General features: G+C 60.7%; 31 protein-coding genes and 4 pseudogenes. 19 read left to right on the forward strand and 16 right to left on the reverse strand.

Annotation, left to right across the window (positions count from 1 at the left end; genetic code table 11):
- Positions 1–440: 440 nt before the first annotated feature.
- From IGW03_RS29540 to IGW03_RS29555, 4 genes are read right to left on the reverse strand one after another with little or no spacing between them, the layout of a single operon-like run.
- Positions 441–1529, reverse strand: a complete 1089-nt coding sequence (locus IGW03_RS29540) for a CaiB/BaiF CoA transferase family protein (protein WP_151638191.1) — start codon at positions 1527–1529, stop codon at positions 441–443.
- Between the two features lie 57 nt (positions 1530–1586).
- Positions 1587–3707 (reverse strand): 3-hydroxyacyl-CoA dehydrogenase NAD-binding domain-containing protein, encoded by a 2121-nt coding sequence (locus IGW03_RS29545; RefSeq protein WP_151638192.1) that lies wholly within the window; start codon positions 3705–3707, stop codon positions 1587–1589.
- A 10-nt stretch (positions 3708–3717) separates the two neighbouring features.
- A complete protein-coding gene (locus tag IGW03_RS29550; protein ID WP_151638193.1) occupies positions 3718–4923 on the reverse strand; it encodes an acetyl-CoA C-acetyltransferase in 1206 nt (401 codons plus the stop codon).
- Positions 4924–4969: 46 nt separating this feature from the next.
- On the reverse strand, positions 4970–6106 hold the full coding sequence (locus IGW03_RS29555; protein WP_151638194.1) for an acyl-CoA dehydrogenase family protein: 1137 nt from the start codon (positions 6104–6106) through the stop codon (positions 4970–4972).
- Positions 6107–6371: 265 nt separating this feature from the next.
- Between IGW03_RS29555 and IGW03_RS29560 the strand changes: the two genes are divergently transcribed.
- Positions 6372–7442: an AraC family transcriptional regulator gene (locus tag IGW03_RS29560; protein ID WP_151638195.1), complete on the forward strand. Its 1071-nt coding sequence runs from the start codon at positions 6372–6374 to the stop codon at positions 7440–7442.
- A pseudogene (locus IGW03_RS29565) lies at positions 7439–8177 on the forward strand (IS6 family transposase). The gene IGW03_RS29560 and the pseudogene IGW03_RS29565 overlap by 4 nt, the downstream one beginning before the upstream one ends.
- A 41-nt stretch (positions 8178–8218) precedes the next feature.
- Here IGW03_RS29565 and IGW03_RS29570 read toward each other — a convergent pair.
- The 8 genes and pseudogenes from IGW03_RS29570 to IGW03_RS29605 form a co-directional block, all read right to left on the reverse strand.
- Positions 8219–9171, reverse strand: a pseudogene (locus IGW03_RS29570) (transposase).
- Positions 9172–9537: 366 nt separating this feature from the next.
- Positions 9538–10230, reverse strand: coding sequence for a transglutaminase domain-containing protein (locus IGW03_RS29575; RefSeq protein ID WP_151638197.1), 693 nt, complete (start codon positions 10228–10230; stop codon positions 9538–9540).
- Positions 10231–10241: 11 nt separating this feature from the next.
- Positions 10242–11113 (reverse strand): annotated as a pseudogene (locus IGW03_RS29580) (SDR family oxidoreductase).
- A 114-nt stretch (positions 11114–11227) separates the two neighbouring features.
- A complete protein-coding gene (locus IGW03_RS29585; RefSeq protein WP_194726082.1) occupies positions 11228–12439 on the reverse strand; it encodes a phenylacetate--CoA ligase family protein in 1212 nt (403 codons plus the stop codon).
- A 1-nt stretch (position 12440) separates the two neighbouring features.
- The gene (locus IGW03_RS29590; protein WP_151638199.1) at positions 12441–14465 is read right to left on the reverse strand and encodes an acetyl/propionyl/methylcrotonyl-CoA carboxylase subunit alpha; all 2025 of its coding nucleotides are present in this window, start codon (positions 14463–14465) and stop codon (positions 12441–12443) included.
- Positions 14466–14467: 2 nt separating this feature from the next.
- Positions 14468–16075 carry a carboxyl transferase domain-containing protein gene (locus tag IGW03_RS29595; RefSeq protein ID WP_151638200.1) on the reverse strand — a complete coding sequence of 536 codons (1608 nt, stop codon included), beginning with the start codon at positions 16073–16075 and terminating at the stop codon, positions 14468–14470.
- 61 nt (positions 16076–16136) lie between these two features.
- Positions 16137–16982, reverse strand: coding sequence for an enoyl-CoA hydratase/isomerase family protein (locus IGW03_RS29600; protein ID WP_151638201.1), 846 nt, complete (start codon positions 16980–16982; stop codon positions 16137–16139).
- Positions 16979–18148 (reverse strand): acyl-CoA dehydrogenase family protein, encoded by a 1170-nt coding sequence (locus tag IGW03_RS29605; RefSeq protein WP_151638229.1) that lies wholly within the window; start codon positions 18146–18148, stop codon positions 16979–16981. Before IGW03_RS29605 ends, IGW03_RS29600 begins: the two co-directional genes overlap by 4 nt.
- 211 nt (positions 18149–18359) lie before the next feature.
- Here IGW03_RS29605 and IGW03_RS29610 point away from each other — a divergent pair, with 211 nt between their 5' ends.
- The 11 genes from IGW03_RS29610 to IGW03_RS29660 all read left to right on the forward strand — a co-directional run bounded on the left by IGW03_RS29610 (position 18360) and on the right by IGW03_RS29660 (position 31997).
- Positions 18360–20414 carry an NADPH-dependent 2,4-dienoyl-CoA reductase gene (locus IGW03_RS29610; protein ID WP_194726083.1) on the forward strand — a complete coding sequence of 685 codons (2055 nt, stop codon included), beginning with the start codon at positions 18360–18362 and terminating at the stop codon, positions 20412–20414.
- 184 nt (positions 20415–20598) lie between these two features.
- The gene (locus IGW03_RS29615) at positions 20599–21399 is read left to right on the forward strand and encodes an enoyl-CoA hydratase/isomerase family protein (RefSeq protein ID WP_151638203.1); all 801 of its coding nucleotides are present in this window, start codon (positions 20599–20601) and stop codon (positions 21397–21399) included.
- Between the two features lie 127 nt (positions 21400–21526).
- The gene (locus tag IGW03_RS29620; RefSeq protein ID WP_151638204.1) at positions 21527–22690 is read left to right on the forward strand and encodes an acyl-CoA dehydrogenase family protein; all 1164 of its coding nucleotides are present in this window, start codon (positions 21527–21529) and stop codon (positions 22688–22690) included.
- 314 nt (positions 22691–23004) lie between these two features.
- Positions 23005–23658, forward strand: a complete 654-nt coding sequence (locus tag IGW03_RS29625; protein WP_151638205.1) for a TetR/AcrR family transcriptional regulator — start codon at positions 23005–23007, stop codon at positions 23656–23658.
- A gap of 461 nt (positions 23659–24119) precedes the next feature.
- Positions 24120–24959, forward strand: coding sequence for an ABC transporter ATP-binding protein (locus IGW03_RS29630; RefSeq protein WP_225984830.1), 840 nt, complete (start codon positions 24120–24122; stop codon positions 24957–24959).
- Between the two features lie 7 nt (positions 24960–24966).
- Positions 24967–26907 carry an AMP-dependent synthetase/ligase gene (locus IGW03_RS29635; RefSeq protein ID WP_151638206.1) on the forward strand — a complete coding sequence of 647 codons (1941 nt, stop codon included), beginning with the start codon at positions 24967–24969 and terminating at the stop codon, positions 26905–26907.
- A gap of 2 nt (positions 26908–26909) precedes the next feature.
- Positions 26910–27797 carry a branched-chain amino acid ABC transporter permease gene (locus tag IGW03_RS29640; protein ID WP_151638207.1) on the forward strand — a complete coding sequence of 296 codons (888 nt, stop codon included), beginning with the start codon at positions 26910–26912 and terminating at the stop codon, positions 27795–27797.
- Between the two features lie 5 nt (positions 27798–27802).
- A complete protein-coding gene (locus tag IGW03_RS29645; RefSeq protein ID WP_151638208.1) occupies positions 27803–28876 on the forward strand; it encodes a branched-chain amino acid ABC transporter permease in 1074 nt (357 codons plus the stop codon).
- A 76-nt stretch (positions 28877–28952) separates the two neighbouring features.
- A complete protein-coding gene (locus IGW03_RS29650; protein WP_192805217.1) occupies positions 28953–29741 on the forward strand; it encodes an ABC transporter ATP-binding protein in 789 nt (262 codons plus the stop codon).
- Positions 29742–29865: 124 nt separating this feature from the next.
- The gene (locus tag IGW03_RS29655) at positions 29866–31119 is read left to right on the forward strand and encodes an ABC transporter substrate-binding protein (protein WP_151638210.1); all 1254 of its coding nucleotides are present in this window, start codon (positions 29866–29868) and stop codon (positions 31117–31119) included.
- A 98-nt stretch (positions 31120–31217) separates the two neighbouring features.
- A complete protein-coding gene (locus IGW03_RS29660) occupies positions 31218–31997 on the forward strand; it encodes an enoyl-CoA hydratase/isomerase family protein (RefSeq protein ID WP_151638211.1) in 780 nt (259 codons plus the stop codon).
- A 178-nt stretch (positions 31998–32175) separates the two neighbouring features.
- On the opposite strand, the gene IGW03_RS29665 is transcribed toward IGW03_RS29660, so the two are convergent.
- Genes IGW03_RS29665 through IGW03_RS29680 form a run of 4 tightly spaced genes read right to left on the reverse strand, consistent with a single transcriptional unit; the run spans position 32176 to position 37328 of the window.
- Positions 32176–32595: a Zn-ribbon domain-containing OB-fold protein gene (locus tag IGW03_RS29665; protein ID WP_192805214.1), complete on the reverse strand. Its 420-nt coding sequence runs from the start codon at positions 32593–32595 to the stop codon at positions 32176–32178.
- A complete protein-coding gene (locus tag IGW03_RS29670; protein WP_151638212.1) occupies positions 32592–33782 on the reverse strand; it encodes a thiolase C-terminal domain-containing protein in 1191 nt (396 codons plus the stop codon). The genes IGW03_RS29665 and IGW03_RS29670 overlap by 4 nt, the downstream gene beginning before the upstream one ends.
- 13 nt (positions 33783–33795) lie before the next feature.
- Positions 33796–35736: an AMP-binding protein gene (locus IGW03_RS29675; RefSeq protein ID WP_225984831.1), complete on the reverse strand. Its 1941-nt coding sequence runs from the start codon at positions 35734–35736 to the stop codon at positions 33796–33798.
- A gap of 41 nt (positions 35737–35777) precedes the next feature.
- Positions 35778–37328 (reverse strand): class I adenylate-forming enzyme family protein, encoded by a 1551-nt coding sequence (locus IGW03_RS29680; RefSeq protein WP_151638214.1) that lies wholly within the window; start codon positions 37326–37328, stop codon positions 35778–35780.
- Between the two features lie 317 nt (positions 37329–37645).
- On the opposite strand from IGW03_RS29680, the gene IGW03_RS29685 reads away from it, so the two are divergent.
- The 6 genes and pseudogenes from IGW03_RS29685 (at position 37646) to IGW03_RS29715 (ending at position 42931) form a co-directional block, all read left to right on the forward strand.
- Positions 37646–38014, forward strand: a complete 369-nt coding sequence (locus IGW03_RS29685; protein ID WP_151638215.1) for a hypothetical protein — start codon at positions 37646–37648, stop codon at positions 38012–38014.
- Positions 38015–38776: 762 nt separating this feature from the next.
- Positions 38777–39544 carry a glucose 1-dehydrogenase gene (locus IGW03_RS29690; protein ID WP_151638216.1) on the forward strand — a complete coding sequence of 256 codons (768 nt, stop codon included), beginning with the start codon at positions 38777–38779 and terminating at the stop codon, positions 39542–39544.
- Between the two features lie 149 nt (positions 39545–39693).
- Positions 39694–40308, forward strand: a pseudogene (locus tag IGW03_RS29695) (Mu transposase domain-containing protein); the annotation flags it as partial.
- Positions 40309–40323: 15 nt separating this feature from the next.
- A complete protein-coding gene (gene istB / locus IGW03_RS29700) occupies positions 40324–41076 on the forward strand; it encodes an IS21-like element helper ATPase IstB (RefSeq protein ID WP_151638218.1) in 753 nt (250 codons plus the stop codon).
- A 1237-nt stretch (positions 41077–42313) separates the two neighbouring features.
- On the forward strand, positions 42314–42685 hold the full coding sequence (locus IGW03_RS29710; RefSeq protein WP_151638219.1) for a hypothetical protein: 372 nt from the start codon (positions 42314–42316) through the stop codon (positions 42683–42685).
- Between the two features lie 9 nt (positions 42686–42694).
- Positions 42695–42931, forward strand: coding sequence for a metallophosphoesterase (locus IGW03_RS29715; protein ID WP_194726085.1), 237 nt, complete (start codon positions 42695–42697; stop codon positions 42929–42931).
- The last annotated feature ends 123 nt before the right edge of the window (positions 42932–43054 follow it).

Genomic DNA, 43054 nt, shown 5'->3' on the forward strand with positions numbered 1-43054 from the left:
CAGCTTCGGGACGCAGTCGGTGCGTGGCTCACACTATGTCGAGCGCATCATGACGGTCGTCGGCAGTTGCAAGCTGCAAGGTCGCAATCCGCTTACCTTCCTCACACAGGCCATTCAAGCACATTGGGGAGATGGCGTTGCTCCTTCCTTAATCCAAGACAGCTTCGCCGCAGGGTGAACGGTTACAAAAAAAGAAACCTCAGTCAGCGATGAAATACTGGAAGCAGCTAAGAATGTACTCATCCCACTGACTGTTCCGGAAATCCGCAAACTGCTCTGGCAGCTGGTATGGCGGATGCCACCACCGGTGACGTTCATTATTGCTTGGTCCTTCTGGCGCCGACGACATCAGGCCATTGCTATGCTCTGCCAATATCGCCGACGCGCTAAGGATAAACTCCAACTGTAGTATTAACATCCCGACTAATTTGCATATGGTTCTATTGCCTTGGCGTCCTGATCTCCTTCAGTACTTGCTCCGTATGCTCGCCGACTTTCGGAATCGGCCGCCCAGCGGCGGCCGGTGAGTTTGAAAAGCGCGGCGCCGGATGTGCCTGCAGCAGCCCGTCCTCCACGCTGTAAATGCCGCGCGCGGCGATGTGCGGATGACGAGCCGCCTCCGACGGCGCCAGCACCGGCGCAAAGCAGGCGTCGCTGCCTTCGAGCAGCGCACACCATGCATCGCGCGGCCGAGTCGCAAACAGTGCCGCCAGTTGCTGTTTCTGCTCGGGCCATTGCGATACCTTGTTTTGATTCGCAAAACGCGGATCGTCTTCCAGGCCGAGCTTTTCCAGCAACAGTCGATAGAATTTCGGTTCCAGGGCGCCTACCGTGATGTCGCGCCCGTCGGCACAGCGGTAGCTGGTATACCAGTGTGGGCCGTCCAGCAGTGACGTGCCGCGCTTCTCGCTGCCCAGGCCGCCGCCGATCAAGTCCAGCATCAGGTTCATCAGGTGCGCCGAGCCATCGACGATTGCGGCATCGACCACCTGCCCTTGCCCGCCGCTGCGCGCATTCAGGATGCCGGCCAAGACGCCGACGGCAAGATAGAGCGCGCCACCGCCCAGGTCGCCAACCAGTGTCGGCGGCGCGACAGGCGGCTGGCCGGCTTCACTCGCGTACCAGAGCGCACCCGACAGCGCGATGTAGTTGGCGTCGTGGCCGGCCGTCTGCGCCAGCGGCCCGTCCTGGCCCCAGCCGGTCATGCGGCCGTACACCAGGCGCGGGTTGTGCGCCATGCATACGTCGGGCCCGAGGCCCAGGCGCTCCATCACGCCCGGGCGCATGCCTTCGATCAGCGCGTCGGCGCCCTCGATCAAGCGCAGCACGGTGTCGATTGACGCCGGCGATTTCAGGTCGAGCGCGACCGAGCGCTTGCCGCGCCGCGTGATTGCCGCCGGCAGGTCGCCGCCGCCCGGCCGTTCGATGACGATGACGTCGGCGCCGAGGTCGGCCAGCAGCATGCCGCAGAACGGACCGGGGCCGATACCGGCGATCTCAATGATTTTTACGCCTTTGAGTACGCTCATAGGAATGGTTTCGCTTTTCGGATAAGGCGCCTCCTCCTTAGGGAGGAGGGGGTGTCGTTACTTGTAAAACGTCTCGTCTTTCTCTGCCATCGTTTTCAGTAAAGCGGGGGGCGCGAAACGCTCGCCGTACTGTTTCGCCAGACGTTCGCACTGTTCGACGAACTGCGTGACGCCAACGGTATGCACCCATGAGAGTGGCCCGCCTCGGAACACCGGGAAGCCCCAGGCGAGGATAGCGCCGACGTCGGCATCGCGCGCCGTGGTGAGCACACCCTCTTCCATGCAGTGTACGGTCTCTACCGCCTGCACTGTGACCAGGCGCTCGATCAACTGCTGCACCTCGGGCTGCGCCTTCGCTGGCGGAAACAATTCGCCTAGTCCAGGCCAGAGGTGCTTCTTGCCGCCCTGCGGATAATCATAGTAACCCGTTCCGGCCTTCTTGCCGATGCGGCCGAGTTCCACCATCTGCGCCGCCACTTCGTGGCCAGGGCGCGGCTGGTAGGCGGCGCCGAGGTCGGCACGGGTCTGCTGGTCGATCTTGCAGATCAGCTCGCTCGACACTTCGTCGGTCAGCGCGAGAGGGCCGACCGGCATGCCGGCCATGAGACCGGCGTTTTCAATCAGGGCCGGCGCGACACCTTCCTTGAGCATCGTGAGGCCTTCCAGCACGTAGGTCGAGAACACGCGGCTGGTGTAAAAGCCACGCGAGTCGTTCACTACGATAGGCGTCATGCCGAGTGCCTTGACCAGGTCGAGCGAGCGCGCCAGCGTGTCCTGGCTAGTCTGCTTGCCGACGATAATTTCGACCAGCGGCATCTTGTCGACCGGCGAGAAGAAATGCAGGCCGATGAAATTTGCCGGACGTCCGCTCGCTTCGGCCAGGCCTGTGATCGGTAACGTCGAGGTGTTGGACGCGAAGATCGCGTCGGCGGCGATCACCGCTTCGCTCTTGTTCGTCACGTCGGCCTTGATTGCGCGATCTTCGAACACGGCTTCGATCACGATCTCGGCGCCTTGCAGCAGCGCGTAGTCGGTAGTCGGCACGATGCGGTCGAGCAGGGCCTGCGCCTTGCCTTGCGTAAGCTGGCCGCGTTCAACCTGTTTGGCGAGCAGCGCCTGCGAATACGCCTTGCCCTTTTCGGCCGCTTCCTGCGTCATGTCGATCAGCACCACCTGCAGGCCTGCCTTGGCCGCGACGTAGGCCACGCCCGCGCCCATCATGCCGGCGCCAAGCACCCCGATCTTGTTGTAGCGCTGCACCGGCACGCCGGCCGGGCGCCCCGCCAGTTTGTTCGCCTCGCCCATGCTGAAGAACAGTGTGCGGATCATGTTCTTCGCTTCCGGCCTCATCACCGTTTCCACGAAATAGCGCGCTTCGGTCTGCAAGCCGGTGTCGATGTCGGTGATCAGGCCTTCATACACGCAGGACAGGATGTTGAGCGGTGCCGGATAGTTGCCGAAGGTCTTGGCACGCAGCATCGCGTTGCCGGCCATGAAAACTTGCTGCACCGCCGGCGACGAAACCGCGCCGCCGGGAATCTTGTAGCCCTTGATGTCCCACGGCTGCAGCTTTTTCTCCTGTTGCGCTAGCAGCCATTCGCGCGCTGCCTGCACTTCGCTTCCAGCCGCGACTACCGCGTCGATGATACCGAGCTTCAACGCATCAGCCACCTTCAGGCGTTTTCCTTCCAGCAACAGCGGCAGCGCTTTCTGGATGCCGATCAGGCGCGGCAGGCGTTGTGTGCCGCCGCCTCCCGGCAAGAGACCGAGCGTGACTTCGGGCAGACCAAAGCGCGCTTTCGGATTGTCAGCGGCGACGCGGTAATGGCCGGTCAGTGCCACTTCGAGGCCGCCGCCCAAAGTCGTGCCAGGCAGTGCCATCGCGACCGGCTTGCCGCAGGTTTCAAGCTGACGCAGCGCGCGGTTCAGGCGCATTACGCGGTTGAACAGTTCGCCGGCTTCATCGGCCGACAGCAGCCATTCGAGATCGCCTCCGGCGATAAAGTCGGGTTTGCCGGAAGTCATCAGGATACCCTTGACTGCGGCGTCGGCCACCGCGCGCCCGAGCGCGGCGAACAGTGCGTCGCAGCTTTCGCCGTTCAATACGTTCTGGCTGCGGCCAGACATGTTCCAGGTCAGCGTGGCGATGCCTTGTTGGTCGAGCGTGAAGTCGATCATGTCTAACCTTTCAAATACGTTCGATGATGGTGGCGGTGCCCATGCCGGCGCCTACGCACAAGGTGGCCAGGCCGGTGGAGACGTTGCGCCTTTCCATTTCGTCGAGCAGGATGCCGAGGATCATCGCACCGGTTGCGCCGAGCGGATGGCCCATCGCGATCGCGCCGCCGTTGACGTTGATCCTGTCGTGCGAGACGGACAGCGCCTCCATGAAGCGCAGCACTACCGCCGCGAAGGCTTCGTTCAGTTCCCACAGGTCGATATCAGCGACCGACATGCCGGCGCGCTTCATGGCCTTTTCGGCGGCGTAGCTGGGACCGGTCAGCATGATCGACGGTTCCGAACCGATCGACGCGAACGAGCGGATGCGCGCACGCGGCTTGAGACCTGTACGTTCAGCGACGGCACGGTTTCCGATCAGGACAGCAGCGGCGCCGTCGACGATGCCCGAGCTGTTGCCGGCGTGGTGCACATGTTGCACCTGCTCAATCTGCGGATAACGCTGCTTGATTACGGCGTCGAAACCGAACTGCTCGCCCATATCGGCGAACGAAGCTTTCAACTGGCCGAGCGACTCGATGGTGGTCTCCGGGCGTATCAGTTCGTCGCGGTCGAGGATGGTCAGGCCGTTGCGGTCGGCCACCGGCACCACGGTCTTCGCGAAGTGGCCGGCGTCCCACGCGCGCTGCGCGCGCTGCTGGCTTTCGACCGCATACGCATCGACGTCGCGGCGACTGTAGCCCCAGATGGTCGCGATGGCATCGGCCGACACCCCTTGCGGCACGAAATAGCGCCTGAATGCGCTCTGTGGATCGACCGGCCAGGCGCCGCCGGACGAGCCCATCGGCACGCGCGACATCGCTTCGACGCCGCCACCGACCACCAAGTCGGACTGGCCCGACATCACTTGTGCGGCCGCCATGTTGCAGGCTTCCAGGCCGGAAGCGCAGAAGCGGTTGATCTGGACACCGGCCACGCTCTCGGCGTAGTCGGCGGCCAGCGCTGCGATACGGCCGATGCACGCGCCTTGCTCGCCGACCGGCTCGACGCAACCGAGCACGACATCGTCGATCAATCCGGTGTCGAGGTGGTTACGCGTGCCGAGCGCCCGCAATGCGGTTTCGGCCAGCCGCAGGGGCGTTACGCCATGCAGCGCCCCGTCTTTCTTGCCCTTGCCGCGCGGGGTGCGGACGGCATCGTAGATATAGGCTTCCATTTGCTCTCCTAATTGACTTCCCTCCCCAGCAAGCGGGAGAACGTGATTACAGATTGCGGCTGATGAGTTCCTTCATGATTTCATTGGTGCCGCCATAGATGCGCTGCACGCGTGAATCGGCCCAGGCGCGGGTGATCGGGTATTCCCACATGAAGCCGTAGCCGCCATGCAGTTGCACACAGCGATCGAGCGTGCGGAATTGCATCTCGGTGGTCCAATACTTGGCCATCGACGCGGTCGCCGCGTCGAGCTTGCCTTCCATCAGCAGTTGCAGGCATCGATCGACGAATACGCGCCCCAGTTCCAGGTCGGTGCGGATTTCCGCGAGCGCGTGGGCGACGGTCTGGAATTCGCCGATTGGGCGCTTGAACGCCTTGCGGTCGCGTGTGTACGCGAGCGTCCATTCGAGGCCGGCTTCGACGCTGGCGATCGAGGTGACCGAAATCTGCAGACGCTCCCACGGCAGTTCCTGCATCAGGTATTTGAAACCGTGCCCTTCTTCGCCGAGCAGGTTGGCCGCAGGTACACGCACGTTGTCGAAGAACAGTTCGGACGTATCCTGCGCCTTCAAGCCGGCTTTTTTCAGGCGCTTGCCCTTGGAGAAGCCCGGCATCGAGGTGTCGACCACGAACAGGCTGATGCCTTTCGAACCGGCTTCGGGATCCGTCTTGGCGACCACGATTACGAGGTCGGCGTGCCAGCCATTGGTGATGAAGGTCTTGGAGCCGTTCAGGAGATAGTGGCCGCCATCGCGCACGGCGGTTGTCTTGACGCCTTGCAAATCGGAGCCGGCGCCCGGTTCGGTCATCGCGATTGCACCGATCATCTCGCCGGTGGCCATTTTCGGCAGATAGGTCGATTTCAGATATTCGCTGCCGTAATGCTCGATGTAGGGGGCGACGATTTCCGAGTGCAGGCCGAAACCGAGGCCGGTACAGCCGATGCGTGCCTGCTCTTCCATCAGCACCACGCTGTACAGCTTGTCACCGCCGGCGCCACCGTACTGCTCCGGCATGCTGGCGCACAGGAAGCCGGCTGCGCCGGCCTTGAGCCAGACCTTGCGGTCGACATAACCCTGCTCTTCCCAGCGTTCGTTATGTGGTGCAACCTCGGTTTCCATGAACCGGCGCGCGGCCTCGCGCAGCATCTCATGTTCTTCGGCAAATAGCGTGCGGGGAATCATGCAATGTCTCCTGTCGTGTTATCGAGAAAAGGGCGCTGCAGCAGGAGCGCATCCAGCCATGTACTTCATGGATATCCGCAACCATTGCAAACTAGAAACGCCATTCTCGATTATTTATTGCGGAATCTGCCTACGTCGCGCGCCGCTTCACTCCCCTTTCTGCGGGGTTTTGGGCGACTTCAAATCATTGAAGCAACGGGCATTCTCTCCTGTCGGCTCTGAAAATGTGATAGCGTAAGCTGCCATTGTTATTGCGAAAAATGCCATGCCAGCCAAATCAAGTGCGATGACGGTCCCAATGCGCAGCGCTCGCCGTCTGATCGATGCGGTAACGGCGCGGGGAATAGCGCCCGACGAACTCTTGAGCCGAGCCGCGATCGACCGCAGCCTGCTTGACAGTCCAAGAGTCCGTCTGAGCCTTAAACAGTTTTCCAAGCTCTACGCCGGTATCGTCGGCGCACTGGAGGACGAGCATCTCGGCCTTCATGGCGAACCGACGCGGCCAGGGGCGCTAGAGACGCTCTGCCGTATCGGTGCTACCACGTCGACCTTTGCCGACTGCGTGCAGGTCATCGCCAAGGGATGCAATACAGTGCTTCGCGACTTCAAAGTGGATTGTGTCGCTGGGGGCGGGGAGCTGCAAATCACGTTCCGGGAGCGCCGGAGAGATCTTGAAAAAAGCCTACTCGCTTATGAAATATCCCTGCTGACGATCTACGCAATCCTGTCCTGGCTCGTCGGACAGCGGTTGCCCCTCGTCCTCGCCGACTTTCCCTGCCCGGCTCCCCGCCATCGGCCCGAAATGCGGGCCTTGCTGGCGGGGCCGATACGATTCAATCAGCCACACGCCGCCTTGCGGTTCCCGGAGCGAGTCAACAGTCTCCATATCATCCGCAACGCCGAAGAAATACCCAGGTACATTCGGCGGACGCCCGGCAGCCTTATCGAGACCTTGCTGGTGGGTGACTCTCTTGCCTCTGAAGTCAGGCGCGTGCTTCAGCAAGCCTTGCCCTCGCTCTTGTCACTGCCGCAGGTCGCCGAACGTCTCGCCGTGTCGCCGCGCACCTTGCATCGCAAGCTCGAAGCCGCAGGGGCAGGCTTTCAGCGCATCAAGGATGATTTGCGTCGCGATATGGCGCTTCGTTTTCTGATCCGTGGGGGAACTCCGCTCAAGCAAATAGCGACCCATCTCGGCTTTTCGGATCAATCGACGTTTCAGCGGGCGTTTGCACAATGGACCGGCCTTTCACCGGGCGAATATCGCAAGCGCGCTCAACCGCAAAGGGCAGAAAAAGGCACTGTCACGTTAATGATGGACGCTGGTAAAGTTGGTTGAAGAAGATACCCACTGCCCTTTACCATCGCCGCCGGGTTCCTGGTACTGTCATCAGTTGTGCTGTGCGCCGGTATTTCCGTTTCCAGCTCAGCCTGCGGGACATCGAAGAGCTACTTCTGGAGCGTGGCGAGGTGGTCAGCTATAAGACGATCTGCCGGTGGTGTGACAAGTTCGGCAAGCAGTTCGTCCAGCGCGTCAAGCAGGCGCGGCCGGTGCCCGGTACGACCTGGCATCTGGACGAAGTCTTCGTCAATGTCGTTGGTGAACCTTACCTGCTGTGGCACGCTGTCGATCAGCATGGTGCCGAGCTCGACATCCTGCTACAAAAACGCCGTGACACTGCGGCTGCCAGCGCTTCTTCCAGCGGCTGCTGGCTCAGTATCTGAATGGGCCGCGCAAGATTATCACCGACCAGTTGCGCAACTATCCAGCCGCGAAAGCCGAAATACCGGACCTCGCCAACGTCAAGCATGTATTTGTGAAAGCAGCGGCACGAGTCAACGACCGGGCCGGCATAGCCATCAGCCGACGCGGGAACGAGAGTGGCGTATGAAGGGCTTCGGCTCACTTGGGCGTACCCAGCAATTCTTGTCCAGCTTCGGACCGATCCGGCAGCATTTTGCGATCAGGCGTGAGCATCTGGGCGCCGCGCAACATCGCACTCAGCTGACCAGACGCTTCGCTGCCTGGAACCACATCACCGGAGCCACCCAAAATCCGCCCACCGCAGGATGAGCACCGGTCGACCAGCCCTCACTCCGGTTCCGCGACGTTACTCATGAGTCAGAAATATAGGCGACACTTGGGTGCTTGAAGAACGAGCGTACAAGCGACGGCCTGTTTGCAATATCGGTGAGCTGGGCAGTCACGCGCTGTTCGAGTCTTTCCCCAGCTTGCAGGGCCCGGCGTGCGACACCGGTGCGCTTGGCATGGCTCCATACCAGTTCGTCCGGATTCAGGTCCGACGCGTAGCCCGGCAAATAATGCAGTGTCAGTTTGCCTTTCTTGCTCGCGACATAGTCTTTGACGGCAGCCGTCTTATGCGCTGGCAGCGAATCGAGAATCAGATGCAGTGGCTTTTTGCGCCGATGCATCAACCTCTCGAGCAAGGCCACAAACGACTCTCCCGTCAAGCCGCCTTCATAGGTGGTAAACCAGAATGCGCCCCAGGTCGTGCCTTGCACCGCATCGGCACGAAAGCCGGATTCATCCCAGAAGTAGATGTCGGCCCGTTCTGCCTTTGCGCGCCGCGCAATGGCCGGATAGGTGTCGCGCTGCCAGCGTTCGATTGCCTCGGGATCGCGTTGGTAGGCACGCTGCAGCAGCTTTTGCGGGGTCAGGTTCAGCCACGCGAGCAGCGCCCCAATCGATGCCAGGCTCAGCCTGTGGCCAAATCCCGCTGCACCAGGTCCCGCACAATCTGCCGTGTCCACAGGCCGAAGTCCAAGCCGTACTGCAACGGATTGTTGCCATTGATCCAGCGGAAAACTCGTCGCTCCTGACGCACAGTCAGGGTACGTGGTCGGCCCGTTGCCTTGCGCGCCTGCAGCCGACGCATCCCCGCTCCCCGGCCGTTGGCCTGCTTGAGCCATTTATGAATCGTGGTGCGATTCATGCCATAGCTGACAATCACCGCGCTCACACTTTCGCCTTCGCGCACCCGCTGTACCGCTATCAGCCGTATCGCTTCCTGCGCCTTGCGATCCAGTTTGCGTCCATCTTTCTTCATGCAAAATCTGACAACACCTGAAACTTTAGATTCCCCTACATGTCGACTTATTTACTGATCAATGAGTAAGTTGACAGTGTCGCTTGTCGTCCAGGTCATTCCTGGAATCGTGACGCGCGTTCCACTTCGCCAGGCAACTGTGAATGACATTTTCCAGTTCGCTCTTCGTCATGTGCTTCACTTCTTTCACTACTCCCATTGCTAGGAATCTCGTCGTTCCCAGCTTTATCTTTTGGTTTAGATAGGGCTCGAAAACGCAACGCTGTCAGTCCATTCCGGGCATGCCGGATGAGCGAAAACGCACGCACGGATATGTCGGCGGAAAGAGAGGCGGCGGTTCTTGATCTATGCCGCGGCGCCTTGCCATCAGTTGTCGGTCCGGGCTTCCTGCTGAAAATCGGCGCCGCCTGCGCCGTCGTCATCGATGAAGGCGCGCGGGTAGAGCTCGGCCCAGGCGGCCAGGATGTCGTCTCGCGGCACGTCCGCGAACACGCCGCGCCCGCGGACATACTCCATGTGTCGGCGACCGGAGGCGTCCAGCGGGTGGAAGATTGAGTCGTTGCGGCCGTCGAATTCCAGTGGCAGGATGCCCACCTTCTGGCACAGCGTCAGGTTGAATGCCGGCGTCGCCTTGACCCAGCGGCCGTCCAGATAGAGATCGGTATAGCCATGGAATGCGAACACATCGGTCTTCATCGCTTCCTTCAGGCGCGCGCTGGTCATATGGTTACGCACGTCGGCAAACCCCAGGCGCGCCGGTATGCCAGCCGCGCGGGCCACCGCCGCCAGCAGCGCAGCCTTGGTGATGCAGAAGCCGCGTCCGGACTCCAGACACCGGCTCGCCTTGAAACCGGCTTCCGAATGATCGATGCGGTAGGGGTCATACAGAAAACCGTCGCGCACCGCGTAATACAGGGCGATCGCCTGACCGGACTGCGAGTCATGCCCCGTTCCGTGTTGTCGAGCAAAATCGATAATTGCAGGATGGTTGCTGTCGACGAATCGGCCTGGCTGCAGGTATTCGGCCTCGACAGGCTGCGATTGAGGCTGCTTATTCATGGTGTTCCTTCTCAAGAATTCGGTTCCGACAGACATTTCGGCGTGACATACAGCGGAAAGCCATTGTAGGGACGGGAGCGGTCATGCGGCACGAGTTTCCAGGCCGGGCGCGCATTGGGCGCGCCACCGTCCACGCGCAGGCAGGAGCCGGTAATGAACGCCGCCGCTTCAGACAACAGGAAAACAATTGCCGCGGAAGTTTCCGATTCGGTGCCAAAGCGATGCAGCGGAACCTTGTCCCGGTAGGAATGCAGCTCGGCCTGCATTTCCGGGCTATAGTGTCAAAGCCGCTGCTGGCGATGAAGCCGGGCGCCACCGCGTTGATCCGCACGCCGGAATGCGCCCATTCGCAGGCCGCCGTTTCGGTGAACGGCAGCATGCCGGCGCGGGCCGCGCCGCTATGTCCTATGGTTGGCATGCCGCCCCAGATGTCGGCAATGATATTGACGATTGCCCCGCCGTGCGCCTCCATCCACTGGTTATAGCATTCGCGCGCGAACAGGAAGCCACCGGTCAGATTGTTGCGTACCACTGCCTCCCATCCATTAAAGGAGATATTCTTCAATGGCGCCGGAAACTGCCCGCCGGCGTTATTCACCAAACCGTGGATGGCGCCATGCGCATCGAGGATCGCCCGGACGCTTGCCTTCACGGCCGCCTCGTCGCGGATATCGCAGGCATGGATGCTGCATTGGCCTCCAGCGTCGGCGACTTCGGCCTGCACGCTTGCGAGCTTGCCGGGATTCCTGCCGATGATGGCCACCGTTGCGCCAAGGCTAACCAGTTCGTGGGCGGTGCAGCGCCCGATCCCGCTGCCGCCGCCGGTCACGATGATGGTCTGGTTTCGGAACAGGTGCGGGCGGAACACCGATCGGCAACTCATTTTGATCTCCTTGCTGCCTGTGTGCCGCTCATCTGCGCAGGATTCTTGCGCGTGGCCCATCGTGGCCTGCTGCCCGAGCAACGCTTTTACCAGTCGCCGACTTCCATCCTCTCTTCAATCCCATTTTCTGACATCCTCGATCACTTTGTCGCTCTGGCGAAAGATAGCCTCCTCCACCACCTCGACGTTGCCGCGCAGCTTGGTGACGCCGCGCACCGACTCTTCCAGCGTGGACAGGTCGGCGGGTACGGCTGCGCCGGCCTTTGGCAGCACCAGCACGCGCATGCGATCGCTTTCTCCTTCGCGCTCAACCCGGATCCGCACCGATGCGACCCAGTCGTGGGCCTGCGCGATCTGCTGCGCGAACGCGGGATAGACGAACATGCCGCGCACCTTCACTGTCTGATTGGTCCGGCCCAGCACACCCATGAGGCGAATGCCGGGCCGCCCGCAGGCACAGCGTGCGGATTCGATGCGCGACAGATCGCCGGTGGCAAAGCGCACCAGCGGATAGAATTCGCGAGCCAGCGTGGCTACCACCTCGCCGATCTCGGCGTTTCCGAGTGGGATCCCGCTGTCCGGCTCGCAGATCTGGACAATGAGGTCATCGTCGACATGCCAGCCATCGTGCGATTCGCATTCGTAGCCGACGATGCCCAGGTCGGCGGTGCCGTAGACGGTGAACAGTTCGATGCCGAAATCCTGCTCGAAGCGGCGGCGTGCGGAGACCGATATCGGCTCGGCGCCGACGATCGCCCGGGTCAGCCTGAACTCCTTCTTCCAGTCAAGACCTTGCGCAATGGCGGCATCGATCAGCATGTTCAGGAAACTCGGCAACCCGACAAAGGCAGTCACCCCCAGCCGCCGCATGATGTCGAGCTGGATGGGGATTTGTCCCGGGCCGGACGGCACGACGACCGCCCCAGCTGCGATCGCGCTGTCTTCGAACATCCTGGCCGCCGGCGTCATATGATAGGAAAACGTGTTGAGCAGAATGTCGCCCGCTCCAATCCGCGCAGCCCGCACCGCTTGGTCCGCACGCCAGTGCCGGCCCTGTCGGGCTTCGAAATCGAAGATGCCCGCCGGCGAATAGAAAACGCGGGATGCGCTGGCCAGACCGCCGAAGGGCAAGGCCCGCGCGAGCGCGCCCTCCTGGCGCTGCAATAACGGCAGATCTTCTTTTTTCAAGATCGGTATGCGCGCCAGATCGTCCAAAGCATTGATATCGGCGGGTTGTATTCCTGCCCGCTGCATCCGCTTTGCCACTTCGCTGTCGGCGGGTAGCCTCTCCAGGAGGCGTCGTACCTGGGCAATCAGGTCAGTCATCCTATTCTCCCTGGGCCATGATTACGGCCAGCACTGCGCTGCGTTCGACCATGTCCCCGGGCTTGCAACGCAACTCGCTCACCACGCCGTCGTACGGCGCGGTGACCCGTAACTCCATTTTCATCGACTCGAGTACGAGCACGACCTGCCCCTGCGTCACCCGGTCGCCCGGCTCTGCCTTGACCGCCACCACCCTGCCCATCATCGGTGCGGCCAATTGGCCGGTCGATTGCGCATCGGCAGCGACGCCTTCCAGATAAGGCGCATGCTCGAAGGAGCCGGTACCCAGCGGGCTGGAAAGCTCGACCCGGTGTTGATTCCAGACCATGGTCAGTTCCAGGCTGCGTCCCTCGCACTGGAGCAGATAACGGTTGGTGCCGGTTTCACGCAACGTCGCCCGCAGTCGGTGCTCAGCGCCTGTTTTACCCGTATAAGCAACCAGCAGCGAACCATCCGCGTCCAGCCGCGAGTAACGCATCGGCCATTTTCCGTTCGGGTTCTGCAGGACGATGGCCGGCATTGCCGTTGCCGTATGCTCGCCGGCCGACAGCCGCCATCCAGTGAAGCCGCCCCATTGCGACCAGCATCCCAGACGGGCCTGCGCACGGCTGCGCATCAGGCACAGCAAGGCTGCCGCGCACAGGTGTTCGGGCGGCGGTTCCTGCCTTGCCGGCGCGCTGCCTTCACCGCTCCAGCGTTCGTCGATCAGACGCGTATGGAAAGTACTGTCGCGCGTTTCATCCAGGCACAGCAACTGCTGAAGCAAACTGAGATTCGTGGTCAGGCCCACTACAGTCGTCTCCCGCAACCCACAGAGCAGTGCCGCGATAGCTTGTTCACGGTCGTCTGCGCGCGCGATCAGCTTGGCGATCATCGAGTCGTAGTAGGGCGAAATCTCGTCACCGCTCTCGACACCGCTTTCCACCCGGATCGGCGTGCCGGGGAAACTGGCCAGCGTGATGCGCCCGGTGGCCGGGAGGAACCCGGCATCGGGATCTTCGGCACAAAGTCGCGCCTCCATCGCATGGCCTTGCAATCGCACATCCCGTTGATCCAGCGGCAAGCGCCCTTCGTCGGCAATGCGCAGCTGCAATTCGACCAGGTCCAGGCCTGTCACTTCTTCCGTCACCGGATGTTCGACTTGCAGGCGTGGATTGACCTCCAGGAAGAAATACTGGTCGCCTGATACGATGAACTCCACGGTGCCCAGCCCACGGTAATGCAGCCCGGCAGCCAGCCGGACTGCATCGTCGAGCAGGGCCTGGCGCAACCCGGCCGGCAAGCCTGCCGACGGTGCCTCTTCGATGACCTTCTGGTGGCGCCGCTGCAGCGAGCATTCGCGTTCGAACAGGTGAATGGCCTGCCCATGGCCATCGCCGGCAATCTGCACTTCAATGTGCCGCACCTTTGGCAGGTAGCGTTCGACGATCAGCTCGCCGTTTCCAAACGCCTTCTCTGCCTCTCGCATGGCGCTTTCGGTGCGCGCCTCGAGATCATCGAGCGAATCCAACACCGCCATGCCGCGCCCGCCGCCCCCGGCCACTGCCTTGAGCAGTACCGGCAGTGTCATCTCCCGCACCAGATGGCTGACGGCTTTTGGATCGCGCAACCCGCCTTCGCTGCCTGGCACGACCGGCACCCCCAAGCGGGCAGCTTCGCGCTTGGCACTGGCTTTGCCCCCCAGGCGCTCGATGGTTTCGGCCGACGGACCGATGAAGATCAGGCCGGCCTCTTCCAGTGCGCGGGCGAAATCTGGGTTTTCGGAGACGAAGCCGTAGCCAGGATGGACTGCGTCGGCGCCCACGCGTCTGGCGGCATCGATGATTGCCGTGATATTCAGATAGCTGTCGGCCGGCGCAGGTCCGCCAAGCTCGATTGATTCGCCAACCTCACGTACATGACGTGCCCAGCGGTCGGCGCTGGAATGTACCGTGGCAATACGGATACCGAGGCGGCGACAGGTGCGCGCGATACGGCAGGCAATCTCGCCGCGGTTGGCAATGAGGACTTTCTGGATCCGTTGCATGATCAGACCCTGAAGACGCCAAAGTTGGTCGGTTTGGCCGGCACCCGCGCGGCGAGATCGAGCATCAGGCCCATCACGTCGCGGGTTTCCACCGGATCGAGAATGCCGTCTACCCAAAGGTTCGACGAAAAATTGTAGGCGACCTGGAAAGCCTCGTACTCGCGGCGGATCGGCGCCTTGAAGGCCTCCTCCTCTTCCGCACTCCAGGCCTTGCCCTCGCTGCTGAGGATCTGTCCGCGAACCAGCGCCAGGACGGTCGCCGCCTGCTCCGGCCCCATGATGGCCGCGCGCCCGGTGGGCCAGGCAAACATGGCAGTCGGATTGAACGGGCGACCGCACATGGCCAGATAACCCGCACCGTAGGACGCGCCGATCATGATGGTATATTTCGGCACGTTGGCCGACGCCATGGCCGTGATCATCTTGGCACCTGCCTTGGCAATGCCACCCTGTTCTGCCGTGCGCCCGACCATGAAGCCGGTGACATCGCTCATGAAAACGAGCGGAATATCGCGCTGGCAGCACAGTTCGATGAAGTGCGTGGCCTTCATCGCGCTTTCGGAAAACAGCACGCCCTGGTTGGCGAGAATGCCGACTTCGTAGCCATGGATGCGAGCAAACCCGGTCAGCAAGGTATCGCCATACAGCGGTTTGAACTCCTGAAAGCGGCTGTCGTCCACGAAACGGGTGAGGATTTCACGGGTATTGGTTGGTATCCTGGGATCGCGGCTGATGATGCCGTAGATTTCCTGCGGATCGTGGCGCGGCGGCAGCGATTCGCCCTGCGTCCAGCGGGGCGACGACTGTTCGCCAAGGTCAAGCACGATTTCCCGCGCGATCGCTAGCGCATGCCGGTCGTCCTCGGCAATATGATCGGTCACGCCCGAGACCGAGCAGTGCATCTGCGCGCCGCCCAGGGATTCGTTATCCACCTCCTCGCCGGTGGCCGCGAACGTCAATTCCGGGCCACCCAGGTACATGTAGCCCTGGCCCCGCACGATCACCACTTCGTCGCACAGCGAGGGAATGTAAGCGCCCCCGGCCGTGCAAGGCCCCATCACGACCGCGATCTGCGGAATCCCTTCGGCGGACATCCGAACCAGGTTGTTGAAGATGGTGCCGAACTGCCCGGTGTCGGGAAAGATATTGGCCTGATCCGGCAGGAACGCTCCACCGCTGTCGACCAGCGTGATCGACGGCAGGCGGTGTTCCCATGCGATGCGCTGGGCCCGGACATGCTTCTTGCAGGTCATCCCGTAGTAGGTGCCTCCTTTGACGGTGGCATCGTTGGCAATGATCATGCACGGCCGTCCAGAGACTAGGCCGATGCCGGTGATGATGCTGGCACCGGGCGGGACACCTTCATATTTATCTTCACCAGCCAGCTGCGCCACCTCCAGGAAAGGCGAGCCTGGGTCGAGCAGCGCGTCGATACGGTCGCGCGGCAACAGCTTGTCACGCGCGACGTGACGGGCCCGCGCCTTGGGCGGACCGCCTTCACGGGCGCGTCTACGACGGGCATGGAGGTCGGCAACCACCTGGTCATATGCCTGGCGGTTTAGCAGGAATTCCTCGTCGGCAGTGGAGATGCGCGTGTCAAGAATCGTCATCTGGGACAGGTCCCTTCAGTCATGTCGGATTTGATTTGGTCAATCTGAGCGGTTGGATAGTTCAGGCTTTGGATTGGCCGGGGCAGTATGTTGTGGTGTGCTCGGCACCCCAGCCGCCGAACTCTGGCTTGCGCCGCTGCTCGAACGCGGCCAGTCCTTCGCCGACGTCGTCGCCCAGCAGTGCGGCGGTCGCCTGCGTTTCTTCGAGCTTCAATGCAGTGTCTAGAGGCTGTTCCAGCCCGGCGCGGGCCAGCCGTTTCATCGCCGCCAAGCCATTGCAGCTGCGCTCGGCCATTGCGGCGCAATAGTCGAAAGCCTGTTGACGCAGCGCGTCGTCCTCACATACGGCATTGACGAGACCCCACTGCAAGGCGGTCTGGGCGTCGATCCAGCGGGCGCTCAGGAACAAGTCCATGCTCCGCCGCAGGCCGATTGCGCGTGGCAGACGCTGGCTGCCGCCCCATCCTGGCACCAGGCCGAACTGGGCATGTTGATCGCCAAAGCGCGCACTCGATGCGGCAAAGACGACGTCGCAAGCCAACATCAGCTCCAGCCCCCCGGCCAGGCACATGCCCTGGACCGCTGCCACGACAGGCAGCGGACTGGCCTCCAGGCGGCGCAGGACGGCATGCCCTTGCCGGATGAAGCTGGACATGGCGTCCGGATCGGCGCGCAGGCGCTTGACTTCGTCAAGATCGGCCCCAGTGCAGAAATGCTTGCCGTTCGCGCGCACCAGCACGGCGCGCACGCCCGAGTCGCGATGCTCGAAGGCTGACAGGGCAGCATCGATCGCTGCATGCGCGGCGGTCGACAGGCAATTGAATTTTTCGGGCCGGGCCAGTTCCAAAATGCCTACCCTGCCGTGCGTCGATACGACCACCGGTCCGCTGCTCGGGTCCACGTTCATTTGCCACCCTCCTGCTTTAGATATTGCACCGCGACCCGCCCAAGGCGTTCCCGCGCGATGATTAGTTTCATAATCTGTGCCGTGCCGTCGCCGATTTCCAGGCCCATCACATCGCGCATCCTCTGCTGATGCGGTAGGTCCTTCGACCAGCCGTAGTGACCAAACGTAAGCAGGCATTGATGGATGACGTCGAACGCGGTTTTCGGCGCCATCCACTTGACCATGGCCGCTTCGGCGGTATGCGGCAATCCGGCGTCACGCAGCGCCAGCGCGTGGTAGCACAGCTGGCGTGCGGCGGCGATGACGGTCTCGCCTTCGGCAATCGGAAAGGTCACGCCCTGGTATTGCGCCAGCGGCACTCCAAAAGTATGGCGCTCCTTGACGTATTCCCAAGTCTCGTCGATGGATGCCTGGGCGGCGGCGATGCATTGCAGGGCGATCAGCACGCGGCTGTAATCGAAGCCTTGCATCACCTGGGTGAATCCCTTGCCTTCTTCGCCGAGCCGGTAGGCCGCGGGAATGCGCACGTCATCAAAGAACAGCGACCCGCGGCCCACGATCTTGCTGCCCAGGTCATCGAAGCGGGTGCACGTCACGCCGGGCAGATCCATCGGGACCATGAAGGCGCTCACGCCGCGCGCTCCGTCTTCGGGTTTTCCGGTCCGCGCAAACAGCACGACAGCGTCGGCCTGGTCGGCGCAGCTGATGGAGGTTTTTTCACCGTTAAGGATGTAATTGTCGCCGTCTCGTCGGGCGCGCAGCGCAAGGTTGGCGGCGTCCGAGCCGCCGCGCGGTTCGGACAGGCCGAGGCCGACGAGAACCTCGCCGCTTACCATCCGGGGTACCCACTGGCCTGCGAGTTCGGCGCTGGCATTGCGCGCCAGGATGGTTCCCATCAGGGAGGCAAGCAGCTGGACATAGCTGACATTGAAATCACCATAGGCGATCTCTTCCATGATGATGCCGGTAGTGACGCCATCCGCGCCCATGCCGCCGAATCGTTCGGGCAGATCGGTCCCGATCAGGCCCAATGAACCCATTTGCCGCATCAGGTCGCGGTCGATTTGCTCGGACTGCTCGCGTTTCTGATAGTCCGGTCGCAGACGCTCCCTGGCGAACCGCCGCGCAACATCGCGCAGCGCCTGTTGGTCTTCGCTCAAAATCATCCGGCTGCCTCCTGTCATCGTTGGGCCGCGTGCGGCGATGCCTCGGACGGCAATGCCGATGTCATTGCCCGGTCCAATGCCCTGAACGCCCTTGCGGGCGAGGTAAGCCGGCGTCCCGGCGTTGCAAGTGTAGCGCAGTTCGCATAGACTATCAAACAAACGTTAGTTTCATAGAAGCCGTCACTCACCTTTTATTGGCCGGGATCAACTTATGGACGCACAGGGAAGCGGGTTTCGTTCAGAACACCAGGCGTACCGGACGTTGTTGTCACCGCTGGCGGTGGGTCGCCACACGCTCCCCAACCGGGTCATCATGGGGTCGATGCATACCCGGCTCGAACACATGGATCGTCCTCTCGAGCGACAGGCGGCGTTCTATGCCGCACGGGCACGCGGGGGCGTTGGCCTGATGGTGACCGGCGGCTTTGCGCCTAACCATGACGGACTGATGGAGGAAGGCGGCCCCATCCTCGTAGATCTGGCGGCGGCAGAGGCCCTGCGCCCGATTCCGCAGGCAGTGCATGCCGAGGGCTCAAAGATCCTGTTGCAGATATTGCATGCGGGCCGCTACGGAAAACACCGCTCGCCGGTGGGCGCATCAGCAATACCTTCCCCGATCAATCCGCGCCTGCCCCGGCCGCTGACCGCTGCTGAAGTGGAAAGCACCATAGAGGACTATGTACACTGCGCCGAACTGGCGGCACACGCCGGCTTCGACGGCGTGGAGATCATGGGTTCGGAGGGCTACCTGATCAACCAGTTCACGGTGGAGCGCACCAATAACCGGGACGACGGATGGGGTGGCAGCGTCGAGAAACGGCACCGTTTCGCGGTCGAGATCGTTCGCCGTACCCGCGAGCGGCTGGGTTCAGACTTTCTCCTGATGTACCGCATCTCGGCTGTGGACCTGGTCGAGGGCGGAGCCGATGGCAACGAGATCCTCCAGTTGGCGCGTGCCGTGGAGGCGGCCGGCGCGGACATCCTCAATACTGGGATCGGATGGCATGAGGCTCGCATTCCGACGATCGCCTATATGGTCCCGCGCTCGACATGGCGTTATGCCCCGGCTCGCCTGAAGGATGTGGTAAGCATCCCGGTGGTGGCATCCAACCGCATCAACACGCCCGAGGTTGCCGAAGAAATTCTCGCCAGCGGCCAGGCCGACCTGATCTCGATGGCGCGCCCTTTCCTGGCCGATCCGCTTTTCATACGCAAGGCCGCTGAAGGCCGCGCCGACCAGATCAATACCTGCATCGCCTGCAACCAGGCATGCCTGGACTACATCTTCCGGGAGCGGCCTGCGACCTGCCTGGTCAACCCGCGCGCGGGACGGGAACTCGATTTTGATGCATTTCCCCCGCCTGCCGCCAGACTACGTTTGGCGGTGGTCGGCGCCGGCGCGGCGGGACTGGCCTGCGCGGTTGCCGCCGCCGAACGCAGGCATGCCGTGACGCTGTTTGAAGCGGCTCCCGAAATCGGCGGTCAGATGAATTACGCACGCCAGATTCCCGGCAAACAAGAGTTCAATGAAATGCTGCGGTACTTTTCGCGCCAGCTCGCCCTGCACAAGGTCGATGTGCGCTGTGGTCAGCATCCGACCGCAGCGCAGCTCGCCAGCGAAGGCTATGACCAGATCGTGATGGCGACCGGCGTGCGACCGCGCCGCCCCGACATCCCAGGGATCGGACATCCCAAGGTGGTGTTTTACCCCGACTTGCTTTCCGGCCGCGTGCAGGCTGGCAAGCGCGTTGCCATCATCGGTGCGGGCGGCATTGGGTTCGATGTGGCCGAATATCTCACTCAAGGCGGTCCGGCACACCCGGACATGGCGAGTTTCCGGCAAAAATGGGGCGTGGATGAATCCATCTCGTCCAAGGGCGGACTCAAGCCGGCCGAACTGGAGCAGCCAGCCCGTCAAGTTACGCTTTTGCAGCGAAAGCCGGAAAAGCCCGGCCGCACGCTCGGCCTGACGACCGGCTGGGCGCTCAAGTCATCGCTCGCGCAGAGCCACGTTGAGATGCTGTCTGGATGTGAATACCTGCAGATCGACGACGCAGGGCTGCACCTCACCGTCAACGGCAAGCCCAGGCTGCTGGAGGTTGACAACATCATTATTTGCGCAGGGCAGGAATCCGAACGCGGCCTGGCGGATGAACTCAGTGCGCTGGGTATCAAATTGAGCATTATCGGCGGCGCTGAACTGGCGGCTGAACTGGATGCCCTGCGCGCCATCGATCAGGGAACCCGTCTTGCCATGACCTTCTAGCACAAAGCGATGGCCCATTGCCTGCCAGCACCCATGCACACCGGGGCACGCGCTTTCGCGCATCACCGCCCATTAGGCCGGTTTGCCGATGTTGGCAGGCAATGGCCGCATTATCCATCCAAGACACTGGTCCGTCACACCACTCCGTTTCGCAACACTTACCCACTTTTTACGAGGAGACACCATGAATTATTCAGACTTCCAGTTTCTGCTGTTTGACCACAAGCCCAATGGCGTGCTGCTGATCACCATCAATCGGCCGGATGTGTTCAATGCAACCAATGCACGCTTGCATTGGGAGCTGACCAAGATCTGGGATGTGGTCAACGATGACGAGAAAACCAAGGTCGCGATCATCACCGGCGCGGGGGACAAGGCATTCTCGGCTGGAGGCGATCTGGACTGGATCACATCCATGGTAGGCAACCCGAAGATGATCCAGGGCGTGATGAAGGAAGCCTCCGACATCGTCTACAAGATGCTCGACTGCGACAAGCCGATCATTTCGGCAATCAATGGTGTTGCGGTGGGCGCCGGACTCGCTGTGGCGATGCTCGCTGATATCAGCATCATGTCCGAAAGCGCGCGCATCACCGACGGCCACGTCAAGCTCGGTGTGGGCGCGGGCGACCATGCCGCCATCTTGTGGCCGCTGCTATGCGGGATGGCCAAGGCCAAGTATTACCTGCTGACGGCCGACTTCATCGACGGCAAGGAGGCCGAGCGCATTGGACTAGTCAGCTTGTGCACACCCCAAGACAAGCTGATGGAGAAAGCGATGGAGGTCGCCAACAAGCTGGCCAGCGGAAGCCAGATGGCCATTCGCGTCACCAAGAAGTCGCTCAACAACTGGGCTCGCCTCGCAGGTCCTACCTTCGATAATTCGCTGGCGCTGGAAATGCTGTGCTTCCTTAACGAGGATGCGCCCGAAGGCGTGAAAGCGGTGCGCGAAAAGCGTTCGCCGAAGTTCCCTTCGGCTCAATGACGCAGTGACGCTATCACCCGCTCTGCCCTGTGCCTCAACGGACGCAGGGCAAGGCCGGCCACGCGCAGGCGACGCGACTGCGCGCCATTTCAATCTGACTCCGCACATTCACGCATACGGACGAAACATGGACTTCACTCTCACGCAAGAACAACGCATGATCTACGAGTACGGGGACCGTGTCTCGCGTACGTTCGATCGCCGGTACTGGATGCAATATGCCGACAGGCACGAACCTCCCAAGGAACTGTATGCGCAGATTGCCAGCGACGGCTTCCTCGGCCTGATGGTGCCCGAAGAGTACGGCGGTGCCGGACAGGGTATGACCGAAATGACGCTATTCATGGAAGGCCTGGCCAATAACGGCATCCCCCTGCTCAACCTGGTGGTCGGTCCGACCATGACGATGGGGTTGATCGCCAAGCACGGTTCGGAAGCACTCAAGCGCAGATTCCTACCCGATGGCTGTTCCGGCAAGCTCAAATTCTGCTTTGCCATTACCGAGCCGAACGCCGGGTCCAATACGATGATGATCACGACGATCGCCAGGCCGGACGGCAACGGCTATCGTCTCAACGGGCAGAAGGTGTTCATCACCGACGCCGGGGATGCCGATTATGCACTGGTCGTCTCGCGCACCACACCCGCCCAGGAAGTGAGCAGAAAAAGCGAAGGCTTCACGCTGTTCATGGTCGATATGAAACATAAAGGGGTGCAGAAAACCCTGATCCCGGTCAGCTTCTCGGTTCCGGAGACACAGTGGCAGCTGTTCTTCGACGATGTGCCGCTGTCGGCCGACGATGTAGTCGGGCAAGTAGGATCCGGGTTCGAGATCCTGTTCGACACACTCAATCCGGAACGGATCATCCTTGCCGGCCTGTGTACCGGGCTGGGCCGCTATGCGCTCAATCGTGCAGTGGAATATGCCTCCGAGCGGAAGGTGTTCAACAATACGCCGATCGGGGCCTACCAGGGTGTGTCGCATCCGCTGGCCGTGGCCAAGACCGAAATCGAATTGGCATCGCTCATGACGCTCAAGGCCGCATGGGCCTTCGACAAGGGTCTACCGGCCGGCGAGTACGCCAACATGGCGAAATATTTTGCCGCCGAGGCCGGCATACGGGCCGTCGACAGCGCGATCCAGGCCTTCGGCGGCAACGGCTTCACCAAGGAATACGGCATCTTCGATCTTTACCCCCTGGTCCGCCTGCTGCGTACCGCACCGCTCAACCGGGAAATGGTGCTGAATTACATTGCCGAAAAAGTTATGGGTTTGCCGCGTTCGTATTAACGGACTGCAGCTCTCTTGCATTCCGTATCGGACTGAAGGCCGGTTTGGCCGACAGAAGGCCTGCTGCCGAGTTCACGACGCAAGCAGCCGGCCGGACATGCCGTGTGCTCTGCGAGACAAGGCGGGCCGGCACCCGCGTCGGTTTTCCGATGCTGGGCCGTCCGTGCTGACTCTGCGGCGGGCGAACGGCGATCGCGTTGCTTAGCAATGGCTTTTTGTCCATGCGCCGCGCAGCATGCTATCTGCCCCGGCGCTTTTTTGCTATGCTTATGCAGACGAAAGATATACCTTCCAAACGATAGTTAGAAACCAACATGTCGCCCGAGAACACCACTGCCTTGATAAATCCGACGCCGGGCACCCAGACACCCGTCCAGAGTGGCGATCAGACGCGGGACCAAATTTTGCATGCGGCCGCTAGCCTGTTCCGCAACCAGGGGTATGCCGCGACGACGCTGCGGCAGATCGCGGATGCTGCAGGTATTAAAGCGGGCAGCATCTACTACCATTTCTCGTCCAAGGACGAGATTCTTGGCGTGGTGCTTGATGCCGGGATCGACGTGGTGATGAAGACGGTCCGGGAGAAGATCGAAGCCCTGCCACCCACCGCTACCTATCGCGAAAAGATCGCCACTGGCATCGAAGGACATCTGTACGGCCTGCTGCACCATGGCGACTTCACTTCCGCCAATATCCGGGTCTACGGCCAAATTCCTCACGCTGCCAAGAACAAGCACCGCATCATCCGCCGGGCTTATGCCGATTATTGGGACAAGTTGTTCGCCGAGGCGTTGACCAGCGGCGAGCTACGCTCCGATACCAGCGTGGCCGTGGTCCGACTGTTCGTCATTGGCGCGCTGAACTGGACCGTCGAGTGGTATAACCCACAGCGGGGATCTTTTAAGGCGTTTGCCCAGCAGATCACCGGCATCGTCTTCGACGGCATTCTCAACCAAGACAATCGCTGACGTCTAGGTGGCCATCCCGGCCGACTTTTCTGCCATCGCGCGGACTCTCTGCAGGCTTACCTGCTGCGTCGGGGGCTCTGCGCTCGCCGCCCACCTTGCCTCATCAGGCCAACACGGCCATCCCGGCTAAGGTCTTGATCGGCGCGGCCCGGTCCGCGCCAATTCTGAACTCCCTAGTGGCATGACTGGCCTGGCACTAATGCCAAGTGCATTGTCGTTTCACCGGCGCAAGATAGTACAGATCCACGGCCGCAAAAAACCCATGGCGATCGAAGTCCCGCTCTTCCAGACACGCTCATTGTTTAACCGCGGACATGAAGGAAAAAGTGCCTTCCTAACTAATGTTAGACTTTGTCAACAAGGTGATGTTAAACTTTGAACACGCAGGTTTATTGCTAACAAGGTTACCAGCGACGCGCATCACTTAGTTCGCCGGCAGTGCATTGTGAAAGGCGCTTTTTGTGAACGACATCGTCAGTATCACGAAGCATGGAAGCGTTCCCGTGAACACGCTCCAAAACGCAGTCGCATCCATTTTGGAATGTCGTGGACTGGAACGGCGATTCGGCGGCCTGGTTGCGTTGACCGGTGTCGATCTGCATATCGCCCAAGGCGAAATCTTCGGCCTCGTCGGTCCTAATGGCAGCGGTAAAACTACCCTGACCAATGCCATCACCGGATTCTTTCCACCCCAGAAAGGAAAGATCCTGCTTCAGGGACGCGATATCACCGGCCTGGCGCCACATAAGGTCGCTGCGCTGGGGGTTGCCCGCACGTTCCAGAACCTGGCGCTCTTTAACGGCATGAGCGTGCTCGACAACATCCTGCTCGGACGCCATATCCACATGAAGCCCGGCGTGGCCAAGACATGCCTATACTGGTGGCTAGGCCGCAAGGAAGAAATCACCCACCGGGTGAAGGCTGAGGAGATCATCGACTTTATGCAGCTGCAAACCGTGCGCGATGAACTCGTGGACAGCATCCCGATCGGGCTGAAGAAACGCGTCGAGCTTGCGCGCGCCCTGGTGTCCGAGCCAAACTTTCTCATTCTCGATGAACCGATGGCCGGGATGAATCAGGAAGAAAAGGAGTACATGGCGCGCTTTATCCTGGATGCGCGCGACGAGCGCAATGTGACCGTGCTGCTGATCGAGCACCACATGGATGTCATCACCGGCATATGCGATCGCATGATGGTCCTGAGCTATGGCGAGACGATCGGAACCGGGATTCCGCATGAGGTCATTAAGGATGAGCGAGTGATTAAGGCTTATCTTGGAGGAACGCATGCAGCGCGATGAGATAAGCATGTTCCAGTCGGAAAATGCCAGCGGAGGCTCTGCCTCGGCCTGGAATCTCGACCCCGATACCACCCTCGTCCGCATCCTCGACCTCAATGCCCGGCAGCTGGGCAAGCGGATCGCGATGCGGGAGAAATACCTGGGAATCTGGCAGGAGACCACCTGGTCCGAAGTGCTCGACACCGTCATCAAATGCGCAGCGGGCATGGAGCAACTGGGCTTTGCTCCCGGAGATGCTGTTCTGGTGTTGGGAGACAACCGGACGAGACTCTACATGGGTATGGTCTCCGCAGGAGTGTTGTGCGGCTACGCGATGCCGGTCTATCCGGATGCGACCCTCGATGAGATCCGTAATTTCCTCGAGGAAGCGAAGATCCGCTTCGTCCTGGCCGAGGACCAAGAGCAGGTCGACAAGATTCTCAATCTGCAGGATCCGAACTCGCCCTTCAAGAGCATCATCTATGATGACCCGCGCGGCCTAGCGTCCTACCCGGATGCCGAACTGATCTCGTGGGACAAGATGCAGGCCATCGGACACGAGCGGCTGCGCGCCGAGCCGGGCCTGCGGCAGGCCCTGATCGAACGGGCCTCGCCAGACGGGCCCGCCGTGTTCGTGCATTCTTCTGGAACCACCGGCAAGCCCAAGGGCGTGGTGCTCAGCCACAGGAACCTGCTTTCCGGTGTGCGCAACGCCTATCGCGGCGGCGCATTCAAGTTCGGGGAAGAAATTCTCGCCTATCTGCCCATGGCATGGGTAGGAGATTTTGCCATCACGGTAGGCGCCGGCATTGCCCTGCACTTTACGATCAACATCCCTGAACGCCAGGAGACGGTATTGCGCGACATGCGCGAATCCGCGCCGACCTTCTACCTTGCCGCGCCGCGCAGCTGGGATAACATCCTGACGGCCATCCAGGTGCGCATGGAGGATTCGACGCCGCTCAAGTCATGGATCTATCGCCTGTTCATGGATGCCGCTCTTGCCGCTGAGCGCCGCAAGCTTGAAGGTGGCCAGCCGACCTTTAAGGAACGCCTGATGCGGCCGTTCGGCGAAGTCCTGGTATTCGGACCCATCAAGGACCAGTTCGGCCTGACTCGGCTGCGCAATGCATTTACCGGCGGCGAAGCGATCGGCGAGGATACGTTCATCTTCTACCGCGCCATCGGCGTCAAATTGCGCCAGTTCTACGGCCAGACGGAGAGCAGCGCATTCAATGCGTTGCAAGAGCCGGAAGAAGTGCGCCTGCACACCGTTGGCAAGCCGCTACCGGGCGTCGAAGTGAGAATTTCCGACCGTGGAGAGATCTTGCTGCGCTCAGGCAGCATCTTCTCCGGTTACTTCGAACTCGAAGACGCCACGCGCGAAACCCTTGAAGACGGGTGGCTGCATACGGGTGACGCCGGCTATGTGGAGCCGGACGGCCATCTGGTCGTGCTCGGGCGGCTGTCGGACGTCGTGCACACCGCCAAGGGTGAACGCTATATTCCGAATTACATCGAGAACCGCCTCAAGTTCAGCCCGTACATCAAAGATGTGGCCGTGCTCGGCAGTGGACGGGCATTTCTGGCGGCCATCCTGTGCATTGACATGGAAGCGGTCGGACACTGGGCCGAAGTACGAGGCATTTCCTACATGTCGTATGCAGATCTGTCGCAGAAAACCGAAGTATCCGAACTGCTTGCGCAGGCGGTCAAGCGCGTCAACAAGGCGCTGCCGGATGGACTGAAGATTCGTCATTTCGTCTCGCTGCACAAGGAATTCGACCCCGATGACGGTGAGGTCACGCGCACGCGCAAGCTGCGCCGCAACGTGGTGGAACAACGCTACGCGCCGATCATCAATGCAATCTACGGCGGCCAAGATGCGGTTCTCATGAAAGCGCAGATCACTTACGAGTCCGGTGAAGTCGGCACCATCGAGCGCCGGCTCCTGATACGGGAGGTTTGACCATGGAATTCATGCTGCTGGCCGAACTGGCTATCAACGGCGCTTTGTCGGGTCTGATGTATTCTCTGGTGGCCATGGGCATCGTGCTGATCTACAAATCGTCTTCGGTGCCCAATCTGGCCCAAGGCGCGATGACCATGCTTGGAGCCTATTTCGTACTGGCAATCGCCGGCGGACTTGGCCTGCCGATCTGGGTAGCAATTCCACTAGCCATGGTGGCCATGTTCATCGTTGGCGTCGGCATTGAACGCGTCGCGCTGCGCCGCCTGGCAGGACGGCCGATCATCATGATCCTGATGATGACGCTCGGACTGGACATCTTTATCCGCGCCACTTCCATGGCGGTCTGGGGCAGCGCCGGCCGCCCATTATCGATCGGAATTTCCGACGAGCCGTTGTACTTGGGTCCGCTTCTGATCAACCGCGCCTATGTGATTGGGGCCGGGATTGCGCTGGTATTGTTCGCCATCTTCGTGTTCTTTTTCCATACCCGGCGCGGTATCGTCCTGCGCGCCATCTCCGACGACTATATCGCCTCCTGGTCGGTCGGCATTTCGGTGGAACGCGGTGTGGCGTTTTCCTGGGCCATGTCGGCGGTGGTCGCCACCACGGCTGGTGTGCTGTGGGGATCGATCCAGGGCGTGCATCAGGGTTTGGCGCTGCTGCTGCTCAATGGCCTGACGGTGGCAGTGCTGGGCGGCATGGACAGCATCGGCGGCGCCATCCTGGCCGGCATCCTGCTCGGACTGATCGAAGGTGTTGCTTCCGGTTTCCTCGATCCCCTGGTAGGCGGCAGTAGCCGTGAACTGGTGGTTGCCGCGACGCTTGTTCTGACCATCTTGATCCGGCCGCACGGCCTTTTCGGACGGCATGACATCGAAAGGATCTGACCGCCATGCTATTTCGCCAATCCGGGATTCTCCATACTAGCTACGCCAGCGCGCAGTCTCTGTTTCCGCTGTCGGCAGACCGCTGGATGATCAGCGCGCTGCTGGCGCTGGCACTGTCCGCGCCATTTACGATGAGCTCGCTGACCGTCAGCACCGTGCTTCTGCCGTGGCTGGTCTGGACTGCGGCGGCGCTCGGCCTTAACCTGATCCTGGGCTGGGCTGGGCAGTTTCACTTCGGCTATGCGGCCATCATGGGCATCGGCGCTTACACCGCGGTGCATGGGGCGCGCAACGGCATTCCCTGGGAAGTCGCGGTGATCCTCGGCGGCGTAATGGCGGCTGTCATCGGCATCGTCTTCGCCTTCGCCGCACTGCGCGTCAAGGGGCTGTATCTGGCGCTGAGCACGCTGGCGCTGCAATTCGTGATGGACTGGGTGATCGCCCACGTGCCAGCCATCAGCGGCGGATCGCAGGCTACGCTGCAGGCCCCGTCCATGCAACTGCTGGGCCAGGCGATCACTTCGGAACGCGGCTTGTACTACGTGGCCCTGGGATGGTGCCTGTTAGTTACCATGTTCATGCTGAACCTGCGTCGCACCGGCCTGGGCCGCGCCCTGGTGGCCGTGCGCGAGAAGGACTTCGCCGCAGCAGTGATCGGGGTGCACAGCCTCTATTACAAGCTGATCGCCTTCGCTACATCGTCGTTCATTGGCGGCGTCACCGGAGCGATCCTGATCTTCACGTTCTATCGCGCGGCCACACCGGAGCAGTTCGCGGTGAACGTTTCCATCGAGATTCTTGCCATGGTAATTGTCGGCGGACTGGGCAGCATCATCGGCAGCTACTTCGGCGCCGCATTCATCCTGCTCATGCCCGGGATGATGAACAGCTTCATCACCTGGGTCGCTCAGCTGGCCGGCGTGTCGCTCGGCGTGGAAACCCTGGCGCATATCCCGCACGCGGTCTATGGGGCGCTGATTATCCTGTTCCTGCTGATCGAACCGATGGGACTGGGGAAGTTGTACGGAAACATACGCAACTACCTGCTGGTATGGCCATTCGGCTATGCACGGAAATAGAGGCGACATCATGCTGACCACCGAACAATCCGCATCACCAGTAGTGGCGCCCTCGCAGGGCAGCGAGCCGGGCGGCATGGTGCTGTCGCTCAACAATGTCGAAGTCATCTACGACCATGTTTCACTGGCGATCAAAGGGGTCTCGATAGAGGTGCCGCAGTCCGGTATGGTCGCCTTGCTGGGAGCCAATGGCGCAGGCAAGAGCACGACCCTCAAATCGGTCAGCGGCCTGCTGCGCCCGGAGCGTGGGCTGGTCACGCGCGGCGAGGTGCGTTTTCTCGGACACAACATCGATGCGTTGCTGCCCCAGCAGCGGGTGAAGATGGGTATCGCGCATGTCCTGGAAGGCCGCCGCGTGTTCGAGCACATGACGCCCGACGAAAACCTGGTGGCAGCGTCTGCGGTGCGTGGCAGCCGACAGGACATGCTGCGCCACAAGGACATGGTCTACACCTATTTCCCGCGCCTGTTTGAGCGTCGGACCGCGCAAGCTGGCTATCTGTCCGGTGGCGAACAGCAGATGCTGGCCATCGGCCGCGCGCTGATGACTCAGCCCAAGCTGCTGATGCTGGACGAACCGAGCCTGGGCCTCGCGCCTTTTCTGGTGGCGGAGATCTTCGATATTGTCCGCCGCATCAACAAGGAAGAAGGCTTGTCGGTGCTGCTGGTGGAACAGAATGCGATTGCCGCGCTCGAAGTGGTGTCGCACGCTTACCTGATCGAGAACGGGCGCGTGGTGATGCACGACGGCGCTGAGGCCATGAAGAAGAACCCCGATATCCAGGAGTTCTACCTGGGCGGCACGGAAGGCCGTAGCTTCCACGACATCAAGCATTACCGGCGCCGCAAGCGGTGGCTGACCTGAATTCTGGCCGAGCGCGGGGCGCATCCGGCTGCCCCGAAGCTCGGTCCGACGCATAGTCCTGGGTTGTACCGTACGGGGTGCCCGATGGACTCTTATAAACCCGTACGCGTTAAAGGAGACAACGATGACATCGAAGTTACTTTCCGTCGTGGCGGGTCTGGGGCTGGCGCTTGCAGGCCTGCATGCTGCACACGCACAGCAGGCCCAGCCGATCAAGTTTGCGCTGTGTTATGACCTGAGCAAATCTTATGGCTTCGTCACGCCGCAAATCTCCCAGGCGGCGACCGATTATGCGAACCTGCTCAATCAGACGGGCGGCATCGAGGGCCACCCGGTCGAAATCCTGGTCCAGGACCATGGCAACGAGCCGCAACGCGGGATCGAATGCTATGAAAAGATGAAGCGCGAAGGCGCGCTGACTTTCGATTTCCTCTCCACGCCGGTTTCCCGCGCTGTCCTGCCGCGCGCCATGGAAGACGGCAACGTCATGATCCAGTCTTTCGTCGGGCGCGGTGATGCGATCGACGGCGAAGTGTTCAAGTGGGTGTTCCCGATCGGGCCGACCTACTGGGGCCAGATGGCCAACAACGTGCACTACATCAAGACCAAGCACAATAATTCGCTCAAGGGCGTCAAGATCGCCTTCATTTATCCAGACTATCCATTCGGGCAGGAGCCCATCGGCGTGCTCAAAACCCTGGCCGCTCGCGAAGGCTTCGAGCTGCAGCTCGTTCCCTACCCGATGCCTGGCAACAACCAGACCTCCGCTTGGAGCCAGATGCGGCGAGTCAACCCCGACTGGGTGATCAGCTGGGGCTTATCCAATATGCATGTGGTCAGTTCACGCGAAATGAAACGCAACGGCATTCCCATGGACAAGTACATCTCGGTCAACTGGCTCAACGAAGTCGATATCGCCAACATCGGCCCGGAGGCGGCCAAGGGCCTCAAACGCGGCACCAATGTGACCGGCGGGCAGAACCACCCGCTCATCCAGCAGATCTCGAAGGAGCTCTATGACAAAAACAAAGGTGCCGGCGACCGCAAGCATCTGAACGACATTTACTACAACACCGGCCTGGCCATGTATGCCAGCGTGTTTGAAGGTGCGCGCCAGGCGATCCGCCAGGGAGGCTGGCCGCTGAACCCGGAGAAGATGAAGCGCGGTTTGGAAAGCCTGAAGAACTTCGATGGCAACGGCCTTATCGCTCCAGTGACCGTGACCGCCAAGGACCATGGCGGCGGCGGCAAGACCCGCATCGACATGTGGGACGGCGCAAAGTGGGTGCCGCAGACCGACTGGTTCTCCGCCTATGACGATGTGATCCAGGAAATCGTCAAGAAGGAATCGTCCGAGTTCGCGAGAAACAAGAAGTAGTCGGCGACACGGCACGAAAAGGCGAACAGAACGATACGCCTGTTTGCCTTTTTTCATTTCACATTGCGGTGGGCATGCCATCACTCAAAGGTAAAGCAATGAGCAACGAGGTTCTCTTCGACCAACAGGACGGCGTGGCAACCATCACTCTGAATCGTCCCGAAGCGCGCAATGCGCTCTCGGTATCCGCCTCCAACCGGCTCCTCGAATTATGGGACCTGATCGACGGCTCGAACACGATCCGTGCGGTCATCCTGACTTCGGCCGACTGCGGCACGTTCTGCGCCGGCATGGATCTCAAGGAAGCAGCGCGCATCAAGGCCAAACAGGGCAAGGATATCCTCAGCATGATCAAAGACCCGATGCACCAGCGTATGCGCCGCGTGCGCCAGCCTGTGATCGCGGCGATGACCGGTCATGCCACCGCCGGCGGCATGCTGCTGTCCCTGAACGCCGACCTGCGGGTCGGGCTGGCCGGCACCCGCATGGGCATCACCGAAGTCAAGATCGGACGCGGCTCGCCGTGGGCGGTGCCGCTGGTATCGATGCTGCCGCAGCCGTTGGTGATGGAAATGGTACTGACCGGCGAACTCGTTCCCATCGAGCGACTGCAAGCGCTAGGCTTCGTCAATCATGTGGAAGCGACGCCCGATGCGGTGCGCGAACGCGCCGCGTCACTTGCCCGAATCATCCGCGACAATGCTCCCCTCTCGGTGATGGCGGGCAAACAGTCCGTGCTGGCCGCAATGAGCAAGGGTTGCGAGGAGGGATTCAAAGCCGCGTTGGAAATCCATCAGCCGGTGTATGCCAGCGCCGATGCGGTGGAAGGCCCGCGCGCCTTTGCCGAAAAAAGGAAGCCGGTCTGGCAGGGAAAGTAGCCGGCGGCGTCCACTTTCCCGGAGCCTGAACCGGGCGCCGGGTGCCTGCCCGCCTGCCCTTTTCCGCTCTCGTGACGGAGCTCCTTTAAACCGCCCCTTCGAGCGCCCTTTTACCCGGCAGACAACACAGATATCGAGCGATTCGCGGCGGCGCCTGACGCAATGAGAGCGATTCTGCTCAGGCCCGCCGAAAGCACGGCAGCGCCATGCCGTCGCCGACTGGCTCGCAGACCAGTTCCACCGCCATGTCGAATTCGACCTTCTCCGGATCGCCCCCTACCAGCGAGCTGATCATGCGCGGTCCCTCCTCCAGCTCGACCAGCAGCACGGCGTAGGGAGTGTCGCCCTTGAAGGCCGGGCCCGGCGCACGATAGACCACGCTAAAAGAGTGCACCTTGCCGCGCCCGCTGGCGGCACGGTGTTCCAGCCGGGACGAGCCGCAATCGCGGCAAATCCCCTGCTGGTAATAATGGACGCGGTGACAAGCCAGGCAGTGCTGCAGCAGCAGCTTGCCATCGGCGATCCCTTCCCAGAAGACGGCAGAATCGGCGTCGGGAAGCGGCAACGGTTTTTTCAACGCGTCTTCGGGCCTGATCATAATGTGCTCTCCGTGCCGAGAATGGTGGTGGCGTTGGTTGCAAATCCCGCCCCGAGGCTGTGCACCAGGCCAAGAGCAGCGTTTGCGACCTGACGTTCCGCGCACTCCCCGCGCAGCTGGCGGATGACTTCGTAAAAATGAAACAGCCCGCCCGGCATGCCCGAATGCGCGAATGCCAGCAGGCCGCCATGCGTGTTGGTGGGGATCGCACCGCCGTAGGTCATCTGGCCATCCTCGACGAAACGCCCGCCCTCGCCCTTCGGGCAGAAACCCAGGTCCTCCAGCATCATGATGACGGTGCCGGTGAAGCAATCGTAGATGCCCGCCACATCGATGTCGGAGGGGCCGCAGCCTGCCATCGCATAGGCCTTGTGGCCAGACTGCAGCGCGCCGGTCGTGGTCAGCGAAGGCATGAGGAAGATGTGTTCATGGGTATAGCATTCCCCGGCGCCCAAGATGTAGACCGGCGTCTTCACGCCCAGGGAGCGTGCGCGCTCGGCCGAGGTGACAACGAAAGCCGCGCCGCCATCGGAGATCAGCGAGCAGTCCAATTTGTGATACGGCGTGGTGACCATTCCCGAGTTCAATACGTCCTCGACGGTGATCGGCGTGGTCATCTGGGCGCCGGGCGTGCGCCGCGCATGCTCGCGCTGTGTGACCGCGACCATGGCCAGTTGTTCGGCCGTCGTGCCGTACTCCTTCATGTGACGGTGCGCAGTCATGGCAAAGGTATTGGCAACAGGAATGCCGAAGGGCATCTCATATTGCTGGTCGCGGCTCTCCGTCATCGAACGCAAGGCAAGATCGGGAGAGAGGCCGCTGAGCAGGCTGTCCCCGCCAACTACCAGGATGGTATCGGCCAACCCGCCGGCAATGGCTGCGGCCGCGACGTTGAACAGAGTGGCGGCTGTCGCTCCGGATACCTGCAGGGTATTGGAGAACGTAGGCTGGATACCCAGGTACTCACTGAACGCTACGCTGAAACGGTGAAACGGCGAGGCGAAAGCAGAACAGGCCAGCACGCCGTCGATCTGCTGTTTGCCGATGCCGGCGTCTTCCAGCGCCCTGCCTGCTGCCTGGGCGGCGAGCAGCAACGGACTCTTGCCGGGCACCTTTCCCACTTCGGACAGCCCTGCGCCAATGATGGCAGTCTTGCCGCGCAGGCTGGATCGATGCGTGTTCATCATGTGTTGTGCTCCCTCATTGCGCCGACCCGGTAACCGCGCGCAGTTCAGCCACCGCTTCCGGATTCACCAGCGCGGTCAGGTCGCCCGGCTCGTTGCCTTGAAAAACGGCGCGCACGACCCGGCGCATCACTTTCATATTGCGGGTTTTCGGCAAATCACTAACAAATACTACCTGCTGCGGCCGGTAGGAAGCGCCCATTCCCGTCACAACCGCGCGGGACAGTACAGCGGCGCTGTCCTCGTCGGGCGCCACGCCCGGCATGGCCACGCAGACACAGACAATCGCCGAGCCCTTGAGTGGATCGGGCACGCCGATGACTGCAGCTTCGGAAATCAGGCCGGTCGCCATGAGCAGACTTTCTATCTCGGAAGGCCCGGTACGCTTGCCCGATACTTTGATCGTGTCGTCCGACCGGCCGAGGATGAAGTAAAGGCCGTCCTCATCCTGCATCGCGAAGTCGCCATGCACCCAGATGCCCGGGATGGTGTTCCAGTAGCTTTCCAGGTAACGCGCGTCGTCCTTCCAAAGGCTCTTGGTCATGCCGATCGAGGCCTGGCGCAGCACCACCTCGCCCACCTGTCCAGGCGGCACCTGTCTGCCGGTGTCGTCGACGATGTCCGTGCCCATGCCCAGCCCGCGCCCGCCGAAGGAGCCCGGCTTCATTGGATGATGAACGGTGCCCGTGAAGATGCAGCCGCCGACCTCGGTCCCGCCCGAGACATTGATGATCGGCAGTGCCGACTTGCCCACGCGCTCGAAGAACCAGCGCCACGGTGCTTCGGTCCAGGCCTCGCCCCCCGAGCACAGGATGCGCAGCGCGGACAAATCATAACTGTCGACCTCATCGCCATGCCGCATCAGGCCGCGGATCAGCGTCGGCGAGACGCCCAGGTAAGTCACCTTATGGTCCTGGATCAGGCGCCAGAATCGCCCGGTATCGGGATAATCCGGCGTGCCCTCGGCAACCAACAGGCTGCCACCAAACATACTCGGGATGCAGGCGCACATCGCGCCGACCATCCATCCCATGTCGCTCATGAAGAAGAACCGGTCACTTTGCTTGAAGTCGCCGCAGATATGCATGTCCCTCGTCACCATCGAACCGAGAAAGCCGACATGGGTCCAGACGCAACCTTTGGGCTTGCCGGTCGTACCGGAGGTGTACAGCAGGATCGCGGGCGCCTCCGCTTCCATTTCTTCCGTGGGAAAGTCGTCGGGCTGTCCGTCGATGACCTCGCTCCACCAGCGATCGCGTCCGGCCTGCATCGGTGTCGCCAGCGTGTCCCCCATGCGTTTGAGCACGATCACGTGCTTCACATCCCTTGCCTCAAGCAGGGCTTCATCGAGCACAGGCTTGAGCGCGGCTGTGGTGCCGCGCCGCCAGGTGCCATCCGCCGTGATGACGGCCTTCGCACCGCCATCCTTCAGGCGCGTGGCCACAGGATGGGCGCCGAACCCGGAAAACAGCGGCATGAGGATGGCGCCGATCTTGATCACCGCGAAAAAAGCGACGTAGGTTTCCGGCAGATTCGGCATGAAGATGCCGACCGTGTCACCGCGGCCGATACCCAGCGCCTTGAGGCCGGCGGCAAAACGGCATACCTCGGCATCGAATTCGCGGTAACTCAGACTACGTCTTTCCTCCGACCGCTCGCCTTCCCACGTCAGGAAGGTGCGATCCCATGCCGGTGTGCCGCGGTGCTTGTCCAGGCAGTTCAGCACCAGGTTAGTGGTGCCGCCGACGCACCAGCGTGCCCAGGCAATACCGCCCGATGCATCGAGCATCTGGTCATAGTTCCGGTAGAACCGTATGCCGCAAAAGCGGAACACGTGTCCCATGAGCCATGCGGGATCGGCGTCGGCCTTCTGCACCAGGGACTCGTAGTCAGGCATGCCGGTGAGCGCGAGAAATGCGCGCAGATTGCTCTGCTCGACGAGTTGCCGGGAAGGCATCCAAGAGAATTGTCCTGTCCGTTCTTGTTTTTCCATGCTGATCATGTTCCTTCGCAGGATGCTAGCCAGGTCTTAGCGGTCAGCCACATCCTTTCGACTTCATGCCGTTGGATCTTTCCGGTGCTGCTGCGCGGAAAATCGGTCTCGACCACAAACCGTATTTCCTTGGGCTGCTTATAGCTGGCGAGGCGTTCGCTGCACCATTGCGCCAGGGCGGCGCTCGACACCTCTGGACAGCGCGGCGCAACGAATGCCACCGGGACTTCGCCCCATTTCTCGTGGCGCTGGCGAACCACGACGGCATCCATCACGTCGGGATGCGCGAGCAGCACACGCTCGATTTCCGCCGGATAAATGTTCTCTCCTCCGGACTTGATCAAGTATTTCACCCGGTCCACGAAATCGAGCGTGCCGTCCGGCTGCCGCACGAACATGTCTCCCATGTGGAACCAGCCGCCGCGGAAATCCTCGGAATTCGTCTGGTCGGCCCGCCAGTAGCCGCTAAACAACGTCGGCCCACGGATGATGAGTTCACCGGGCATCCCGTCAGGTACGTCGTTCCCATCAGCGTCCACCAACCGGATGCGGCAAAAGCCAGATTCCCGCTTGGACAAGCTGGCGGGAATCTGGCCGATCGGCAGCATGGCGGCAGAAGCCGGCGGCAGGCCGGTTTCGGTGCTGCCAAAAGTGTTGAGGTAAGGCGCGTTCATCAGCGTGGTCAGCTCGGCGATCTGCTGCAGCGGAACCAGGTCGGCCATGGCGCCGACCATCCTGACGGACCTGATCTGGGCGTCGCGCCGCTTGATCGCGCTAATCAGGTTTTCGATCATCCCTGGCATCGCGACCAGCCAGCCGATGGGCTCGCGTTCGAGCACCGTGATCATGCGATCGACCTGCAGCCCGTCCTGCACGATTACTTTGCCGCCCAGCATCAGCGTCGCCAGGCTGAAATCGGTAGCGGCCATGTGAAAGAGCGGTGACCACGCAAGGTAATTATCGTAGCGAGTAATCCCGTAATCCGCAGCGAATGTCGCGGCGCGGGCAATCATCGCGCGGTGGCTGATCAGTGCGCCCTTTGGCAGGCCAGTAGTGCCGCTGGTATAGAGGATGACCAGTCCGTCCCCGCCCGCCACGTCGATGGCAGGCTCGCCCTCTGTGGCGTTGGCCAAGAGGGTCTCATATTCGCGCTCGATGACAACCGTACCGGGCACGCCATGATCAATGCGCGCGAGCTGCATCACATAGCGCTCGGAAACCAGGATCAGGGACGGCTCGGTCAGGCGGATGCAATGCAGCAGCTCGGCATCGGACAGCCGCCAATTCAAGCAAGGCACGATGACTCCCAGCTTGGCAGCGGCCAGCTCCAGTTCCAGGTAGGGCAGGCAGTTTTCGGAAAGGATCGCCACCCGATCGCCGTGGCGGATACCTCTTGAAAGCAGAACCTGCGCCAAGCGATTGACACGTCGGTTAAGCCCAAGGTAAGTCAGACTGCGCTCTGCACTCTCCAGGGCGATTGCATGCGGCTGAACAACCGCATGCTTGCGGACAATATCACCGACCGCGAGATCAAAAGCTGAATCGAAAGCATTCAATCCATTCTCCTTCTCCCAGCTTCCGCCATTCCTAGTCCGTTAGAGGAAGTAGACAAACCTTTGTTTGGCATGGTGATTACAGTCGTATTCCAATCCTCTATTGTTTGCAATCAGACGAACACAGTCTACCTAACGGTTGACAGGTATGCAAGCGGAAGGGTAAGCTGCTTTAACAAAGCAGCGCAATATATCTCTCCTTCGTTATCATAGGGCCGAGTTTGCGCAATGCTTTGCAGGATCAGCCTTTTTGCGTGTGTTCTAAATCCCGGCTCCGCGCTCCACGGCAGCCGTGAACGCACGTGGGAGGTTGCTATTGATTGCGTTCCGTCCATCGCGCACAGGCCTATGAATGCTGCGGCAGACTTCGTCCTCCTGATCTGCCATCTTTCCTCGTCCTGAAAGGAAGAATCGATGATGTTGAAAAACTCGCCGCTGCCTTGTCCTCTCTCGCTCTCTGTTCCATTGCAACCCAATCGCCCGTACAGGTTTCCAGCGATGTGGTGAAGACAGGGTTAGCTGTCGATCTATCCAGCCTGGATGCAAATGTTACAGGGCAAGGCGTGATCCACTCCGTAAGACGGGCGAATGTCGACATGGGAGGATCCGTCGATACCAAGAAGATCGAACTGGTTTTTGCGGATTACCAGAACGAGGCCGACGTCGCGGCGAATAAGGCCAGGGAATGAGTAGAACGACCAAGGCCGAATCTAATTGCGCGCTCTGGAAATAGCCGGAACCACCCGCCCGATGGCTTTATTGTAGATGATCGGACGGAGTACCCGCAGCAGACGGCGCACAATTGACCACATGTGACCATTCAGGATAGAAGGGCGCCATGCAGACAGATGACATCTCCATCGTTGCTCTGGGCTTATATTCTAAATACCTGCCGTCGGCAGGAGACTCAAGACCGTCGGGCGGACGTGCAGGACCGACATTTGCATTTTCCTTAATACTATTCACATGACTGAAGTGTTGTCCACTGCTCTGCGGTTCGTGAACAATGAATCGGACATCAAAGGATTGCTCGTATCGGGTTCCTTTGTGTATGGCATTGCCGAAAGCCTGCTGGCGCAATCGACCACGATAAAGACCGAGTATGATTTCCTGAACATAAAACTGACTGTCCACAGCACGGTCCCCTGTTCCCGTGTAATACAGAGCATGTCGAATACAAAGTCGTCGAAGCCCGGCCGTCGCAAAGCCGGTCCGCCTGGGGCCTGGTGCACACCCTCAACTAAGTGGTCAGGCAGTATGGCAACGCTACACCGACCTACAGCCGGCTTCGCATGATCAAATGCAGAACCGAACCTGGTTGACACCCTCATTCCGGTGGCTAGCCGGATGACACTATTGACTACACTATCGGACCGTTTGAAACTTTGCATCAATCGTACCAATGGCATCACGAAGGCTACCGAATCATGAAATCGACTGGAGGAGGCAACATGAAAGGCTTGAAAGATAAGGTTGTAATCGTTACAGGCGGCGCGGGCGGCATAGGCACGGCCATATGCAAGCGTTTTGCGGCCGAGGGCTCCGCAGTCGCTATCTTCGATCTGAACCGTGCAGCGGCCGACAAGCTTGCCGACGAACTGCGCGGCGGCGGAGCAAGGGCATCCAGCCATGGCTTCGATATCAGCGATCATGCGGCAGTCGCCGCCGAGGTCGCTCGCGCCGAGTCGGAACTTGGCCCGATCGATGTGCTGGTTAACAATGCCGGATGGGACCATGCAGCCCGTTTCATCGATACCACGCCTGAATTGTGGCAGAAACTAATTGCCATCAATCTCGTCGGCCCACTCAACCTGCACCACGCCGTGGTCAAGGGCATGGCGACGCGCGGGCGAGGACGGATCGTCAATGTGGCATCAGATGCCGGCCGGGTTGGGTCTTCGGGCGAGTCGGTGTACTCTGCTTGCAAGGGCGGAATCATTTCGTTTTCCAAAACGCTGGCACGTGAGCTGGCGAGAAAGCGCATCAACGTCAATGTCGTCTGCCCTGGCCCGACCGATACCGCTCTGTTCCGTGACTTTGCCGGCGAGGGCGAGAGCGGAGAAAAGTTGCGCAGCGCACTAGAAAAGGCGATCCCCTTCGGCCGGCTCGGGCAGCCGGAGGATGTGGTCGGTGCCATTTGTTTCCTGGCTTCCGATGACGCCGCTTTCATCACCGGTCAGGTGCTGTCTGCATCCGGAGGTCTGACCATGGCTGGCTGATGGGAGGTATACGGTACGTAACTCCGGCTATGTACCAGCGCGCGTAGCAGTCTCGCGTGACCTTGCCCTGGCGTGTCATCAATTGACAAGACGTTATGGATTACGGGACGACCAGTGGGAACCGAACAAGGATTGGCTGCCCGGTCGAGACGGCGTTTGCCATACTGGACGCTCCGGTGCTGCTGCCGCTGCCGATGCAGCACTACGAGATGGCGCGCTTCAAGACCGTGAAGGTCAACATCGACTACCACGTCGAGATCGAGGCTCATCGCTACAGCATGCCGCATGCATTGGTCGGGCAGGAACTCGATGCGCGCATCACCGGCCATGCAGTGGAACTGCCGCATCGCGGCCAGCGTGTCGCCTGCCACGCCCGTAGCGAACGGCGCGGTGCGTTCACCACCGTGCCCGAGCACATGCCAGCAGCGCACCGCGCTCATCTGGAATGGACCCCGCAGCGCCTGATCGACTGGGGGGAGTGTATCGGCATGGCCACCGGCGCCATCGTCACGCGGCCGCTGTCGGCCAACAAGCACCCGGAACACGGCTACCGTGCCTGTCTAAGCCTGCTGTCGCTGGCCAAGCGCTACGGCGAACCACGGGTGGAAGCAGCGTGCACGGTCGCGTTGTCGATTGGTGCTTGCTGCTATCGCAACGTACGCGACATCCTGGCCAACAAGCGCGACCAGGTCGCTCCTGGCGCGGCGGGCGACTGGGTTAGTCCGGACCATCCGGATGTGCGCGGCGCCGGTTATTACCAATAACGTGAAGGACATCCCATGATGATGCATACGACCATGGCGCAATTGCGCACCCTGAAATTGGATGGCCTGCCCAGTGCGCTTGAGGAGCAGCTACGCCAGCCCGGGGCGGCCGCCATGAGCTTCGAGGAACGTCTGATCTTGCTGGTGGATCGGGAAGTCCATTACCGAAACGACCGCAGACAGGAACGCCTGCTCAAGCAAGCAAAACTGAAGTATCCCCAGGCGGCCATCGAAGACTTGTACGCACGTACAGCGCGCGGTATCGATCGCCGCACGGTCATGAGCGTGGCGTTGGGCGACTGGGTAACGGCGGGCCACAGCATTCTGATCAGCGGTCCGACCGGCGCCGGGAAATCGTGGCTGGCTTGCGCGCTGACACAGTACGCGTGTCGGCGCGGGCACTCGGCGCTGTACCAGCGGATGCCACGTCTGCCGGAAGAATTGCGGATGCGGCATGGCAGCGGTGCCTTCGGCAGATGGTTGATCCAACTTGCCAAAACCGACGTCCTTGTATTGGGCGATTGGGGTATGGGCGCACTCGACAGTAGCGTGCGCTCGGACCTGCTGGAGATCATTGATGGCCGGGCCGCAAACAAGGCCACGATCATTACCAGCCAGATTACGATCGAGCACTGGCACGCCTGGATTGGGGACGCCACCATCGCCGATGCGATATTGGACCGCGTCATGCAACGCCATCAGCGATTCACACTGACCGGTGACTCGCTACGGCAATCGAAGCCAATAGCTGTGAAGGACGCTGCATAGCCAGCATGGTGGCGCTAGACCGACTTACCCACGGCGGCGAACGTTCATGGTCTTTACACTGACCACGCCCGCCGCCGTGGATAAGTCTGCATCGTCAGACCAGCAAAAGCCGCCCCGTAGTTCATAAAAAAGGAGGAATAATGGACGCATCGTGACCGCACCCCTTACAATTTGAGCACGCAACACCGCTCTACTGCGCAGTGGTCATGTTCAGCCGAAATAGCCGGTTATCTTCGCCGAAATACGCATTAGGTTGAATGTCGAAGTTTAGGTAGTCAATGGTGCCTTCTGAGAACGCTTTTCCTGATGTTATTATGGTTTCTAAACGCGGGAAAATAGGAGTAATGCATAGAACTGGCTTTGACAGAATCTGTCACCCTGTAAAATCAATGGTTTAGGTGATACATAACGCACCATCGACTTATCAAAGTCCCGACTAATCGCACTCCGCTTGGCTAGCTGATGTCACAAGCTTACGATTGATTTCACAGCCGGTCCTTATTGATGGTTCTACTGCTTGCCACACTTGCAGCATGACCGTGCCTGGGTGAAGCACTACATGCGTTTCACGCTGTCGGCTTTAGTCTGATCCTTGATGGCGTGGTGTTGACAGGTATGCAGAATGTCGAACTTCCTATGGCAATCTTTTTCTCTGGGCTTCCGACATTGATTGACAAGGGATCGCTGATCTCGACGAGCCAGCCGACAGGATTAAATGCGACCTGGTTCACGGACGCAGCGGGACAAAAACATCTACTGGCAGTCCACTATCACGCAATCATGCATCGCAAGATAAAGGTGGCGTCTTCTGGCGGCGGCGCTCGCGCTCTGCAGACGCAGTAGACACGCCTTTTATTACACAGAAACCCACGTGCAGGTTATGGATCTGCAATTGTGTCGCCGGGTATGGAGCGTTACCAACCTAATCGAATTGCTTTATCAAGCGGTAGCATCGAGCGCTATCACAGCACCCAAAAGTACTGCCGCCCCGATCCGCGCTGTAGGTTTGCCCCAATTTCCAGATGAGCGTCAAGGTGGCTTTTGCGTTAACTCAAATCTCGCTGGAACTGGCTATGCAAGGGCTTTTATTGGTCTATAACGAAGACGTATGTTTAAGGAGTGCCAAGGATCGAACGTCCACGCCTCGGTTTTGTTGTGGCGCGCCTGCCTAACGTGCGGCATGCGAATGCCTAGCAGCCCAAGCAGAATTGCCAGAGGCGGCAATCATCATAATTAAATGACGATGGTTACAAAGATCAATCAAACGGTGGTCGAAGACATCTGGCGGCGAACTGAGGGTGATGCTCGTCTGCCAAACACGGTTCTGCAAAACGCAGACCAGCTAGTGCTGTGCTCGGTTGTCATCCGATGCCTCCGCTTCAGCGCCGCCCTCGCCACCTTGCTTGACGAGCACCATGGCGACGTAAACGATATCGCCATGTTAGAAAAAGAGCTGCCCTGGATCGACGGGTGCATCGCACATTTTCCTCATTTCCGGAATTTGCCAGCCACAGACCTGATTCGCAGCTGGATAGCGCGGTCCACGATGCTTCATCTGATCGAAGAAGGCAGGAAGAACACCGCCAATCAGTGCCCCGGACAACTGTAGGATTCTCGCATGCTGATCCAATCATTCACCCGAAACACGCGCGGCCGCGACCTTATCGTCGGTGATGTCCACGGCTGCTTTAGCGCGCTGCAAGCGCATCTGGATGTGCTCGGCTTCGACCCGGAGGTCGAAAGGCTGTTCTGTACCGGTGATCTCGTTGACCGCGGCGCTGAGTCCGACTTGGCAAAAGAATGGCTTTCCAACAAGCCTTGGTTTTACACGGTGCGCGGCAATCACGAGGCTTAGGAACCCTATTCTCCATTTCGTAAACAAACAACGCCCCGCCTCAAGCGGGGCATTTTATTACGCGTTTATTTCTTGACAAGGCATGTAAACGCGTAAATACTTAAGTCACACCTTTTTATTTCG

The sequence above is a fragment of the Noviherbaspirillum malthae genome (assembly GCF_015352985.1).
Lineage (GTDB): Bacteria > Pseudomonadota > Gammaproteobacteria > Burkholderiales > Burkholderiaceae_D > Noviherbaspirillum > Noviherbaspirillum malthae.

Excerpts from the sequence above, each read along its gene's own strand:
- IGW03_RS29635 (WP_151638206.1), top strand. The coding sequence starts at position 24,967 with ATGTTCCAGTCGGAAAATGCCAGCGGAGGCTCTGCCTCGGCCTGGAAT.
- IGW03_RS29620 (WP_151638204.1), top strand. The coding sequence starts at position 21,527 with ATGGACTTCACTCTCACGCAAGAACAACGCATGATCTACGAGTACGGG.
- IGW03_RS29670 (WP_151638212.1), bottom strand. The coding sequence starts at position 33,782 with ATGATGAACACGCATCGATCCAGCCTGCGCGGCAAGACTGCCATCATT.
- IGW03_RS29710 (WP_151638219.1), top strand. The coding sequence starts at position 42,314 with ATGACGATGGTTACAAAGATCAATCAAACGGTGGTCGAAGACATCTGG.
- IGW03_RS29555 (WP_151638194.1), bottom strand. The coding sequence starts at position 6,106 with ATGATTCCCCGCACGCTATTTGCCGAAGAACATGAGATGCTGCGCGAG.
- IGW03_RS29645 (WP_151638208.1), top strand. The coding sequence starts at position 27,803 with ATGCTATTTCGCCAATCCGGGATTCTCCATACTAGCTACGCCAGCGCG.
- IGW03_RS29610 (WP_194726083.1), top strand. The coding sequence starts at position 18,360 with ATGGACGCACAGGGAAGCGGGTTTCGTTCAGAACACCAGGCGTACCGG.
- IGW03_RS29590 (WP_151638199.1), bottom strand. The coding sequence starts at position 14,465 with ATGCAACGGATCCAGAAAGTCCTCATTGCCAACCGCGGCGAGATTGCC.
- IGW03_RS29595 (WP_151638200.1), bottom strand. The coding sequence starts at position 16,075 with ATGACGATTCTTGACACGCGCATCTCCACTGCCGACGAGGAATTCCTG.
- IGW03_RS29640 (WP_151638207.1), top strand. The coding sequence starts at position 26,910 with ATGGAATTCATGCTGCTGGCCGAACTGGCTATCAACGGCGCTTTGTCG.
- IGW03_RS29655 (WP_151638210.1), top strand. The coding sequence starts at position 29,866 with ATGACATCGAAGTTACTTTCCGTCGTGGCGGGTCTGGGGCTGGCGCTT.
- IGW03_RS29675 (WP_225984831.1), bottom strand. The coding sequence starts at position 35,736 with ATGCCTTCCCGGCAACTCGTCGAGCAGAGCAATCTGCGCGCATTTCTC.
- istB (WP_151638218.1), top strand. The coding sequence starts at position 40,324 with ATGATGATGCATACGACCATGGCGCAATTGCGCACCCTGAAATTGGAT.
- IGW03_RS29575 (WP_151638197.1), bottom strand. The coding sequence starts at position 10,230 with ATGAATAAGCAGCCTCAATCGCAGCCTGTCGAGGCCGAATACCTGCAG.
- IGW03_RS29605 (WP_151638229.1), bottom strand. The coding sequence starts at position 18,148 with ATGATTTTGAGCGAAGACCAACAGGCGCTGCGCGATGTTGCGCGGCGG.
- IGW03_RS29665 (WP_192805214.1), bottom strand. The coding sequence starts at position 32,595 with ATGATCAGGCCCGAAGACGCGTTGAAAAAACCGTTGCCGCTTCCCGAC.
- IGW03_RS29560 (WP_151638195.1), top strand. The coding sequence starts at position 6,372 with ATGCCAGCCAAATCAAGTGCGATGACGGTCCCAATGCGCAGCGCTCGC.
- IGW03_RS29550 (WP_151638193.1), bottom strand. The coding sequence starts at position 4,923 with ATGGAAGCCTATATCTACGATGCCGTCCGCACCCCGCGCGGCAAGGGC.
- IGW03_RS29715 (WP_194726085.1), top strand. The coding sequence starts at position 42,695 with ATGCTGATCCAATCATTCACCCGAAACACGCGCGGCCGCGACCTTATC.
- IGW03_RS29585 (WP_194726082.1), bottom strand. The coding sequence starts at position 12,439 with ATGACTGACCTGATTGCCCAGGTACGACGCCTCCTGGAGAGGCTACCC.
- IGW03_RS29690 (WP_151638216.1), top strand. The coding sequence starts at position 38,777 with ATGAAAGGCTTGAAAGATAAGGTTGTAATCGTTACAGGCGGCGCGGGC.
- IGW03_RS29660 (WP_151638211.1), top strand. The coding sequence starts at position 31,218 with ATGAGCAACGAGGTTCTCTTCGACCAACAGGACGGCGTGGCAACCATC.
- IGW03_RS29625 (WP_151638205.1), top strand. The coding sequence starts at position 23,005 with ATGTCGCCCGAGAACACCACTGCCTTGATAAATCCGACGCCGGGCACC.
- IGW03_RS29545 (WP_151638192.1), bottom strand. The coding sequence starts at position 3,707 with ATGATCGACTTCACGCTCGACCAACAAGGCATCGCCACGCTGACCTGG.
- IGW03_RS29615 (WP_151638203.1), top strand. The coding sequence starts at position 20,599 with ATGAATTATTCAGACTTCCAGTTTCTGCTGTTTGACCACAAGCCCAAT.
- IGW03_RS29600 (WP_151638201.1), bottom strand. The coding sequence starts at position 16,982 with ATGAACGTGGACCCGAGCAGCGGACCGGTGGTCGTATCGACGCACGGC.
- IGW03_RS29540 (WP_151638191.1), bottom strand. The coding sequence starts at position 1,529 with ATGAGCGTACTCAAAGGCGTAAAAATCATTGAGATCGCCGGTATCGGC.
- IGW03_RS29650 (WP_192805217.1), top strand. The coding sequence starts at position 28,953 with ATGGTGCTGTCGCTCAACAATGTCGAAGTCATCTACGACCATGTTTCA.